This is a genomic window from Uniformispora flossi (genome assembly GCF_049534875.1).
GTDB lineage: Bacteria > Actinomycetota > Actinomycetes > Streptomycetales > Streptomycetaceae > Yinghuangia > Yinghuangia aomiensis.
This window is the reverse complement of the sequence record NZ_JBMULZ010000012.1, coordinates 72,648-127,901: the sequence shown is the minus strand read 5'-3', so window position 1 is coordinate 127,901 and position 55,254 is coordinate 72,648. Positions and strand designations below refer to the sequence as shown.

Genomic DNA, 55,254 nt, shown 5'->3' with positions numbered 1-55,254 from the left:
GCGAACGGCGGTAGGCACGGCGCGCGGATGCGGCGAGGGGGAACCGCTCTCCCGACGCCGCAGCACGGCGGTGACCTGGGGCGGCGTCACGCGGATGAGCCCCCGACCGCGGTGGTATGACCGCCGGGCGGCCGTGGTGGTCCGGGCGGGGCGGGCACGAAGTGGCGAGCGGCGGCACGACGGCCGCCGGACGGGAGGGGCGGGATGCGGGCCGAGGGAGACGGCGAACAGCGCGGAACGGACAGCGCGCGGGCGGAGAGGTCCTCGGGCATCCCGGCGAGCCGTCGGGGGCGGAGCAAGGACGCAGCCGCGAAATCGGCCGTGGATGCGAGAGCCGAGGGCGGCAGCCGGGCCGAGGGTTCGGACGGTGGCGCCGCAGCCGCAGCCGCAGCCGCAGTCGGTGCGTCGGGCTCGGGCGGCGCCGCGGACTCGGCCGGTCGCGATCCCGGCGCTCCGGCGGTGCGCTCCGCGGCGCGCGGTTCTGTGGGCATCCGTTCCGCGGAAGCTGTCGTCGACGCCACGATCGCCGAGAGCCCTTCGCGTGGCGCGGCCGCGTCCCTCGCCGCCGAAGCGGCCGCCGGATTTCCCGCGGCGCGCGCGGATGTTCTGCTCGCGTTGCTCCGCGAAGCCGCTGCCGGCGAGCATGTGCCCGACCTCGACGCCGCTGCCGCCGCCCTCGCCGAACTCCCGCCCCGCACCTTGGTCGCGCTCGACGCCGCCGCCCGGCAACCGGGCGCGGCACGGGAGTTTGCCGGTGGAGTGAAGAGCCGCCGCGGGCTGCTCAGGCAGGGGCATTCTGCCCTGCTTGCGCTGCTCGCGACGGACGAGAACGGCGGCATCCGCGAGGAAGCCGTCGTGCGGTTGGCCGCCCAACCCGGCCGACTTGCCGCCGCGATGCTGGCGCTGCGCAGCGACGACTGGGCCGAGCCGGTGCGGCGCCGAGCCCGCGTGGGGCTGATGTGGCGGCTGGACCCCGACGAAGCCGCCGCCGTCGTGCCGATCCTCGACCTGCGGCGCGGCAGGTCACGCGCCGAGGGCATCTCCGACGTGTATCGGGACGCATATCGCGCCGCACATCTGCCCGCACGGCGTCACGGGCACGCCCGCGACCTGGCCGCGTCGCCGACTCCGCCGCTGCGCCGGTTCGGCCACGAACTCGCCCGGGGGCTGGGGATATCCGACGACAAGGAGCTGCTGCGGATCGCCCTGCGCGACCGAGACCACGCGTGCCGGTCGGCGGCGGGGCACGAGCTGCTGCGTCGGTTGCGGGGGCGGCATCGCGACCGGGCTGCGTTGGCGTTGCTGCGGGTGGACGACGCGGGCGTGCGTGAGCGCGCGGTCGAGGCGTTGCCGCCGATGAGCGACCCGCGCCCGTTGGCTTCCGCCCTCGCCGACCGTTCGCCCGCGGTCCGCGCCGCCGCGCGCGGCCGGCTGGTCGCGGGCGGAACCGACCCCGCGAGCGCCTATCGCGCGCTGCTCGACAAGCCGCCGGGCCGCGGCTTGGTGCCCGGGCTGTTGATCGGGCTCGGCGAATGCGGCCGGGAGCACGATCTGGCGGAACTGCATGCGCACTTGGATGCCGACGAGCCCGCGTACCGCCGCGCGGCCCGGGCGGGCGCGGTGGCGTTGACGAGGACGTGGCTGCCCGAAGAGCAAGGAGAACGGTGAGCGACGGGGTGGCGGAGGAAGCGGGGCGGGTGGAGCGGTAGCGCTGTGCCCCGGTGCTCCGATGGCCCGGCCTGCCGCAGGCACGAGCGGCCGGTTGCCCCGACGTGGCGCGAGCCGGAACGGCGCCTGGCCGACTCCGGGCCGCCCGGCCTGCCGCAGGCGCGCGAAGCCCGCGCCCGACCGGCCCGCCTGGCGCCGATCCGGCGGCACCCGCTCGGCGTCGGCCGCTATCCCAGCTCGCTCAGCCCCGGCAGTCCGGGCACAGCCCCCGGTAGGTGATCTCCACCCCGGTCACCGCGAAGCCGAACGCCGCGTCGTCCGGGAGCAGGCCGCTGTCCGGCGGGGCCGGCACGTCGCGGATGGTTCGGCAGCCGGTGCACACCAGGTGGTGGTGCGGCCGGTGCGCGTTCGGGTCGTAGCGCTTCGCGCGCCCGTCGGTGGCGACCTCGAGGACCTCGCCGAGGGCGACCAGCTCGCCCAGCGTGTTGTACACGGTCGCGCGGCTGATCTCGGGCAGCCGCTGCCCCGCGCGCTCGTGCACCTCGTCGGCGGTGAGGTGCACGTGCTCGCCGTTGAGGACCTCGGCCACGACGCGCCGCTGCGCGGTCAGCCGCCACCCGCGTTCGCGGAGGCGTTCCAGAAGGTCGGTCATGCCGGAAGAGTACACCCCTACCAACTTTGGAATCAGTCCAAATTCAGAACTAGACAAGTTCTAAGTTCGGATCTAGGTTGGAGACCGTCCGCAGGCCGGGACGCCGCGACACCGGCGCCCGGGGTCCGAAGGGGAGTACTCGCATGTCCGACACCACCGCCTCGCGCGCCACCCTCACCACCGAGTCCGGGGCGCCGGTCGCCGACAACCAGAACTCCGCCCAGGCCGGTGTCGGGGGTCCGCTGCTGATCCAGGACCAGTACCTGCTGGAGAAGCTCGCCCGTTTCAACCGGGAGCGGATCCCGGAGCGCGTGGTGCACGCCCGCGGGTCCGGCGCGTACGGCTACTTCGAGGTCACCGCCGACCTCACCCGCTTCACCAAGGCGCATTTCCTCGCCGAGCCGGGCCGCCGCACCGAGGTCTTCGCGCGCTTCTCGACGGTCGCCGGCAACCTCGGCGCCGCCGACGCGGTGCGGGACCCGCGCGGATTCGCGCTGAAGTTCTACACCGAGGAAGGCAACTACGACCTCGTCGGCAACAACACGCCGGTCTTCTTCATCAAGGACCCGCTGAAGTTCCCCGACTTCATCCACACGCAGAAGCGCGACCCGTACACCGGCATCCAGGAAGCCGACAACGTCTGGGACTTCTGGGGCCTGTCGCCCGAGGCGACACACCAGGTGACGTGGCTGTTCGGGGACCGCGGCATCCCGGCGTCGTACCGGCACATGGACGGGTTCGGCTCGCACACCTACCTGTGGACGAACGCCGAGGGCCAGGCGTACTGGGTGAAGTACCACTTCAAGACCGACCAGGGCATCCGCACCCTGACCTCCGCCGAGGCCGCCGAACTCGCGGGCCGCGACCCCGACTCGCACCAGCGCGACCTGCGCGAGGCCATCGACGCCGGGCAGTTCCCGTCGTGGACGCTCAAGGTCCAGCTCATGCCGGTCGCCGACGCGGCGAAGTACCGGTTCAACCCGTTCGACCTGACCAAGGTGTGGCCGCACGCCGACTACCCGCTCGTCGAGGTCGGCCGACTGGTGCTGGATCGGAACCCGGAGAACGTGTTCGCCGAGGTCGAGCAGGCGGCGTTCTCGCCGAACAACTTCGTCCCCGGCATCGGTCCGTCGCCGGACAAGATGCTCCAGGGGCGGCTGTTCGCCTACGCGGACGCGCATCGCTACCGCCTGGGCGTGAACCACACGCAGCTCGCCGTCAACGCCCCGCACGCCACGACCGCGCGCAACCACGGCCGGGACGGCACGATGGCGACGAACACCGGCGGCCGGGCGAAGAACTACGAGCCGAACAGCTTCGGCGGCCCGTACGAGACCGGCGAGCCGCTCTACGCGGCCTCCCCGGTCACCGGCCACACCGGCACGTTCGAGGCCCCGTCGCACGCCGAGGACGACGACTTCGTACAGGCGGGCAACCTGTACCGGCTGATGTCCGAGGACGAGAAGGCCCGGCTGGTCGACAACCTCGCCGGGTTCATCGCCCAGGTCACCCGCGACGATCTCGTCGACCGGGCGGTGGCGAACTTCCGGGCCGCGGACGCGGAGTACGGCGACCGGCTGGAGGCGGCGGTGAAGGCACTGCGCACCGGCTGACGCGGACGCGCGCCCGGAGCGGGCGCGGGCCCGGGCCGCCCGGCGGGGGGATCCGCCGGGCGGCCCGCGGCTATCCCACGAGTTCCGCGGCGGCCTTCAGCCGGGCCGCCCGCTCCTGTTCGCGGAGCGTGCAGCGCACGATGTCGCGGACCGAGATGATGCCGACGACTTCGTGGCGGTCCACCACGATCAGGTGCCGGAAGCTGCCGCGGTCCATCGCCGCGGCAGCTTCCGCGAGCGACCAGCGCGGCGTCGCGAACACGACGTTCGAGGTCAGGTGGTCGCCGGCGATCTCCCGGTCGGGATCCTCCGCGGCGCCCAGCGAGTTGAGGATGTCCCGTTCGGTCAGGATGCCGATCCCGCCGGCGTCGGGATCGATGACGACGGCGGCGCCGATCTGCCGGGCTGCCATGAGCCGGGCGGCGTCGCGCAGGGTGTGGGTCGGGCCGATGGTCAGGACGACCGTGCTCATGCCGTCGCGGACGAGCATGCTGCACCACCTCCGGAAATTGGGGGTCGGGCGTCGCGGAACGGCCACTTGAGAACCAATTCACAAGTTCACAAGCGCTTCCATGCTCATAGTCACACGGGCGTGCGGACATGCGAAAGCTTTGTCGGGATTTACCGAGAATTTCTTGCTTTCCGGCGGCTTCCGCGGAGTTGGTGCCGGAGTCCGTGACGGGGTTCGTTCCCGGATGCGGTGCCGGTGCGGTGCCGGTGTGCTGCCGCTGTGGTGCGGGGTGCGGTCAGCCGCGCTGGTTGAGGTAGCCGAGCAGGTCCTCGTGCAGTCGGCCGTTCGACGCCGCGGCGTTGCCTTCGGCCGGGCTCGCGATCCCGTCCAGCGACGTGAACTTGCCGCCCGCCTCGGTGACGATGACGGACAGCGCGGCCAGGTCCCACAGGTTGACCTCGGGCTCCGCGCACATGTCCACGGCGCCTTCGGCGACCAGCATGTAGGACCAGAAGTCGCCGTACGCGCGGCTCCGCCACACCGCACGGGTCAGGTCCAGCATCCCGTCCAGCGCGCCCCGGTCCTCCCAGCCGCCCAGGCTGGAGTACGCGAACGACGCGTCCTCGACGCGCGCCACTTCGGACACCCGGATCCGGGAGGCCTGCGACAGGCTCCGCCCGGTGAACGCCCCGGCGCCCTTCGACGCCCACCAGCGGCGGCCGAGCGCGGGCGCGGAGACCAGGCCGACGACGACCTCGTCCCCGTCCATCAGCGCGATCAGCGTCGCCCACACGGGGACGCCGCGCACGAAGTTCTTGGTGCCGTCGATCGGGTCGACGACCCAGCGGCGCGGCCCGTGGCCGGTCGACCCGTACTCCTCGCCGAGCACCGCGTCGCGCGGCCGGGCCCGGCCGAGCTGGGCACGGATCAGCTCCTCGGCGGCCTTGTCCGCATCGCTGACCGGCGTCATGTCCGGCTTGGTCTCGATCTTCAGGTCGAGCGCCTTGAAGCGGTCGAGCGTGGTCGCGTCGGCGGCGTCCGCGAGGACGTGGGCGAAGCGCAGGTCGTCGTCGTAGCCGGGCATGGCGCGAACACTAGTCGCTCGGGGCCCGCGGCTGCCACGCGGGAGGCGGGGCCCGGCGGGCCGGCCGGCGGACGCGGTGGCCGGGGGCGCGCGGAGGGGCGCGCGGGGACCGCCGCGGGCTTCTGTCCCCCGGTACGGCGAACGGCCTTTCGCGGTGTCCCGCGGGGCTCGTACGCTTCGGGGGCAGACGTTCACGGCCGCCGGTCGGTGAATCGGTGGAGCCAAGAGAAAGGGCCCGGGGGCCGCGATGGCACGTTTCGGCATGAGCGGCGGACGAGCGCGCGGCGACGAGGCCGTGCCGGGGCCGGACGTGGTGGCACCGCGCCGGAGCCTGGACGGCTGGACCCTGGAGGGCACCGCCCTCGGCGCCCGGTTCACGGGCGAGGAGCTGCGCGAACTCGGCACCCTCATGCACGGGGTCAGCGCGGGGATGGACACCCCGTGGACGTACGAGCGCGCCGCGGACATCCTCGAAGCGGGCGGCGAACGCCCGCAGGCGCTGGCCGTGTTGGACGCCTACTTCGCGCTGCCGAGCCGCATACACGACGCCAACCCGGTCTCGACCAGGGCTTTGGCCCGGCGGCGGCAGCGGCTGCGCAAGCGGCTCGGGCTGCGGGTGCCGGACGCGGTGGACCTGGCGGTGGACACAGGGGTGGACACGGCGGACGACGACGCCGAGGTGCCGGCGAGCCGCGCGGGCGAGGCGGGGGCGACTTCGGGCCCGGGCAACGGCACCGCGACGCGCGCCGTAGGAGGGCAGGGCGCGGCATCCGGAGGGTCGTCGAACGGCGCTGCGGCTACCGGTGCATCCGCCGGGTCCCCGCCGCGGCCCGCGGGCCCGAGTGCCGCCCGCCGCGGTTTGGCCGCGGCCAAGCGCAAGAGCAAAGCAGTAGGCCGTGTGATCGCCGCGAAGGCGGCAGCGGCCGCGCCGAGCGCGGGACCGACGAGCGCCTCGGACGACGACGCGCGGCCGAAACTGCCGGCTGCGCCCGCGGTAATCCCGCCCCGCCCGGAATCCCCGCCGCCCCCGATCGACGGCGCCGCCCCGATCCCGCGCAAGCCGGAGGGGGCCGTGACGGGCATCCCGCTCCCGCCCAAGCCCGAGACCCCGCCCCCGGCGGACGACCCGGCAGAGCCCGACCCGGCCGACAAGCCGTAGCCGAGCACCGGAGGACGAAGGGCGCACGGTGGGATGCCGGGGCGCCGTGACCGCGGTGGCCCCGGGTGCTCCGGCTCGGGGCTTCTGTCTTGCACAGGCGGCGGATGCCCCCACCGGGGACGGAGGCCGCCTCGCATCGCGGCAGGCGATCTGGTCGGCGGCGCTCCGGCAGCGCAGCCGTGGGCACGTCGCCCGGCGGCAGCCGCATGTTCCTTGGCCGGCGGCGACCCCTCGGACGGACCGGAGGACGCGCCGGGTGCGGCCGCGACGTCCCGGAGCAGCTCCCGCTCCTCCGATTCCGGTCCGCCGTTTCAGGGTTGGCGGATGATGCGGCCGCCGGCGGAGGTGGTGGCAAGCCCGGCGGGTGTTGCGCCGCATGGGCTCGCGGGGACGCTCGACGTCTCAGTGGACCCTTCGTCGAGCGCGCGGGCAGCCGCCTGCTCCCCGAGGAGCCACCGGCCCCCATGCCCGCCGCCATCGGCTTTCCCGGCCAACCCCCGCCGCTGCCGCAGTTTTTCCGCTCGTCCTGGGCACAGTACGCGGGTGGACCCCGCCCTCTCCCCGCGCCACGATGAGAAGACACCCTCGCGACAGAAACCGGGTGAATCGTCATGGCCGAACACGCCGACAGCGCCATGGTCCGCCGCGGATACGAAGCGTTCTCCGCCGGTGACATGCAGACCCTCGGGGCGATGATGACCGGCGACGTGACCCACCACGTTCCCGGCGACCATCCGCTCTCCGGGCACATGAAGGGCCTCGACAACGTCCTCGACTACTACGGGCGGATGTTCTCCGAGACCGACGGCACGATGCGCGTCACGTTGGAGCACGTGTTCGCGGACGGGCGCGGGCACGCGATCAGCGTCCACCGCTTCACCGCGACCCGGAAGGGCCGCTCGATCGACCAGCGCGGCGGGCTGTTCTTCACGATCGTCGGCGGCAAGATCACCGACATCGACGAATGCTCGCCGGACATAGACGAGGACAACGAGTTCTGGAGCTGACCCCCGGTCGGAACCGGCTGCTCCTGCGGGACACCTTGACGGCCGCCTCGCGGGCGGGTGAAGCTTGACACGAAAGACGTTCGTGTAAAGCCCACTTCGGTTCATCACCCGCTCGTGGGGAGCCGCCGGTGCCGTCCGTTCGCGAAGCACTGCTGCAAGCCGCCCGAGACGCCGCGGTCGCCGGCGCCTGGTCCACTACGCGCATGGCCGACGTGGCCGCCGCCGCGGGCGTCTCCCGGCAGACCCTCTACAACGAGTTCGGCACCAAGGACGCGCTCGCCGAGGCCCTCACCCACCGCGAGGCCGAGCACTTCCTCGCCGGCACCTCCGCGGCGAGCCGCCGCACCCCCGGCGACGCGGGCGACTGCACCCGCGCCGCCACCTTGTGGGCACTCCACGAGGCGCGCCAGAACCTCCTCGTCAAAGCCGCGCTGACCGACGAGGCCGCGGGCCTGCTGCCCACCCTCACCACCCGGTCGGCGGGCCTTGTCGCGCTGTTCCGCGACAACGCCGCCGCCGTCCTGCGGGAGCGCTGGCCCGACCTCGACCCCGGCGAAGTCGCGTGGGTGGCCGAGATGGCCGTCCGTATCACCGTGTCGCACCTTGTCGTGCCGACCGAGGCCGCTGAAGTCACCGCGGACCACATCGCGGTGCTCGTCCGCAGACTCCTCGGCACCTCGGCCATGCCCGCGCCCGACGCGCCGCGGCCCTGACCGCCGAAGCCCCCCGAAGCCCCCGAAGCTCCCTGAGCAACCCCGGAACCCGTACGTCACCAGGCACCACCGGCTCACTCCGCCACGAAGGAGATCGCCCGTGTCGACGCACGACCTCTACGCGCTCCCGGCCGACATGGCCGTCTGGGAAGTCCCCGCCGCCGGCTCCGCGCGGTTCACGTGGGAGTACGACGAAGGCCGCGACCGCCTGCTCGCCCTCTACGCCAAGGGCAAGGACAAGCAGTGGGACGCCGCCAAGCGCATCGACTGGGACCTCCCCGTCGACCCCGTCTCGCCGCTCGGCCTCCCCGAAGAGACCCACACCCTCTACGGCACGCCCAGCTGGAACAAGATGTCGCGGAAGGAACGCGACGAACTCGGCCGGCACAGCATGGCCTGGCAGTTCAGCCAGTTCCTGCACGGCGAACAGGGCGCGCTGATCTGCTCCGCGCGCATCGCCGAATCCGTCCCCGACCTGGATGCGAAGTTCTACGCCGCCACGCAGGTCATGGACGAGGCCCGGCACGCCGAGACGTACGCCCGCTTCCTCAAGGACAAAGTCGGGCTGTACTACCCGATCAACCCGCAGTTGAAGCAACTCCTCGACGACACGCTGTCGGACGGCCGCTGGGACATGCCGTACCTGGGCATGCAGGTCCTCATCGAGGGCCTCGCGCTCGCTGCGTTCGGCATGCTGCGCGACATCACGCCGGTCGAACTGCCCAAGCAGATCCTCGCGTACGTCATGCAGGACGAGGCCCGGCACGTGGCGTTCGGGCGGCTCGCGCTGCGCGACTACTACCGCGAACTCAGCGATGCGGAACTCGCCGAGCGCGAGGAGTTCGTCGTCGAAGGCTGCTACCTGATGCGCGACCGGCTGCGCGGCGAGGAAGTCTGGGACAACTTCGCCATCGACAAGGCCGAGGCGCTGGAGGCCACCGAGAACTCCGAATACCTGCGGGACTTCCGCAAACTGCTGTTCAGCCGGATCGTGCCGTGCATCAAGGACGTCGGCCTGTGGGGCCCCAAGGTGCGCGACGCGTTCGCCGACATGGGCGTGCTGGACATGGCGGCGACGGACGTCGAGGTGCTGATGCGCGCGGACGAGGACACCGCCGAGGAACTCGACCGCACGCGGCGCTTTGCCGCCGAGGAGGCAGCTCGCGCGGCGGAGGTCGCGGAGATGGTGGCACTCGGCGGGGAGTGAAGCCGGGATTGCCACGGGGACGGAAGCAAGGAGAGGACGCGAGTGCGGGCGGCGCGGGCGCGGGTACATTCGGCGGCATGAGCGATCTTGTCCGGTATTCACCGCCCGCGTTCGTTTTCGACCTCGACGGCACGCTTGTCGACAGCGTGTACCAGCACGTCATCTCGTGGCAGGAAGCCCTCCTCGAAGCGGACATCCCGCTCGCGACCTGGCGGATCCACCGCAAGATCGGCATGAGCGGCGGCCTGTTCGTCAAGGGTGTGCAGCGCGAGACCGGCATCGTCCTCGACGACGCCGAGGTCGAGCGCCTCCAGGACGCGCACGGCCGGCACTACGCCAAGCGGGTCGCGGACGTGCAGCCGCTGCCCGGCGCCGCCGAGCTGCTCCGGCACCTGACGAACGTCGGGATCAAGTGGACGATCGCCACCAGCGGCCGCCGCTCCGGCGCCGAACCGATGCTCGCCAAGCTCGGCGCCCCCGCCGACCTGCCGATGGTGACGCGCGACGAGGTGGCCCGCGCCAAGCCCGACCCCGACCTGTTCCTGGCCGGCGCCGCCAAGCTCGGCGTCGACCCGCGCGACTGCGTCGTGGTCGGCGACAGCATCTGGGACCTGCTGGCCGCGCGCCGCGCCGGATCGCTCGGCGTCGGCCTGCTGTCCGGCGGCTACGGCGCCGACGAACTCGAACGCGCGCACGCCTTCCGCGTGTACGAGGAACCGGGCGACCTGCTCGCGCACATCGACGAGCTGGGCGTGCGCGGGGTCTGACCCGGCCTCGCCCCCGACCGGCCCGCCGCGCCGCCCGAGCCGCCGTCGCGGCGAAAGCGGCCGGGTCCGAACGGAGTTCACCCGTTCGGCGGCGCGGGGGACGGCGGGGGTGCCCCCGTAAAATTCCGGCATGGCATCAGGTCCGACGGAATCTCCGCGGGACGCCGCAGCGCTGCTCGGGGTGCTCGCCGCACCGGACCGGCTGCGGGTGTTCGCCGCGCTCGTCCTCGACGCGCGCGGCACCACGGAGATCGCCGAACGCGCCGGTCTGGCACCCCGGGACACCGTGCGGATCCTGGCCCGGCTGGAAGAAGCCGGGCTCGCGGCCCGGGTGGGCGACGGCTGGCACGCCTGCCCGGAACGCCTCGGCGAAGCCGCCTTCGCGCCCGACGGCAGCGCCGCGGCCGACTACCCGGGACGCCCGCCCGGCGACGTCGCGGTGCTGCGCACCTACCTCGACGACGGGCGGCTCCGGCAACTGCCTCCGCAGCGCGCCAAGCGCCTCGTCGTCCTCGACCACCTCGCCGGACACGTCGAACCGGGCGTGCGCTACACCGAAGCCCAGCTCGCCGACATCCTGCGGCCGCTGGCCGACGACCCCCTGGCGCTGCGGCGGCTCCTCGTCGACGAGGGCTTCCTGGGGCGCGAGGGCGGCGTCTACTGGCGGACCGGCGGGACGTTCGACGTGTGACCGCGGCGGGCCGCGGTCACGGCGTGGGGACGGGCGTGGGCGTCGCGGTGCCCGCGTAGTCGACCTTCACCGAGCCGTTGTCGGAGGAGATCTCGATGAGGCGCGGGGACAGCGGGTCGAGCCTCACATTGTTCTTCTCGCTGCCGTTCGAGGAGCTGAGCTGCACGTTGTAGGCCTCGGGGCCGCGCGGCAGGTAGAGCTTGGCGCTGCCGTTGTCGGACGACCCCTTGACGTACGACGGCGCGTTCAGCAGCGTCGCGCGCAGCGACCCGTTGTCGGTCGAGAAGTCGACCCGGTCGGCGACCGTGCGGTCCACCGAGATCGAGCCGTTGTTGCTGGTCAGCTTCAGGTTGCCGGACGAGTCGCGGACCTTGATGGAGCCGTTGTTGCTGCGCAGGTCGAGCTGCTGGCGCATGCCGTCGGCGGTGATCGAGCCGTTGTCGCCGCGCACCGTGATGGGGATGCCCGTGGGCACCGAGACGGTGTAGTCGCCGTCGCAGGTGATCGACATGAACGACGGGCAGTTGGTGTCGAGGGTGAGGGTGGTGCCTTCGAGCTTCCAGGTCGGGTTGCCGCCGCGGATCGAGTCCGTGATCGTGCGGTCGACGTGCAGGTTGCCCGCGACGCCCGGCACCAGGTGGATCGAGCCGCCGTCGGTGGTGATCTTGAGCTGGTCGCCGGAGAACGCGAAGTCCTTCTGACTGTCCACGTCGTGCGTCGACGCCAGCACCAGGCCGGCCAGCGCCCCGGAGCCGATCAATCCGACGAGCAGCACTCCGCCGAAGGCGAAGAGCGTCGTACGCAGCGGCCTGGTCATGGCGGGCTCCCGGGATCGGAACGGCGGTCTCGGCGGTGGCCGCGCCGCTCGGGTGCGGCGTTCGGACTCTGGGAGCCTACGAGGCGCGGATGCCGGTGCGGCATGTGGCACTCTCCCGGATCGAGGGTAGGGACAGCCCCACCCTGAACCGGTCGGGCCTCGGCGACGTGCAAGAACGTGCCGGGGCCGGTGCCGGGGGACGAAGATTTCCGCGGACGTCGGCGGCAGATGCCGGGTTCGCCGATGGCGTGAGGAGTCTCCCTATGTTCGACACCGTGTTCGGTCTTCCCGTGCACGTGCTCGTGCTGCACTTCGCCGTGGTGCTGGTGCCGCTCGCCGCGCTCGCCACGATCGCGGTCGCGGTGCGTCCGGCCTGGCTGCCGCGGTTCGGCGTGTGGGTCGCGGCGCTCGACGCGGTCATGGTCGTGCTGGTGTGGGCGACCAAGGAGAGCGGCGAGAAGCTGCTGAAGCGGATCTACCCGGATCCGTCCGCCCGCCCGGCGGCGATGCGCACGCACATCGAGCGCGGCGACGACCTGCTCTGGTACGTGGTCGCCTTGTTCGTCGTCGCGGCCGCCTTGGTGGTGGTGGCCCGGCTGCGGGCGCGCGGGCAGGCGGCCATACGGGACACCGTTCCGGCGTTCGTGGTCCCGGTGGTGGCGGTGCTTGCGGTCGCCGCGGCAGTGCTGGTCACCGTGCAGGTCGTCCGCACCGGGCATGCGGGATCGCAGGTGGTGTGGAAGCCGATCGTGCAGTCGACGAACGGGTGACAGGCGGCGGGCGCTCGGGTCAGTCGCCTTCGGCCTGTTCGCGGGTCGCCAGCAGCCGCCGCAGCGAGCTCAGCCGGGCCGGGTCGGCGTGGCCGGCCTCGACCCACGCGTCCAGCGCGCAGTCCGGTTCGTCGTGCGAGCAGGCGCGCGGGCACTCCGCCGTCCCCGGCTCCAGGTCCGGGAAGGCGTGGATGATCCGCCCGAGGTCCACGTGGTTGAGGCCGAACGACCGCACGCCCGGGGTGTCGACGGCCCACCCGGAATCCCGCTCGTCGCCGAACCGGGGCAGCCGCAGCGTCAGCGCGGACGTGGTGGTGTGGCGGCCGCGCCCGGTCACCACGTTCACATGCCCGGTGGCCCGCTGCCGGTCCGGTACCAGCGCGTTGACCAGGGTCGTCTTGCCGACGCCGGAGTGGCCGACGAAGACCGTCGTGCGGCCCGCGAGGTGGGCGCGGATGGGGTCGAGGTCCCAGTCGTCGTAGGCGTCGCCGCCGCGCGTGACGACGTACGGGACCCCGAGTGCGCCGTACAGCTCCAGCAGCGACTCCGGCCCGCGCAGGTCCGCCTTGGTGAGCACCAGCAGGGGCTCCATGCCCGCGTCGTAGGCCGCCACCAGGCACCGGTCGATCAGGCGCGGCCGCGGCTCCGGGTCGGCGAGGGCGGTGACGATGGCGAGCTGGTCGGCATTCGCCACGATGATGCGTTCGAACGGGTCGTCGTCGTCCGCGGTGCGCCGCAGCACCGAATCGCGGTCTTCCACGCGCACGATGCGGGCGAGCGCGCCCTTGTCGCCGCTCACGTCCCCGACGATCGCCACACGGTCGCCGACCACGACGCCCTTGCGGCCGAGTTCGCGGGCCTTCATGGCGGTCACTTCGTGCTCGCGCCGGGTGTCTTCCTCGACCAGGCAGGTGTACCGGCCGCGGTCGATGGTCAGCACCCGGCCGGTCTCGGCGTCGTCGTGCTTGGGCCGGATCCGGGTCCGCGGGCGCGATCCGCGCCGGGAGGGACGGACGCGGATGTCGTCTTCGTCGTAGTCGGTACGGCGCGTGGACCGGGCGTTCGCCATCGTGGGATCCGTCCGCTCAGCTCGCCTGGTCGGCCGGCATGAGCAGCGCGTGCCACAGCGCCGGGAAGTCCGGCAGCGTCTTCGCCGTCGTGGCGATGTTCTCCACCTGGACCCCCGGCACGGCGAGGCCGATCACCGCGGCGGCGGTGGCCAGCCGGTGGTCGTCGTAGGTCGCGAACTCGCCGCCGTGCAGCGGCCGCGGCCGGATCACCAGGCCGTCCGCGGTGTCGGTGACGTCGCCGCCGAGCCCGTTCAGTTCCTTGGCCAGCGCGGCCAGCCGGTCCGTCTCGTGCAAGCGCAGGTGGGCGATGCCGGTCAGCTCGCTGGGGGAGTCGGCGAGGGCCGCCACCGCGGCGATCACCGGGGTCAGTTCGCCGACATCGTGCAGGTCGGCGGTGATGCCGTGGATCTTGCCGGTGCCGGTGAAGACCAAGCCGTCGTCGGTGAACTCCCACGCGCCGCCCATGCGCGCGAACAGGTCGCGCAGCCAGTCGCCGGGCTGCGTGGTCGCCACCGGCCAGTCGCGCACCGTCACACGGCCGCCGGTGACGAGCGCGGCGGCGAGGAACGGCGCGGCGTTCGACAGGTCCGGCTCGACCACGACGTCGCGCGCGGCGATCGGACCCGGGGCGACCTTCCACACGTCCGGCTCGGAGTCGTCGACGGACACCCCGGCGGCGCGCAGCATCGCGACCGTCATGTCGATGTGCGGCATCGACGGCACGGAACTGCCGATGTGCCGGACCTCGACGCCCTCGGCGAACCGGGCACCGGACAGCAGCAGCGCGCTGACGAACTGCGAGGACGACGAGGCGTCGATCTCCACGATCCCGCCGCGGAGCGAGCCCGCGCCGCGCACCGTCATCGGCAGGCGGCCGGTGCCCGCGTCGTCGATGTCCGCGCCGAGGTCGCGCAGGGCGAGGATGACGCCGTCGAGCGGCCGCTCGTAGGCACGCGGGTCGCCCTCGAAGCGCACGTCGCCCGCGGCCAGCGCGGCGACCGGCGGCAGGAAGCGCATCACGGTCCCGGCGTTGCCGACGTCGACGTGCGCGGGGCCGCGCAGCGGCGCGGGGACGACGCGAAGGTCGCCGTCCGCGGTGTCCTCCACGGTCGCGCCGAGCGCGCGCAGACCCGCCGCCATGAGCGTGGTGTCGCGGCTGTACAGCGGCTGCCGCACGGTGCTCGGGCCGTCCGCGAGCGCCGCGAGCACCAGCGCGCGGTTGGTCACCGACTTCGAACCGGGCAGCGCGACGACCGCGTCGACGGGAGCGGAGGCGACAGGAGCGGACCAGAGCGGGGAGGTCATGGTCCATCAGCCTATACGGGCGGCCCCGGCCTCCCCGGGGGGATTTCCGCCGCCACTCCACCGAACGTGCGAGGGTAGGGCCCATGTGTGGTCGGTACGCCTCCAGCCAGCAGCCCGACGATCTGATCGAACTGTTCGAGATCGAAAAGTCCGCGGTGCCGGAAACGCTCCCGCCGGACTGGAACATCGCGCCGACGAAGAACGTGTACGCCGTTCTCGAACGCTCCGTCGAACGTGAGGGCCCCGCGGTCCGCCAGCTCCGCACCGTGCGGTGGGGCCTGGTGCCGTCGTGGGCGAAGACCCCGGAGACCGGCGCGAAGATGATCAACGCGCGGTCCGAGACCGTGTTCGAGAAACCCGCCTACCGCAAGGCCTTCGCCAGTCGCCGCTGCCTGCTCCCGGCGGACGGCTACTACGAGTGGTACACCCCCGAGACGGCGCCCGACGGCCCCAAGGGCAAGGCCCGCAAGCAGCCGTTCTGGATCCACCACGCGGACGGCTCCCCGCTGGCCTTCGCCGGCCTCTACGAGTGGTGGCGCGACCGGACGCGCCCCGACGACGACCCGCTGGCGTGGCTGTGGACCTGCACGATCATCACGACGGACGCCGAGCCGGAACTGGCCCGGATCCATCCGCGGATGCCGCTCGTCCTGGACGCGTCGCGCTGGGACGCGTGGCTCGACCCGTCGTTGGGGGACACCGAACGGGCCCGCGGGCTGCTGACGCCGCCGGAGCCCGGGCGGATGGCGGCGTATCCGGTGTCGATGGCGGTCAACAGCGTGAAGAACAACGACGCGCACCTGCTCGACCCGCTGCCGCCGGAGGAGGTGGAGGCGGGAGACGCGACGTTGTTCTGACGGGGCGCAGCGCGGTTTGTGGGCGCCCGGGCAAGGGCCGCGGGCCCGCGGGATCGGCGGGTCTTCGGGGCGGCCGCGCCGACGGGCAGGGCGATCGGCGCACGTGCCCGGCGGCACGGGATCGGCGGCGCCCCGGAACCGCCGCGAACCTCCACCCCGCCCACCACCACACCGAAGACGGCCGATTCGCCGAGCACGACGGCGACGACGTTGGCCGACACGTCCTCCACCACGGGCCCGCCGCGCTCGTGCGGCAAGGGGTCTGTGGCAGGTGGGCCGGTGGTTGCGGTTCGAGCCGGTGCGGTTCGGGTGAGGTGTGCGGGAAGCCACGGGTCTGCGGGGGAGGCGCTCGCGGCAGTCGGCCCGCCGGGCCCGGAGGCGGTCGGATGCCTGGTTCTCTCAACGCCGCCGTTACTGCCGGTTGCGGCTCTTGCCGGGTGGCTTGCCGCGGGGTGATGCCGGTACGCAGGGGCACCTTCGGGCCCGGTGACGGTCTCCCTGCGTGGTGTCCAGGCGCGGTCGCCCGCCCGGCGCCTGTCGGAGTGATCGGGCCGCAGGGCGTGGTGGGTCGTCTTCCGTCGGGCGGGTCCGGGAGGATCGGGGGGTGAGTGTGCGCAAGTCTTCTCCGCAGTCCTCGGTCGAGGCGGCGTCGGGTACGGACCCGGCCGAACCCGTCGTCCGCACCATCCGCACCATCCCCACACCGGTCGGTGACGCCCGGGCCACGGTGTATCCGGCTCCCGGCACGGTCCGGGGCTGGTTCGTGGCCTCGCACGGGGCCGGGGGCGGTATCGAAGCGCGTGATTTGGCGGCGCTGGCCGCGGCGCTGCCGCCGCTCGGCGTGACCGTGGCGCTGGTCGAGCAGCCGTGGCGGGTCGCGGGGAAGAAGCTCGCGCCCGCGCCGAAACGGCTCGACGAGGCGTGGATCCCGATCGTCGACGCGCTCAAGGCCGACATGGCGGGCGCGCGGTTCGCCGCCGCGGGGCGGAGCGCGGGGGCGCGTGTCGCATGCCGGACGGCGGCGGCGACCGGCGCGGCGGGCGTGGTCGCGCTCGCGTTCCCGCTCCATCCGCCGGGCAAGCCCGCCGCGTCCCGCGCCGACGAACTGCTCGGCGCGGGAGTCCCGACGCTGGTCCTGCAAGGCGACCGCGACCCGTTCGGCGGCCCCGACGAGTTCCCCGCCCTCGGCTCCACCGGCACCCTCACCCCCGTTCCCCACGCCGACCACGGCTTCTCCGTGGCGAAACGCGCCCCGGTGAGCCAGGACGAAACCCTGAAGACGATCACGGACGCCACCGGGACGTGGCTGGTGAAGCTGTTCGGCTGAGAGGAGGGCGGCGGCGGTGGGGGAGAGTCCGCCGCCACGCCGGAAGGTCCCAGTCGCGGCCAAACCCTCGCACGGCTCATCCGGCGGTGTGCCGAGCCCACGTCGTATCGCCCCGACGCCGCTCGGCCGCGGTAGCGCCCCTGCGGGCCCGGACGGAACCGCCACCGAGCCGCGATCCATGCGGCCACCGCCTCGACGCCGTCGCGGGGGGTGACGGACGCCGCGGCGGCCCGACCGCCGCACCGACTGGCCTGGTCGCTGCGCTGAGCACGCGCTCCCGCAGGCCACCCGCTCACGCTCACCTGACCCCCGGGGGACCGACCGGGCATGCCGCGGAGTGTCCGAGCCGGACGGCCGCGCGGCTCTGTCCCCGTGGCGCCGGCCGCGTCCCGTGTCGCACCCCTCGTCGCCCGGCATTTCTCCGCCGCGCTCGGCAAGCCTCAGGGCATGGGTCTGCGCCCGACCGAGGGAGCCGCCGGCCGTTTTCGTCCGCGTCGTCGGTCCGCCGGCCCCTCCGTCGTCTCGTCCGACACGCCCGTCCCACGCAACCCGCCTCGCCCGTCTCGACCGTCCGACGCACCCCCCGTTCGGACGCGCCCGACCTCGTGGACCTGGCGTGGTGCTCCGGGGCGCGGGCGGTGCCGGCGGGCGCCGGAGTGCGCGCCCGGGGGCCGTGCGCGCCGGGGAATGATCGCCGTGCTCCTCGCGTTGTGGCCGGTACATCCTCGATCTGCGGAGGTCGCCAATGCTCACTGCCACGCCCCCTGTCGGCCGTGCCGACGCCGGGAACGACGCGTCGATCCTGACTTGGCCTGCCTGGGTGCCGGGCGGTGATCGCAAGCGACCGATATCGTCGACGTCTAGCGGGTCGAAGGTGGTCCGCGAGGACCATCGGGTTGAGGAGGTGGGTCCGGTCGCGGAGACAGAGACCCTGGAGCAGCGGGACGCGCGGTTCGAGCGCGACGCGCTGCCGTATCTGGACCAGCTGTACTCGGCCGCGCTGCGCATGACGCGCAATCCCGCCGATGCCGAGGACTTGGTGCAGGAGACGTTCGCCAAGGCGTACGGGTCGTTCCACCAATTCCGCGAGGGCACCAACCTCAAGGCATGGCTGTACCGGATCCTCACGAACACCTTCATCAACAGCTACCGCAAGAAGCAGCGGGAGCCCCAGCAGAGCGCCACCGAGGAGATCGAGGACTGGCAGCTCGCGCGGGCCGAGTCGCACATGTCGACGGGGCTGCGCTCGGCCGAGGCCCAGGCGCTCGACGGGCTGCCCGACTCCGACGTCAAGGAAGCCCTCCAGGCCATCCCGGAGGAATTCCGCATCGCCGTGTACTTGGCCGACGTCGAGGGATTCCCGTACAAGGAGATCGCGGACATCATGGGTACCCCCATCGGTACGGTGATGTCCCGGCTGCATCGCGGACGCCGCCAGTTGCGCACCCTGCTGGAGGACTACGCCCGCGAGCGCGGGCTCGTCCCGGCCGGCACGGGCACGGATTCGAAAGGTTCCGTCTCATGAGCTGCGGCGACCACCACGAGGTTGACTGCGCGCAGATCCTCGGCAAGCTCTACGAGTACATCGACAACGAGCTGGCCGATGCGGACTGCGGCGATATTCGGACACATCTGGACGAGTGCTCGCCGTGTCTGGAGAAGTACGGGCTGGAGCAGCACGTGAAGGCGCTCGTGCAGCGCTGCTGCGGCTGCGACGACGTGCCGGTCGACCTGCGCAGCAAGGTCCTGGCCCGGATCCGCGAAGTGAAGATCGAGGTCGCGACGCAGTCCGACGGCAGCCGGATCGTGGTGGAAGAGCAGGTCGACACCGTGATCGTCGACAAGCCGGGCGCCTAGCAGGCGAATCCGCGCGACGACACAGGGCGCAGACTTGCGAAGGCGCGCCGGGCATCGCCCGGCGCGCCTTCGGCATTTCCGGGCCCGCGTATGCGCGGGGCGCGAAAAGCCGCGAACCCCGCATTGCGCGCCCCCCGTTCGGGTTAATCCGGCAGAATCGGGCGTTGTAAAACGGACAGAAGGCGCTCAGCGCCCGTACGCCGTCCTATTCTCGGTTGGCGGTTGAATGCGCGACCGGAGCCCGAGGAGGCAGTCGCATGGGAACCCTGCCGACTGTTCCAGACGGCCGGTCCACCACCCGAACCCTCTGTGTGGGGGCCGGGATTGCGTTGCAAGGCGCAGTGATGGCGTCCGCCGCGCTGCTGTATCTGCGGCGCAATCTGACGCGGGTGCGCGGTGAAGCGGCACGCGACGCGGCGGTGCGCAGTCTGCTGCGCGCCGTCGAGGTCAAGGACGGATATACCCGAGCGCACAGCGAACGCGTCGCATACGCCTCCGTATTGATTGCCCGTCAGCTCGGCATGGGCCGGCAGCGCATTGTGCTGCTGCGCTACGCCGCCCTGCTGCACGACGTCGGCAAGCTCGGCGTGCCGACCCGGCTGCTCACCAAGTCCGGCCCGCTGGACGCCGACGAGCGCGAGACGATCCAGCGGCACCCGCAGTGCGGTGCCGATCTGGTGCGCGACCTGGACTTCCTCGGCGAGGGCCGGGACGGCATCCTGCACCACCACGAGCGCCTCGACGGCCGCGGCTACCCCGCCGGCCTCGCGGGCGACGCCATCCCGGAGTTCGCCCGCGTCATCGCGGTCGCCGACGCCTTCGACGCGATGACGTCGACCCGGTCGTACCGCCGGTCCCGGCCGATCGAGGCCGCGCTGACCGAGCTGCACCGGTGCAGCGGCGACCAGTTCGACCCGCGCATGGTCACCGCGTTGGAGACCGCGCTGCGCCGCTACGGCTGGCCGCTCGCCGAACGCCCCGCCGCCGGGCTCACCGCACCGGTCGGCACCGGGCTGGAAGGGCTGCCGCCGCTGCCCGTGCCGCGGCTCGGCACGCAGAACTCGCACAGCGTCGCGGGGGCGTTGGCCGCGGAGCACGCGGACGGCGCCTGAGCCGCACCACCGCGGCCGTCAGGAACTCTTGAACCACGCCCCGGACTTCACCAGCGAGGCCAACTGGTCCTTGGTGAGCGGCGGTTGGTCGTAGCGCGGGCCGAGGCCGCCCGGGCCGGTGATGCCGGACGAGGCGTAGATCTCGACCTGGTTGCCGTTCGGGTAGATGATCCACGCGTCGTAGCCAGGACCCGACACGTGATCGCTGCCCGGTTCCTGCTGGTTGCCGGGCGCCGAGAACGTGGACAGCAGCGAGCCGTCCGACAGCGTGACGTGCGTGCAGTCGGTGTTCGGCGCGACGATGCCGAAGTCCTCGCAGTGGTTGGTGGCGCGCTCCTGCGCCATGGTCGGCCGCGGCTGGTCTGCGTTGACCTTCTTGTCCACGACCGTGATGTCGAGGTAGGCGGTCTTGCCGTTCTTGGTCAGCAGGTAGCGGCCGGACAGCGGGTTGGGCGTGTACGAGGGGGTGACTCGGTCGGCTTCCCGGCGCACCGTGCCGGTGCCGGCCGGCAGCAGGGAGTTCACGAGCGCGGCGGGGCCGGCCGTGGAGGGCGTGCCGGTCGTCTTCGCGGTCTTGCTCGGCGGCGGACTGGCCGTCTTCGGTGTGGCGGTGGGCCGGGAGGAGGTGTGCGGCGGTTCCGGGTCGTCGCCGTTCCCGTGCACGCCGCTCTGCGGGGCGCCGGTTGCCGAGGCGGAGGGGCTCGGCGTCCCGGTCCGCGCGGTGGCGGACGGCGCCGCGGATGCGGACGCCGAAGGCGCGGCGGACGACGCCCGGGGATCCCCCAGCGCCGAACTGCTGCCGTCCGCCCGCGGCATCAGCGCGGTGCCCAGGGCCACCGCCGCCACCGCGACCGCCGACCCGCCGACCAGCGCGAACCGGCGCCTCCGCCGGATCCGCCCGGCGTGCCGGAGGACGGCGTCCACCTGCGCGGTCGAGGCGGATCCGTACGGGATCGGCAGGCTGTCGCCGGCGATCCCGAGGAGCCGGCGTGCGTGCATGTCGTCGGAATCCTGTTCGGTGCGGTCAATGCCGTGCAGGTCGTCCGGGTGGTTCAAAGCCTCGCCTCCTCGGCGGACGTGACGCGGCGCGCGGCCTCGTCGGGCAGTGCGTCCCCCAGCGCGGCGCGCAGCGTCGCCAAGCCGCGCGCGCTCTGGCTCTTCACGGTGCCCGGGGAGACGCCGAGCAGCTGGGCGGTTTCCTCGACGCTGAGGTCCTCCCAGTACCGCAGCACCAGCACGGCGCGCTGGCGCGGCGGCACGGCGGTCAGGGCGACGCGTACCGCGAGGCCCATGTCGGGGTCGCTGCCCGCGGCCGCCGCGGTGTCCGGAGGTGCGGCGTGCGGGTGTTCGCGCCGCCACATGCGGCGGCGCGAGGATATGAACACGCTCATGAGCGTGCGGCGCGTGTACGCCTCGATGTTGTCGATCCGGTCCAGCCTGCGACCGGCGAGCACGACCTTGACCAGCGTCGTCTGGACCAGGTCCTCCGCGTCGTGCATGTCGCCGCACAGCAGGAACGCGCTGCGCAGCAAAGGCCCGCGCCGCACGGCGATGAACTCGCGGAGCGCTTCGTCGTGACCCCCCAACGCCCCACCTCCCCGGGGCCCCCGGAGGGCCTCTACGAGGGAAGAGAGCCGGAGCGCGCGGGAGGTTGCGCCTTCCGGGGAAGAGTTTTGGCGAGGCTGACGGAGCCGACCGAACGGGCGGAGCCGACGGAGCGTACGGAAGCGGCGGCCGAACCGGCGGAAGACCCGCGGCCGTTGCCGGAGGGTCGGCCGAACCGGCGCCGCAGCGCCTGCGGGATCGGCGGCAGCCGCCGCGGCCCGCGGTCGCGCAGCATGCCGTCCACCACGAGCAGGCCGACCCCGGCGGCGACCAGGAGGTCGCCCGGGCTGTCCACCTCGGGCCGCAGCGGCAGCGGGACCGGCAGGGACTCGGCAAACCAGTCGAGCCTGGTGTCCGGCCCGGCGGCCAACCGGCCCGCTTCGCTCGGCCGTTCCAGCGGCAGCCCGGCACGGGCCGCGGCGTGTTCGGACACCGGCATGCCGCCGTTGACCGCCATCACCAGCGCGTTGAGCAGCAGCCCCGCGGCGGCCAGCGGGACGCCCGCCAGGTGCAGGTTGCCCGCGGCGAACCGCGCGGCCAGGCCCGCGGACGCGAGCAGCGCGAGCTGGTGCGGGGTCACGTCGGTGGCCAGCGCGCCCGCGAGCTGGCACGCGAACGCGGCGCCCAGCCACGGCAAGTGCCGCACCGGGAGCCGGGACAGGCCGGAGACCCGTCCGCCGAGGGCGGCCCCGACGGCGAGCGCGAGCAGGAGGACGAGCACGGCGAGACCCATGGTCGCATTGTCGCTAATCCGGAGGATCCCGGACGGTCTACGACATACCGCCGTATGGGCCGGTGTGATGGTCGTATCGCGCTGCGCGGTCCGAAACCCGGTACGCCGCGCCGACGCCCCTACAAAGTTCCGCGCCGTGTGTTGTACCCCGCGCCATCCCGGAGGGGCCTTCGCCGCGTGGTTGGATTTTTGCGGGCGGGCGCTACCGCGACCCCCGCGGGCGCGTACGCGGGCCGCGCATCGATCCGCGCCCCGACACCGGGTGCGGACCACACGAACGAGGAGCGGGGATGGCCGAGGAGGTCTACGCCGAGATGGTCGCCAACGTCGCCCAGATCGTCGTCGCCGAGGGCGACGCGGTCGAGGCCGGCACGACGCTGGTGATCCTGGAGTCCATGAAGATGGAGATCCCGGTGCCGACCGAGACGGCCGGCACCGTCAAGGCGCTGAAGGTCGCCGAGGGGGACGTCATCCAGGAGGGCGACCTCATCGCGGTCATTTCCTGAGCGCCGCCGCAGGCGCCGTCAGCCCGAGGTCCGCACCCCGTGCTCGACGCACTTCGCGGTCCAGCCGCGCGGCGTCACCTGCACGACCATGCGGCGCCGGCAGTCCGCGCAGTACCGCGGCGGCTCCAGGTCGCGGCGCCGGGCGCACGCCTCGTGGCCGGCCGAGCCGGCGGGCTCGCCGCACTGGTCGCAGTAGCGGTCGACGTCCGCGGCGGTGGGGGTCTCCGAAGCGCTCACGGTCGTTAGAGTACGGGCCCATGCCGCACGAGCCGATCCCGGTGTCGCCGGGAACACACGCCGAGCTGACCCACACCGTCACGGACGCCGACACCGCGGCCGCGGTCGGCAGCGGCGACCTGCCGGTGCTCGGCACGCCGCGGCTCCTCGCGCTCGCCGAAGCGGCCACCGTCCGCGCCCTCACCGGGCTGCTCGGCGCGGACCGCACCTCGGTCGGCACCCGGGTCGCGCTTGAGCACCTGCTCGCCACCCCGGTCGGCGGCACCGTCACGGTCCGCGCCGAAGTCGTCTACGTCGACGGCCGGTTGGTGCGCTTCTCGATCGTCGCCGAGGACGCCGCGCGACGGCTCGTCGGCCAAGGCGAAGTCACCCGGGTGATCGTCGACCGCGAACGCTTCCTCAAACGCGTGCCGCGGGACTGACCCGACCCAACCCGGCCCGACCCAACCCGACCCAACCCGACGCAACCCGGCCCGACCGCGCCGCACGGGGCGGTCACACGCCGTTGGTGCTGCGCGGGTACACCGCCTCCGGGTCGGTGAGCACGTTGACCAGGTACGGCACGTCCGACGCGAACGCCCGGGCCAACGCCGGGGCGATGCCGTCCGGGCTTGCCACCGTCTCGCCCGCGCCGCCGAGCGCGCGGACCACCTCGTCGTAGCGCGTGCCGGGGGCGAGGTCGGCGGCGACGTCGTAGCCGTACAGCGATCGCATGGGGTGTTTCTCCAGACCCCAGATGCCGTTGTTGCCGACGATCATCACCACCGGCAGACGGTGCCGGACCAGCGTGTCGACGTCCATCAGCGAGAAGCCCGCGGCGCCGTCGCCGAGCAGCAGCACGATCTGCGCGGCCGGGCGGGCGAGGCGGGCGCCGATCGCGTAGCCGAGGCCGGTGCCGAGGCAGCCGTACGGGCCCGGGTCGAGCCAGCCGCCGGGGCGGGCGGGCTCGACGTACTTGCCCGCGTACGAGACGAAGTCGCCGCCGTCGCCGATCACCACCGCGTCGTCGTCGAGGACGCGCAGCAGTTCGCCGTAGACCCGCACCGGATGGATGGAGTCGCCGCCCGCGTCCAGCAGCGCCCGGTCCGACTGGTACGCCGTCCGCGCGGCCCCCTGCACCTCCGCGCTCCAGTCCCGGTACGCCCGCGGCGCGGCCTTGCGCGCCCACGCTTCGACCAGCGCGTCCAGCGCGAGCGCCAGGTCGGCGCGGACCGACACCGCGGGCGCGCCGCCGCCGGGTGCGGACTGGCCGGGGCCGTCGGTCATGTGTACGACGCGGGCCGGCGGGGTGCCGTCGCGGCCGCCGAAGACGCCGTAGCCGAGCCGGAAGTCCAGGGGTGCGCCGACGACCACGACCACGTCGGCGCGGCCGAGGGCGGCGGCGCGGGCCCGGGACGCGAGGAGTTCGTGGCCGCGGGGCAGGATGCCGCGGCCCATGCCGTTCGCGACGACCGGGATGCCCGTGGTTTCCGCCGCGCGCCGAGCCGCGTCTTCGGCGCCGCCCATCCACACGTCGTGGCCGAGGACGAGGACCGGGTGGCGGGCGCCGGCGAGCAGGGCGGCGGCCGCGTCGATCGCGTCCGGGTCGGGGGCGACCGGGGCGATGCGGGCGGGAACCGGAGCGGGGGCGCTGCCGCGGTCGAACAGCACGTCCATCGGGACGTCGAGGAACACCGGGCCGCGGTGCGGGGTCGCGGCGAGCGTCAGCGCGTCGGACACGTCGGCGGCGATCCGCTCGGTCTCGTGCACGGTCGCGGCGCGTTTGGTGACGGGGGCCAGCAGCGGCGGGTGGTCCAGTTCCTGCAGCGCGCCGGATCCCCAGCGGAAGGCGGGCGCGCGGCCGCCGAAGACCAGCAGCGGGGAGCCGTTCATGTGCGCGGTGGTGACGGCGCTGACCCCGTTGGTGACGCCGGGGCCCGCGGTCAGCACGGCCAGGCCGGGGCGGCGGGTCAGCTTCGCGGTGGCTTCGGCGGCGAAGACGGCGGACTGCTCGTGCCGCACGTCGAGGATCCGCAGGGGTTCGGCGGCCTTGACCGCGCCGTCGTAGACCGGGAACACGTGGCCGCCGGACAGCGTGAACATGGTGTCGATGCCGTGTGCGCGGAACGCGGCCACGGCATGCTCGCCGCCGTGTCCGGTGAGGCCGTCGTCACCGTCCCCCGCGTCGGTGCCGGGTACCGCTTCCGTGTCCGTCATGCCGCCCACCTCCGAGGGGCACGGTATGCCGGGTCGGGCGAGGGGGACAGGGCTTTCCGGAGCTTTACGCAGCAGCCCGGGGCTTTCCGGCGGCGGTTCCGGGGACGCGTCGGGCCCGTGCCGCAAACCGGCACGGGCCCGACGGACGAGTTGCCGCTACAGCGTCTGGTTCAGCGCCTTGACCGGCATCTGCAGGTCGGCGAGGAGTTCCAGGTCGCTCTCCGGCTTGCGGCCGAGGGTCGTCAGGTAGTTGCCGACGATGACCGCGTTGATGCCGCCGAGCAGGCCCTTCTCGGTGCCGAGGTCGCCCAGGGCGATCTCGCGGCCGCCCGCGTAGCGCAGGATCGTGCGGGGGAGCGCCAGGCGGAACGCGCCGATGATCCGCAGGGCCTCGCGCGGCTCGATGACCGTCTGCTCGCCGAACGGCGTGCCCGGCCGCGGGTTGAGGAAGTTCAGCGGCACCTCGTCCGGCTCCAGCTCGGCGAGCTGCCCGGCGAACTCGGCGCGCTGCTCGTCCGTCTCACCCATGCCGACGATGCCGCCGCAGCAGACCTCCATGCCCGCGGCGCGCACCATGCGCAGGGTGTCCCAGCGCTCTTCCCAGGTGTGGGTGGTGACCACGTTCGGGAAGTAGGAGCGGGCGGTCTCCAGGTTGTGGTTGTAGCGGTGGATGCCCATGTCGGCCAGCTCGTCGACCTGCTCCTGGGAGAGCATGCCGAGCGACGCGGCGATGTTGATGTCCACCTTGTCGCGGATGGCCTTGACGCCGTCCCGCATCTGGTTCATCAGGCGCTCGTCGGGCCCACGCACCGCGGCCACGATGCAGAACTCGGTCGCGCCGGTCGCCGCGGTCTCCTCGGCGGCCTTGACCAGCGACGGGATGTCCAGCCACGCGGCCCGCACCGGGGACGGGAAAAGGCCGGACTGCGAGCAGAAGTGGCAGTCCTCGGGGCAGCCGCCGGTCTTGACCGACACAATGCCCTCGACCTCGACCTCGGGGCCGCAGTGCCGCATCCGCACTTCGTGGGCGAGTTGCAGCAGCTCCTCGAGGCGGTCGTCGGGCAGCCGCAGCACCTGGAGCACCTGGTCGGCGGTCAGGCCGCGGCCCTGCTCCAGGACCTGCTCGCGCGCGACGGCGAGGATGTCGCCGTCCGCGGGGGCCTGCCGGTTCGTCGTGTCGAGCGTCTCCGTCACCGTTCACCTCGCGCTGGATCGTGGGCGGCACGGAACACGCCCGCGTCGAAGGTACCGCCCAGGGCTGGAGCCAGACTCGAGCGGGCCGCCCCGAGGAACTCCGCGGGGTGCAGCGCGCCCGCGCCGGCGCCGACCGCACCGGCCAGCGGGCGGGCCGCGAGCGTCTCGAGATCGCGCACGTTGGCGCGCATCGCGAGGTCCGGCTTTTCCGGCCACGAGCCGATCACCACCCCCGCGAGGTCGATGCCGCGGTGCGCCATCGCCTCCAGCGTGAGGGCGGTGTGGTTGAGGGTGCCGAGGTCAGGGCGGGTCACCACCAGGACCTGCGCGCCGAGCGTGTGCGCGAGGTCGGCGAGCGTGGTGCCTTCGTCGTCGAAGCGGACCAGCAGGCCGCCGGCGCCCTCGACGAGGACCAGGCGGCGGGTTTCGGCCAGCTCGCGGATCCGGTCGGCGGCCGCGTACAGGTTCACCGGCGCGCGGCCCTCCAGGCGGGCCGCCGCGGCGGGGGACAGCGGGTCGGCGAACCGCGCGTACTCGTGCAGGTCGGTGATGCCCGCGAGGCGCCCGATCTCGTCGACGTCGGGCACGTCGCCGGTCGCCACGCCGGTCTGTGCGGCCTTCACCACGGCCACCGACGAACCCCGCGTGGCCGCCAAGGCCGCCACGGCGGCCGTCACCACGGTCTTCCCGACGCCGGTATCGGTCCCGGTCACCACCAAGATGCTCACGGGGCGAGAGCTTAGGGCCCGGGCGGGCAATCGGGACTTTGGTCCCGCATACCGGGACTTCCGGGCCGGGGTTCGGCGCCGGTTCCCCGGGCAGGATCGGGGTGTGGGCGTGGAGCCCGGACCGGGCGGCGGCCCGGATCCGGGCACGCGACCCCGGCCTTCTGCACAGGCGGAAACCCGGAGTGAACGGCAATCCTCTCCGGACGGCGGCCGGAACCCGGCGAGCGGCGGCTCCCGGGATCCGGCCGCTGTTGGCGTTTCAGCGGGGTTTTCCGGGGTTTTCCGGGTTTCTCAGGTTTCCGTGCGTCTCCGCACCGTGCGCCGCACCAGCCCCCATATGTCCGTTTGCTTACGCGTATGTCACCCTTGGGGTCGCTGCAGGCGCGCCACGAACTTGTAGCGGTCGCCGCGGTACACCGAGCGGACCCACTCCACGGGTTCGCCGTCCGTGTCGAAGCTGTGCCGGGACAGGAGCAGCAGCGGCATCCCGACGTCCGTGGACAGCAGCCCGGCCTCGCGCGGGTTGGCGAGGGCGGTCTCGATGGTCTCCTCGGCTTCCGCGAGATGCACGTCGTACGCCTCGCTCAGCGCGGTGTACAGCGACGTGTACCGGTCGAGGGTGCGCCGCAGCGACGGGAAGCGCTTGGTGGACAGGTGCGTCGTCTCGATCGCCATCGGTTCGGCGTTGGCCAGCCGGAGGCGCTCGATGCGCAGCACGCGGTTGCCGGGCCGGACGGCGAGCCGTTCGGCGAGCTGGTCGTCGGCGTTGATGTAGCCGATGTCGATGAGACGGGAGGTCGGTTCGAGGCCCTGGGCCCGCATGTCCTCGGTGTACGAGGTCAGCTGGAGGCTTTGGGCGACCTTGGGCTTGGCGACGAACGTGCCGCGTCCCTGGATGCGTTCCAGGCGGCCTTCGATCACCAGCTCCTGGAGAGCCTGGCGGACGGTGGTCCGGGAGATGTCGAACTCGCCGGCCAGGGTGCGCTCCGGCGGCACGGGGGTGCCTGGCGGCTGGGTCTGGGTGAGTTCGAGCAGGTGCTTCTTGAGTCGGTAGTACTTCGGCTCCCGCGCCGCGCTCTCCGCGCCCTCGCCGCTCTCGCTCGCGTGGTGGTGCTCCGCGCCCGCCGTCGCGGTCGCCCCTTGTTCCGCCGTCACCGGTGCCCTCCTGACACGTTCGGTCCCCATCGTGGCACGACCGCCTCGCGGCGGATGCCCCGGACGGGGTCCTCCGAGAGGTTCTCCGACCGGCCAGGTGTCGGTCGGATAACGGCTGACAGCAGGTCTCTTGCGGAACCTTGACACCCCAATTGGTCTATGCCAACCTCCGGAATGGTCTAAACCATTGGTGGTCACCGCGCAACCCTCGTCCAGGTTCGCACTCCGTATTTCTCCCCCCAGGCGCAAGCCGAAGGCCCGTGGCACACGGCGGGCCGAAGCGGGGAGCGCGAATCCCGCGGCCAGCGGTACCAAGCATCCTGAGGAGGATGGTGTGAAGCGTCGTCTCTTCGTCGCGGCGGGTGTCGCGGCGGCGCTCACCGGCGTTGCCGCCTGCGGCAGCTCGGACAGCGGTGACAAGAAGGACAGCTCGTCCGCCTCGGCCGCGGCGAGCAACGCACCCGCCGACGGGAAGGGCAAGAAGGTCACCGTCTGGGTCATGAAGGGCTCCACGAGCGACGCGTACAACGCGGACCTCAAGGCCAAGTTCGAGGCCGCCCACCCGGGCGCCACCCTGGACATCCAGGTCCAGCAGTGGAACGGCATCGGCCAGAAAATCAGCAGCGCGCTGGCCAGCAACGACGCCCCCGACGTCGTCGAGGCGGGCAACACCCAGATCGCGGGCTACGCGGGCACCGGCGGCGTGTACGACCTGACCTCGAAGGTCGACGAACTGGGCGGCAAGGACTGGATCCCCGGCCTGGCCGGCCCGGGCAAGGTCGACGGCAAGCAGTACGGCATCCCGTTCTACGCGGCCGACCGCGTCGTCATCTACAACAAGGAAGCCTTCACCGCGGCCGGCATCACCCCGCCGAAGACCCGCGCCGAATGGCTCGAGGCCACCAAGAAGCTCAACACCGGCGACCAGCAGGGCATCTACCTGCCCGGCCAGAACTGGTACTTCTACAGCGGCCTGCTGAAGGACGAGGGCGCCGACCTCACCACGAAGGACGGCGACAAGTGGAAGGCCAACGTCGGCACGCCGCAGGGCGCCGCCGCCGCGAACTTCTACAAGGAGCTGGCGTCCTACGGCAAGGGCCCGAAGGACAGCGACGAGAAGACCCAGCCCGAGACGGTGGCCGCGGCCAACGGCAAGATCGCGCAGTTCGTCGCGGTCCCCGGTGAGCTGGCCAACGTCATCAAGGCGAACCCGGCGCTCGCCGGCAAGTACGACTACTTCCCGATCCCGGGCAAGGACGCGGCCAAGCCGGGCGCGAACCTGACCGGCGGCTCCGACCTCTTCATCCCGGAGAAGTCGAAGAACAAGGAACTGGCGTACGACCTCATCAAGCTGATCAACAGCGACGAGTACCAGGTCAAGCTCGCCAAGGAACTCACCTACGTGCCGAGCAAGACCACCCAGGTCACCGCGCTCGAAGGCGTCCCCGGCGCCACCGCGCAGGCCATCGGCGCGCAGAACGGCTTCGTCATCCCGGCCACGGCGTCCGACAACTGGGGCGCGGTCGAGGACGCGAACCCGCTGAAGGCGTACCTGACCAAGGTCCTCACCGGCGGCGACCCGATCGCGGCCGGCAAGGAAGCCGACGAGGCCATCACCAAGGTGCTCAACACCAAGAGCTGACCCGCCGCCGCGGACCGGGGCGCCCGTGCACCGATCCGAACGGCCGAACAGCACCGCGCGTCCGGTCCCGCCGGGGGAACCCTCCCCGGCGGGACCGGACGCAGGCCCGACACCCGACACCGAACGACGGGAAGGCACCAGTGTCCGCCTCGAAGGCAGATGCGGTGGTCGCGACGCCCACGCAGCCCCCGCGGAACGACGCGCCGGCCGGCGAGTCGAACTCCCACAAGCGCCCCCGGCGCAGACGCGGCCCGCTCCAGCTGGTCAGCCCCTACCTGATGGTCGCCCCGGCGGCTCTCGGGATCGTCTTCCTGCTGTTCTATCCCGTGGTCAAGAACGCCATCCTCGGGTTCAAGCACTACGGCAAGAAGGAATTCACCCTCGGCCTGTCGGGCGACTGGGTCGGCTTCGACAACTTCAAGGAGATCTTCCAGGACGACAAGTTCTGGGAGGTCACCAAGCGCAGCTTCTGGTTCACCGGCGTCAACGTCGTCGCGATCATGGTGCTCTCCACGCTGATCGCGCTCATGCTGATGCGCCTCGGCAAGGTCATGCGCATCCTCGTGCTGACCAGCCTCGTCACCGCGTGGGCCATGCCGGTCATCGCGGCCACCACGGTCTTCAAGTGGCTGTTCCGCTCGGACAACGGCATCGTCAACTACCTGCTGGTCAAGCTCGGCTTCGACTCGTTCGACGACTACACGTGGTTCGCGCACGGCTCCTCGACGCTCGTCGTCGTGTTCATCCTGCTCGTCTGGCAGTCGGTGCCGTTCGCGACGCTCACCATCTACGCGGGCCTCACCACCATCCCGACCGAGGTCTACGAGTCCGCCCGGCTGGACGGCGCGGGCCCGGTGCGGATCTTCCGCTCCATCACCTTCCCGATGCTCCGGCCGATCTTCCTGCTGGTGACCTCGCTGGAGATCATCTGGATCTTCAAGAGCTTCGCGCAGATCTGGTCGATCGCCGGCGACAACGGCCCGATCGACGACGTCGCGACGCTTCCGGTCTACGCCTACCAGGTCGGCATGCAGCTCAAGCGCTACGGCGTCGCCGGCGCCATCTCGACGGTCACCGTGCTGCTCATCGCGGCGATGCTCGTCTTCTACTTCCGTCAGTTGTTCAAGCAAGAGCGGGAGGCCGAAAAGTGAAGGCCCTGAAGCCTCTGAAGCCCGGCGCCCTGAAACGCGTCCCGCTCAACCTCGCGGCACTGATCACCTTCGTGGTGATGATCTTCCCCGTGTACTGGATGCTGCTGACGGCATTCCGGCCCGCCAAGGAAATCGGCGCGGACACTCCCAAGTTCCTGCCGTCGTCGCTGACCTTCGAGCACTTCAAGAGCGCCGTCGACGTCAAGAACTTCTGGGACTACTGGACCAACAGCCTCCTCGTCGCCATCGGCGGTGTCGGACTGTCGCTGGTCATCGCGTGCTTCGCGGCGTTTGCCGTGGCCCGCATGCAGTGGCCCGGCCGCGCGCAGTTCATCCTCATGGTGTTCATCGCCCAGATGGCGCCCTGGGAAGCGCTGATGATCCCGATGTTCCTCATCGGCCGTGACCAGGACCTGCTCAACTCGCTGCCGTTCCTCACCGCCATCTATTTCGTGATGACGCTGCCGTTCGCGATCGTCACGCTCCGTGGGTTCCTCGGCAACATCCCCGTCGAGCTGGAGGAAGCCGCGCGCGTCGACGGCTGCACGCGGTTCGGCGCGTTCCGCCGCGTCGTGTTCCCGCTGCTCGCCCCCGGCCTGCTGTCCACGTCGCTGTTCGGCTTCATCACCGCGTGGAACGAGTTCGCGTTCGCCAACGCGCTGCTGTTCTCCGACCCCAAGCAGCAGACGCTGCCCAAGTGGCTGAACGACTTCAGCAACGGGCTCACCGTCGACTGGGGCGCCACCATGGCCGCCGCGTCGCTGTTCATGCTGCCGGTCCTGCTGATCTTCCTGGTGCTGCAAGGCAAAGTCTCCGGCGGTCTCACCTCCGGCGCGGTCAAGGGCTAGGGCTGATATCTCGATGTCGCACGCGTCGCACCACCTCGAACGTCTCGCCCTGACCGTCCTCCAGCCCGGCTTCGCCGGCACCGAGGCACCCGACTGGGTCCGCCGCCGGATCGGCGAAGGCCTCGGCTCGGTCGGACTCTTCGGCCGCAACATCCACTCCGCCGACCAGGTCGCCGCGCTCACCGCCGCCCTCCGCAAGGAGAAGGAGGACATCCTCGTCGCCGTCGACGAGGAAGGCGGCGACGTCACCCGCCTCGAAGTCGGCACCGGCAGCTCTTGGCCGGGCAACCTCGCCCTCGGCGTGGTCGACGACCCCGGCCTGACCCGCGACGTCGCCACCGGCCTCGGCCGCGACCTGGCGCGCTGCGGCATCACCTTCAACTGGGGCCCGGACGCCGACGTCAACTCCAACGCCGACAACCCGGTCATCGGCGTCCGCTCGTTCGGCGCCGACCCGGAACTCGTCGCCCGGCACACCGTCGCCTACGTCGAAGGACTCCAGGCCACCGGCGTCGCCGCATGCGTCAAACACTTCCCCGGACACGGCGACACCGCGGTCGACTCCCACCTCGGACTGCCGCGCGTCGACGCGTCACGAGAACTCCTCGACGCCCGCGACCTGCTGCCGTTCCGCGCGGCCATCGCCGCGGGCGCCAAGGCCGTCATGTCCGCGCACATCGTGCTGCCCGCCTACGACGACACGCACCCCGCGACGCTCAGCCGCGCCATCCTCACCGGACTGCTCCGCGAGGAACTGGGCTTCGACGGCCTGATCGTCACCGACGGCATCGAAATGGGCGCCATCGCCGACACCTACGGCATCGCCGACGGCACCGTCCGCGCGCTCGCCGCCGGTGCCGACGCGGTGTGCGTCGGCGGCGGACTGTGCGACGAGGACACCGTCCTGCTGCTGCGCGACGCGATCGTCGCCGCCGTCCGGGAAGGCCGCCTCGCCGAGGACCGCCTCGCCGACGCCGCCCGCCGGGTCGGCGAACTCGCCGCTTGGACCACGTCCGTCGCGGCCCGCGGCGGACCGGCCGGCGACCACGCGGTCGGCCTGGCCGCGGCCCGCCGCGCGATCCGCGTGGACGGCGCCTTCACGCCGCTGAGCGGCCCGGCGCACGTCCTCGAACTCACCTCGCAGGCCAACATCGCGGTCGGCGACCGCACCCCGTGGGGCGTCGGCGCGTACCTCGCCGACGCGCTGCCCGGCACCACCGTCGCCCGCCCCGGCCTCCGCGCCTTCGGTCTCGTCGACGGCCAACTCGCCGCCGCCGCGGGACGGCCGCTCGTGGTCGTCGTCCGCGACCTGCACCGCAACATCTCGGCAGCCGACCTGCTCGCCGGAATCGTCGCGGCCCGGCCCGACACCGTCGTCGTGGAAATGGGCCTGCCTTACGGTGATGCCCAGGGACTGACCCGAGTCTCCACACACGGCGCCGCACGCGTGTGCGGCATCGCCGCGGCAGAAACCCTCACCGGGCGAACCCTCGGTTGAGTCCGACCGGCTCGACCGACGAACTCGGCTGCTTCGGCAGCACCGACGGAAGGCACGACAGACCATGTCGACGATGTCGACCAACACCGATGCCGCAACGCCGCGCGGCGGGATCATGTCCGCCGAGATGGCCGAGCAGCCGCAGGTACTGCGCCGAATCCTGACCGAGGGCGCGCCGCGCATCCGCGCGGTCGCCGCGGAGATCGCCGCCCGCAACCCGCGCTTCGTGCTGCTCACGGCGCGCGGGACCAGCGACAACGCGGCCCTGTACGCGAAGTACTTGATCGAGGTGCTGCTGGGCAAGCCCGCCGGGCTGACCTCGATGTCGACGACGACCGCCTACGGCGCGGAACCCGACCTGACGGACTGCCTGGTGATCACCGTCAGCCAGTCCGGCGGCTCGCCCGACCTGGTGGCGTCCACCGAGGCCGCGCGCAAGGCCGGGGCGGTCACGCTCGCCGTCACCAACAACGCGGAGTCGCCGCTGGCCGCGGTGTCCGAGTTCCACATCGACGTCCTGGCCGGCCCGGAGAAGGCGCTGCCGGCGACGAAGACGTACACCGCCGAACTGCTGGCGCTCTACCTGCTGGTCGAGGGCCTGCGCGGCGGCGACGGCGCGGCCGCGGCGGACCTGCCGGACCTCGCCGCGGGGATCCTCGCGCGGCAGTCCGAGGTCGCGGAGATCGCCCAGCGGTACCGGTTCGCGCAGCGGCTGGTCCTCACGTCGCGCGGCTACGGCTACCCGACGGCGCGGGAAGCCGCGCTGAAGATCATGGAGACCAGCTACATTCCCGCGCAGCCGTTCTCCGGCGCCGACCTGCTGCACGGCCCGCTGGCGATGGTGGACAACGTCAGCCCGGTGGTCGCCGTGGTGCCGGACGGGCGCGCGGGGGAGGCCCTCCAGCCGGTGCTGGAACGGCTGCGGGGCCGCGGCGCGGACCTGATGGTGGTCGGGCAGGCCGATCAGGTGGCGCACGCGAGCGCGGGCTTCGCGCTGCCGTCGGGGGTGGCGGAGGAAGTGCAGCCGATCCTGGAGATCCTGCCGCTGCAGCTGCTGGCGTACGAGGTGACGATGGCGCGGGGCCTGGACCCGGACGCGCCGCGGGCGCTGGCGAAGGTGACGGAGACGCACTGACCGCACGGTCGCACTGACCGCACGGACGCGCTGACGCATCCACGACTGTACGACGGCTCCGGCCCGCCCCAGCCTCCCTGGGGCGGGCCGGAGCCGTTCCGGCCGGATGGCCTAGACCTCGGGGAGGGAAGGGTCGGGTGTCCACAGGGCCGGCGCGGTGAGGGACCAGCGTTCGTGGTCGCGCCAGGCGCCGTCGATGAACAGGTAGTCGTGCGACAGCCCCTCGTACCGGAAGCCCAGCCGTTGCGCCAAAGCCGACGACGCCTTGTTTTCCGGCTGGATGTTCGCTTCGAGCCGGTGGAGCCGCAGGTCTTCGAACGCGTACCGGAGGGCGAGGGCGAGGCCCTCGGTCATGTAGCCGCGTCCCGCCGACGGCGCGAACGCCGCATAGCCGAGCGATGCGCCCTGGTAGCGGCCCCGGATGACCGAGTTGATGTTGACCATGCCGGCGGCTTCGCCGGTCTCCCGCACGCGGACCAGGAATCCCAGGTTGGTGCCGTCGGCGAAGCGGTCCATCCAGAGCCGGAAGTCCTCCGCCGTCGCGGGAAGCCGCATCCAGGGGTGATGGAGATCGGTGCTGGCGCGTACGAGGGTGCAGAACTCGTCCTCGTCGGCGTTCGTGAGCGGGCGGAGTTCCACCCGAGGCGGCGTCGTGGACATCCGGCCATGCTAGGCGCGGCGGCACGCAAGCGGGCGCCGGACCGCGGGGGTGGTCCGGCGCCCGTCGTGCGTTCCGTTCCGCTGCGGTGGCAGCCGCGCGTGCGGAACGAAAGTGGTGGCGGCCTTCAGTGCGGCTGCGGCCGCCACCACGTCCGGTCGGTCTGGCTGCGCCAGGCCTGCGTCATGCCTGCCTCATGCCTGGTCGGCCTCGTAGGCCGACTCCCCGCCGACCCAGGTCCTTCGCACCGTCAAGTCGTCGTCCCACCACACCAGGTCGGCCCATGCGCCCGGCGCGATGCGCCCCAGGTCCTCGCGGCCCAGCGCATCGGCCGGGACCGTCGACGCCGAGCCGACGACTTCGGCGAGGCCGTGGCCGAGGCCGGCGAGGTTGCGCACCGCCTGGTCGAGGGTGAGCGCCGAGCCCGCGATCGTCCCGTCCGGGTTGCGCGGTACGTCGCCCTCGGTGAGCGTGACGTCGACGTCGCCGAGGCGGTAGCGGCCGGGCGGCATGCCGGCGGCGGCCATCGCGTCGGTGACCAGCGCGGTGCGCGGACCGGCGATGCGCATCACCAGCGAGCACACCGCGGGCACGACGTGGTGCAGGTCGGCGATCAGGCCGGGGGTGAGCCGTTCGTCGGTGAGGGCCGCGCCGACCACGCCGGGTTCGCGGTGGCCGAGGCCGCGCATCGCGTTGAACAGGTGGGTCACGAGCGTGGCGCCCGCGTCCGCGGCCTGGCCGATCTCGGCGGCGGTCGCGTTGCTGTGCCCGAGGGAGACCTTGATGCCGGCCGCGGTGAAGCGGCGTACCGCGTCGAGGCCGCCGGGCAGTTCCGGGGCGAGCGTGACGAGCGCGAGGACGTCGCGCACCTCGTCCCGGTCGAGCAGCCGGGAGACCAGCGCGGGCTCGGGCTCGCGCAGGTACTCCTTCGGGTGGGTGCCGGCCTTGGCCGGGGACAGGAACGGCCCTTCCAGGTGGACGCCGAGCACCCGGGCGGCGCGTTGCGCCGCCAACGCCGCCCGGGTGGCGTGCGCCCTGGTCAGCGCGTCGACCAGGGTGTCGAGGTCGCCGGTGATGAAGGTGGGCAGGAACGCCGTGACACCGGTGGACGCGAGGCGTTCCGCGACCGCGCGCCACTCGTCCGGGGACGCGGCCACGAAGTCGGCGCCGAAAGCCCCGTTGACCTGCAGGTCGACGAGGCCGGGAGTCAGGATGCCGTGGGGGAGCGCGAGGTGGTCGGGGCCCGGCGGGGGAACGGTCTCGTCGACGCGGACGATCCGGCCGTCCTCGACCACGACGGCGGCGGGCCCGGAAAGGCGGCCGCCGACGAGCACCCGAGGTGCCGAGATGGTGCCCACGCGCGGTCCTTCCCTCAACGGTCCTCTACCCCGGCGGGTGCGACGTCCGCCGGGGTAGAGACTCCTGGATCAGAGCAACGCGGACCATTGTGGTTCAGACCAATCTCAGATGTCTAGACCAATCGCGCGCGTTGCCCGGAAGACCGTCTCGGCCGCTCCTCTTGCCCGCTTTTGCGCCGCCCGCTCACACCGCCTTCGCGAGCACGTCCAGCGCCCGCGCCACGTCGGCGTCGGTCAGGTCCGCGCGGGCCGCCAGCCGCAGCCGGGAGATGCCGTCCGGCACCGACGGCGGGCGGAAGCAGCCCACCCGCACGCCCGCGTCGGCGCACCGCGCGGCCGCCGCGAACGCCGCGTCCGGCTCGCCCACCAGCACGGATGCCACGGCGCCCGACGGCGTCGTGGCGTTCAGCCCCAGCGCGCGGGCGCCCTCGGCCAGCTCCAGCGCACGCCGCCGCACGCCGTCCGCCAGCTCCGGCTGCTCGCGCAGCATCCGCAGGCTCTCCAGCGCCGCCGCCGCGGACACCGGGGCCAAGGCCGTGTCGAAAATGAACGGCCGCGCGGTGTCGACCAAGTGGTCGACGACACGTTGCGGGCCGACGACCGCGCCGCCCTGCGAGCCCATCGACTTCGACAGGGTGACCGTGCGCAGCACGTCGTCGGCGTACGCCAGGCCGGCCTCGTGCACCGCACCGCGGCCGCCCGCGCCGACCACGCCGAGGCCGTGCGCCTCGTCGACGAGCAGGACGGCGTTGTGGCGCCGTACGACGGCCGCCAGCTCGGCCAGGGGGGCGAGGTCCCCGTCCACCGAGAAAACCGCGTCCACGACCACCAGGGCCCGTTCCTCGGCCCGGTCCGCGAGCACCGCGGCGACCGCCTCGACGTCGCAGTGCGGCGTGATGGCCACGCGGGCGCGCGACAGGCGGCACGCGTCGACGATCGACGCGTGGTTGACCGCGTCCGACACGACCAGGTCGCCGCGGCCGACCAGGGACGTGATCGCGGCGATGTTCGCGAGGTAGCCGGAGGAGAACACCAGGGATGCCTCGGCGCCCGAGTGCGCGGCCAGCTCGGTCTCCAGCTCGGCGTGCAGCTCCGTCGACCCGGTCACCAGCCGCGACCCGGTCGAGCCCGCGCCCCACGCGGCCACCGCGGCGGCGGAGGCGGCCAGGACGCGCGGATGCCGGGCCAGCCCCAGGTAGTCGTTTCCGGCCAGGTCGAGGACTCCCGGCTCGTCCGCCGGACGCGGCCGCACGCGGCGCCGCAGGCCCGCCGCGACGCGCTCCTTCTCGTTGGCGTCCAGCCAGTCCAGGGGGTGGCCGCCGGACGGTGCGGGCGCGTCCGCGCCGGCCGGGGGATGGTTCTCGGACACGTCGACCTCCGAACGGTGATCCGGGCCGCACGCGGCGGTCCCGGTGCCGCCCGGCCGCCGCCGGGCGTTACGGGCATCCTGACAGAGGTCGGACGGAACGCCGGAGTTACGCTCGGCACGTGCGCTCCCTGAACAACCTCGTCCGCAACTACGGCGACCTCCCGCCGGACGACCTCGAATGGCTGCACCTGCTGGTCTCCGAATGGCAGCTGCTGGCCGACCTGTCGTTCGCCGACCTGGTGCTGTGGGTGCCGACCAGCGACGGACGCTATGTCGCGGTTGCCCAGATGCGTCCCAATACCGGGGCGACCTCGCACCAGGACGACCTGGTCGGCGACTTCGTGTCCCGCGGTGAGCGCCCGATGCTGGACGTCGCCTGCGACGAAGGCCGCATCGTCCGCGAAGGCGACCCCGAGTGGCGCGACGACGTCCCGGTGCGGGTCGAGGCGATCCCCGTCCGCCGCGACGGCCGCGTCATCGGTGTGATCGCCCGCAACACCAACCTCCTCACCGCGCGCACCCCGAGCCGGCTCGAACTCACCTACCTGCAGAGCGCCGCCGATCTGGCGCAAATGATCGCCTCGGGGTTCTTCCCCTACAAGGGCGAGCAGGTCGACATGGACGCCTCCCCGCGCGTCGGCGACGGCCTCATCCGCCTCGACGCCGAAGGCTTCGTGCTCTACGCGAGCCCCAACGCGCTGTCCGCATACCACCGCATCGGCCTGACCAGCGACCTGGTGGGCTGCCACCTCGGCCGCACCACCGCGGAACTCGCCCCGGCGGAAGGCGCCGTCGACGAGGCGATCTCCGCGGTCGCCAGCGGCTGGGCGCCCCGCGAGACCGAGGTCGAGACGAGCGCCGGCGTCGTGCAGCTCCGCGCGATCCCGCTCAAGCCGCGCGGCGCCCGCATCGGTGCGATCGTGCTGCTCCGCGACGTGACCGAACTCCGCCGCCGGGAACGCGAACTCATCACCAAGGACGCGACCATCCGGGAGATCCACCACCGGGTGAAGAACAACCTGCAGACGGTCGCCGCCCTGCTCCGCCTGCAAGCCCGCCGCATGGATGCGCCGCAGGCCAGGGCCGCTCTGGAGGAAGCGGTCCGGCGCGTGGGCTCGATCGCGATCGTGCACGAGACCCTGTCGCAGACCCTGGACGAGCGGGTCGACTTCGACGAGATCGCGGACCGCGTGCTCAGCATGGTGACCGAGGTCGCCGCGTCGGCGGTCCGGGTGCGGACCGCGCGGCACGGCAGCTTCGGCGAACTCATCGCGGAGACCGCGACCCCGCTCGCGATGGTGCTCACCGAACTGCTGCAGAACGCCCTGGAGCACGCCTTCGACACGCACTCGGGCAGCCTGGAGATCACCGCCAAGCGGGAGAACGAGCGGCTGATCATCACCGTGGCCGACGACGGCTCGGGCCTGCCGGCCGACTTCGACCCGCAGGTGTCCGGCAACCTCGGCCTGCAGATCGTCCGCACCCTGGTGGGCAGCGAACTCGGCGGTCGCTTCGACATGACGTCCCGGGAGACCGGCGGCACGGTCGTCACCCTGGACTTCCCGGTCCGGCAGCGCGCCCGCGGCTGACCGGGGGGCCGGGCCGCGGAGAACGGCCGGGCGCCGGAAACGCACCGGGACCGGCCGAAGCCGGTCCCGGAAACGGCAACGCCCCGGGCCGCGGTCCTGGGGACCGGCGCCGGGGCGTTGCCGAAATTCAGTGTTGGTGCCGTGGAGATCCGGAATGCAGGGGATCAGGCAGAGGCGCGTGCGCGGTTGCGCGCGGCACGGCGCTTGAGCGCGCGGCGCTCGTCTTCGCTCATCCCACCCCAGACGCCCGCGTCCTGACCGGACTCGAGGGCCCACTGGAGGCACGCTTCCATCTCGGGGCAGCGACGGCACACGGCCTTCGCCTCCTCGATCTGCAGCAGCGCCGGACCGGTGTTACCGATCGGGAAGAACAGCTCCGGGTCTTCGTCACGGCAGGCGGCACGGTGGCGCCAGTCCATGCGGTCCAACTCCTCGTCAACGGGCGAAGCTTGTGGCCTCGCCAAGTTTCGGCTTGTGAATGTGAACGCTTTCACGAATCCCCCAACAACGTAAGGGCCGACAATGTCGGTCCCTCGGGTTTGGTGGTGGAGTCGGGCGGAGAGAATCTGCCTTTCGGGCTTGTCCTGCCGCCACGTAGAGCCTGACAAACCTGGGGCGCGGACACAACCCCTCTTGCGAAGGATTTTTTGATTCGTCGGTGTCGGGTAGGTCACACCCCTACTTCCAAGGAGCGAAGGGGCTTCCACATTCGACTGAAAGGCCGAATGGTCCTTTCACTCACACAATCACACGCAGTGCATGAGGAACGCCCCGGAAGGTCACACTGCGATGTTGCCCCAGGTGGTCGCCGTCGACTTGAAGCGACACCGCCTCGTCAGCCCCAAGAGTGAACGTTGCGCAGTCGTGCAGTGACACTACGTGACGTCCTTGCGGCGCACGCCCAGGTGCGTCTCCCGACGAAGCCAACATGCGGCGCAGGTGCCGCAACGTGGGGAGCGTCGCCATCTTGGTCAGACCGAAGAGGTCGAGACCCGTATCGAACGACGCGTCGGGACACGCGTGCACCGGACGGTCGCCGAGGAATGTCCAGGGGCTGGTGTTCTGCACAATGCCGAGACACAGGCCCCGGACCGGCTCGCGGCCCGGTTCCTCCAGTGTGAGGGGACCGGACCGCCTCGTGCCACCACTTCGGTAAAACCTGCGCATCGCGGACCGTACATACAACCCGTGCGTGGACTTCCGGCCTTCCGCGCGGCGCCGTTCGACCCGTGCCACGACGTCGGCGTCGAAGCCGAGACCCGCGCAGAACAGGAACCAGCGGTCGTCCGCCATGCCCAGGCCGATGCGCCGGCTGCGGCCGGTGCGCAGCGCGTCCAAGAGGACGCCGGTCGCCTCGACCGGGTCGTTCGGCATCCCCAAAGCGCGGGCGAACACATTGGTGCTGCCGCCGGGGACGACCGCGACCGCGGGCAGGTCGGGGGAGGGACCGTCGGCGAGTATCCCGTTTGCGACCTCGTTGACCGTGCCGTCGCCGCCGAGCGCGATCACCACGTCGACGTTCTCGCGGGCGGCCGCGCGGGCGAGTTCCCCGGCGTGGCCCCGGTGCCCGGTGGTGGCGACGTCGAGCTTGAGGTCGCTCGCCAGTGCGTGCGCCAGGACGTCCCGCATCCGTTCGCTGGTGGTCGTGGCCTTCGGGTTCACGACGAGGAGGGCACGCATGTACGACAGAGTAACTTCGCCGCCCCGCCCGGCGGCGGCCCGGTGCCGGCCCTCTTCCGGCTCTCTTCCGGCCCTGTTCCGGCCTTCGTCCGGCCCGGGCGGGCGCGGGTGCGGACCCCGCTGCGCGTCCGTCTACCCTCGTGGGGTGATGACTGAAGCCGCCCCCGCCTCCCGGTCCGCCCTCCGGTCACTGCCCGCGAGCTTCCGGGTGGCGACCGGAATCGTCGCGCTGGAGACCGTGATCGGTCTCGGTTTCGCCCTGTATCTGCTGCTGGCCAGCGTGTTCGGGCACCCGGTGCACCGCGACAAGGGCATCAGCGAAGGCGCGTACCTGCTGGTCCTGGGGCTGGGCATGCTCGCGACCGTGGTCGGCATGGTGCGTGGGCGGCGGTGGAGCCGGTCGCCGGCGATCACCATCAACCTCATCGTGCTCGGCATCGGCTACTGGATGATCAGCGGCAGCGGACGCTGGGCGGTCGGCGCGGTCATCGCCGCGGTCGGCGTCGGGGCGATCGGGATCCTGGTCCGGCCGAGCCTCTACCAGGCCCTGGAGAAGCTGCACGACGAGCGCCGGGCGCCGACCGACGGCTGAGCCCGCGCGGGGGGCGCCGGGCGGGAGGCCGGAGCCACAGACACACCGGCACCCAGGCGCACAGCCACTCAGGCACACAGGCACACAGGCACACAGAAACGCGGTCCGGGTGATCCCGGACCGCGTTGTCGTTCCGCGGGGGCGTCCTGCCCCCGGCGGCTACTCCTCGACCAGGAGGCGTTCGCGCAGCTGCGCGAGGGTGCGCGCGAGCAGTCGGGAGACGTGCATCTGCGAGATGCCGACCTCCTGCGCGATCTGCGACTGCGTCATGTTGCCGAAGAACCGCAGCAGCAGGATGCGCTTCTCGCGCGGCGGCAGCTGCTCCAGCAGCGGCTTGAGCGACTCGCGGTACTCGACGCCTTCCAGCGCCTCGTCTTCCGAGCCGAGTGTGTCCGCGACCGCGGGCGACTCGTCGTCGGTGTCCGGCACGTCCAGCGAGAGCGTGCTGTACGCGTTCGCGGACTCCAGGCCTTCGAGCACCTCTTCTTCGGAGATGCCCAGGTGCCCGGCGAGTTCGGCGACCGTCGGGGAACGGCCGTTGCGCTGCGACAGCTCGGCGGTCGCGGCGGTCAGCGACAGCCGCAGCTCCTGGAGGCGGCGCGGCACGCGGACCGCCCAGCCCTTGTCGCGGAAGTGCCGCTTGATCTCGCCGACGATCGTGGGGGTCGCGTAGGTGGAGAACTCCACGCCGCGGTCCGGGTCGAACCGGTCGACGGACTTGATCAGCCCGATGGTGGCGACCTGCACGAGGTCGTCGAGCGGCTCGCCGCGGTTGCGGAACCGGCGTGCCAGGTGCTCGACCAGGGGCAGGTGCATCTCCACCAGGCGGTCCCGGATCACCCGGCGGTCCGGGTCGTCCGGGGGCAGTTTGGCGAGCTGCGCGAACATGCCCTTGGCGAGTTCGCGCTCGTGCTGCGAGTGGCCGCCGCCCGGCCGGCGCCGACCGGGCGTGCCGACCGCCGCCGTGCCGTCGTCCTTGGGGTCGGCGGCTTCGTCGGCGTTACCGGTATTGCCGGTACTGCCAGTACTGCCAGTACTGCCGTTGTCCGGGTCCGCGGTGCCGTGCGCGTCGGCCTCTGCGGCGCCTTCCGAGGCGCCTTCGGGGACGCTGCCGGCCGGGTGGAGCGGGTCGGTCTCGTGCGTTTCCTCCGGCGCCGCGGCCTCGGCCGCGGTCACCCGCGTGTCACTGACCATGTCGGCCTCCCGGGCCCCGTCCTCCGGAGCGGATTCGCCCCGGGGGTCACTCGCGCGCTCGGTGCTCACGGCGCCCCCGGCCCGCCACCGCGCTTCTTGTGGAGGCTGATGCTGACGACGTCGTTCTCGTCCACGGTGGCGTCGACCTCGCCCGCGAGCGCGGACAGGACGGTCCACGCGAACGTGTCCCGGGCGGGGGTGTGCCCGTCGGTCGTCGGCGCGGACACCGTGATCTCCAGGGCGTCGCCCACCAGGTGGAACACGCAGGACAGGACGCTCCCCGGGACGGCTTGTCCCAGCAGCATCGCGCAGGCCTCGTCGACCGCGATGCGGAGATCCTCGATCTCGTCCAGGGTGAAGTCCAGGCGGGCGGCAAGGCCGGCCGTCGCGGTACGAAGAACCGAGAGGTACGCCCCCGCGGCGGGCAACCGGACCTCGACGAAGTCCTGCTGGCCGGCGCCGGCTTCGTCCGCCGTGTGTGCGGATCGCTGGGACACCCTCACCTCCAAGGTGCTGCGTAGGTGATCACGGCTGTGACCACGACCGTTGACGGGGACCCCGTTGACGCTACCGCGCAGACCCCCGACCCGTCTCCGCCACCACTCTTCCAGGGAGCCGGATCGTGATCTCCGCTGGCATCCCGTCCCGGCCCGCAGGCTTGCCGCCAAGTATCACCTACGCGTACGACAGTACGTCACCGCATGTGATTTGGCGAGTACAGAGTGTACCGGTTCCCCGCGTCCCCGCATCGCGGTAGACCCGAACGGGTGAAAGTCCCCCACCTGAGAGAAACCAGCCAACGGGGCCCGATGTCAAGGAGGTCGGCGGAAAGATCGCCGGATGGGAGGAACCGTGCCGATCAGACCGGAAGATCATCGCCGCAGGTCGAGCCTGCGTTCAGGCACTTGACCATGTTGTTACTCGGCCCCGCCGCCATTTTCGGCCACGGTCGATGCCGTGCGGCGCGGGGCAGGGCCCGTCGCGGACGATCGGTGCGCCGGGGATCGGGGGGCTCGGAAATGTCTGTCTGCATTGCCATGTGACAGCCGAGGTCCGCGGCGCCGCTGGCGGCCGCGCGGCCGGGGCTTCCGGTCGTGCGGCCGCTGCCGTGCCGCGTCGTCGTGCGGCGGTCGGCTCGAGGGCTACCTCGTCGCGTTCTGGACCACGTCGTACATCGCCTGGCTGAGGCTGCCGAAGCCGTTGGATACCAGGTAGGGGCCGTAGCCCCAGTTCGGTGTGGCGCCGTGCGTCACCATGTTGGCGGCGTCCCACCACGGTGAGTTGCCGGTGGTGTTGGTGAACCGCGAGGTCACCGCGATCTGCGTGCCGGTGCCGGTGGCGGGGTCGAAGTTCATGAGCCAGGGGCCGCCGCTGGAGCCGGCGGACATGGCCGAGGGCATGTCGTGGCCGAAGCTGCCGATGGTGGCGTCGGGGATGGTGGTGCCCTTCGCGTACATCAGTGAGCGGCCGTCGAAGCCGCGCCACTGCGAGGGGTCGACGCCCCACGCAGGCGTCTGCGAGCCGTCGTTGTTCTTGGACCAGTACCAGTTGCGGTAGTTGTCCGTCGGGTAGCCGAATTGGTAGAGCGTCATCGGGTTCGTGTCGACGCCGAAGGCGATGTTCTGGCCTCCGGTGACGTCCTGGATCGGGGTCGGATCGCCGGGCCGCTCGACCGTGGCCATGGCGACGTCGCCGCCGCTGCGGAAGGTGTCGTCGCCGTCCCACGTCGGGGTGATCCAGGCGCGGGTGAGGCCCCAAACCCCATACGGGGCGACGTCCGTGCCGGGCAGCCCGGCATTGGCTTCGGAGCCGTTGTAGCGGGCAAGGGCCGCGCCGTTGAAGCCGGGGATGAAGACCGCGTTGACGATGACGTCGTCGCCGTAGATGTACCCGCGGATATTGGCCGACACCTTGAAGCAGTGGCCGGCCGCGACAATTGTGCTCTTGTTGGCGCTGGTGACCACGTTCGCCGAGCACGCCGACGGGATGATGTCGCCGCTGAGCGAGTTGCGGTACAGCATCAGGAGCTTGCCGGCGGTGCGCGCCACCGAGCCGGGGCCGCTCGGGCCGCCCGCCCACGGCCTGCTGAGGTCGTCCCAACCGCCGGGCGGTGCGAACGCGTCCTGGCCGTCGTTGTTGAGGCCGACCGCGGCGATGCGGGCGACGTTCCAGAAGTTCACTTCGGCTTCGAGCATGGGCGCGTGGTTCGCGGCGTCCTCGCGGACCAGCCGCGGCAGCTCGACGGGTGCGGTACTGGCGGCGTGTGCCGCGGGCGCGGCGGTCAACGCGGCGGCGGTCATGCCGAGTGCGGTGACGATTCGGGCGATCTTGCGGCGCAGCGGCGATCTCGGGCGCATGGAGCCGGTCACGTCCTTTCGGAGCCGTTCGAGGGTGTGTCGATGCGCGCCCGGCCGGTTGAAAGCACGTTTCTCATGGGATGGCAAGCGAGTTCGTGCTAAGGATCGCAAGTGGAAGCCCCGTTTCCGGGACCGTTGCGTGGTTGCGACGCGGTTGCGCTCATTCTCGACCGGGCGGTCGGTCATAAAGTGTGGGCACGGGGGTCAACTGTCAAGGCGCAACGGACGATTGGCCGTCAGAAAATAGGTGATGAATGGCGAGACCAGCAGGGCCGGGGCGTGAGGCGCTGCTCCGCGCGGGACTCGAAGTCGCCGACGCGCGCGGACTGTCGCGGATGTCGGTGAACGCCGTCGTGGCGGCGGCGGGCATGGCGAAGGGCAACTTCTACACGCACTTCAAGGACCGCCGCAGTTATCTGGTCGAGTTGCACCGCCGGTACCACGGGGGCTTGGAGGAACGCGTCCAAGCGGCGGTCGACGGGCTGGCGCCCGGGCGCGAGCGGTTCGCGGCCGGCATCACCGCGTACCTCGACGCGAGCCTGGCCATGACGGGGACCCGGGGTCTGCTGACGCAGGCGCGGACCGACCCGGACCTGAGTGACGAGACACGTGTCCACAGCACCCGCGCGGCGGAACGGCTCCGGCCGGAGATCGCCGAACTGGGGTGGGACCCGCCCGACCCGGTGGCGCACATGGTGGTCGCGATGGTGGTCGACATCGGACACCAGGAGCTGCTCGACGGGCGGCGCCGGGACGATCTGCGGGAGGCGCTGTTCGGGCTGGTGGTGCGCTGAGGGGGCGGCTTGCGGGGCGTCGGAAATACGCACGATTCGGCGGGGCCGCCGCACTAGACTGCGCGGATCGCGGCCGGCGGATCCCCGGTTCCCGCGCGCCGCGGCTCCCGCACCCCCCCGAGACGAAGGTCGTTGGCCCATGCGCTGGTCGGATCTCTACGTGCCCACGCTCCGGGACGACCCGGCGGACGCCGACGCCGCGAGCCACCGCCTGCTGGTCCGCGGCGGCTTCGTCCGCCAGCTGATGGCCGGGCATTACTCGCTGCTGCCGCTCGCCGTCCGCGTGCGGGCGAAGGTCGTCGGCGTCATCCGCGAGGAGATGGACCGCATCGGCGCGCAGGAATGGCTGTTGCCCGCCATGCATCCGGCCGAGGTGTGGCAGAAGACCGGCCGCTGGGAAGCGATGGGCGAGGAGATGTTCCGCCTCAAGGACCGCAAAGGTGCCGACCTCGCGCTGGGCATGACGCACGAGGAGATCGTCGCCACGGCGGCGCTGGAGCTTGCCTCGTACAAGCAACTGCCGCAGACCTGGTACCAGTTCCAGACCAAGTTCCGGGACGAGCCGCGGCCGAAGAGCGGGCTCATGCGGGTCCGCGAATTCACCATGAAGGACGCCTACAGCTTCGACCTCGACCAGGTGGGGCTCGACCGGTCGTTCGAACGGAACCACGGCGCGTACACGAGGATCTTCCGGCGCCTGGGCATTCCGGCGATCCCGGTGCAGGCGTCGAGCGGAAGCATGGGCGGCAGCACCTCGATCGAGTTCATGTCGCCGACGGAGGCGGGGGAGGACCTGGTCGCGCACTGCGCGTGCGGCTACGCGGCCAACATCGAGAAGGCGGCGTCGGTGGTGGCGGCGGTGCAGGACGCGGCGTCTTCGGCGCTGCCGGAACCCTTCGACACGCCGGACGCCAAGACCATCGACGAGCTGGCGGTGCGCCACGGTGTACCGGCGGACCGGCAGATCAAGACGTTGGTCTATGTCCTCGACGACCGGCTCACGCTGGTGCTGATGCGCGGCGACCACAGCCTCGTCGAGCAGAAGCTGCTGGACGCCGCGGCGGCCCGCACGCTGCGCCCGGCGCAGCCCGACGAGATCCGCGATGCGCTCGGGGCCTCCCCGGGCAGCCTCGGCGCGGTCGGCGTCGCGCACCTGCCGGTGATCGCCGACGAAGCGCTGCGCGGGCGCCGGGCGATGACCACGGGGGCGAACAAGGACGGCGTGCACCTGCGCGGTGTGGACGTCGGCCGCGACCTGGCCGTGGGGCAGTGGGCGGATCTGCGCGAGGTGGCCGCGGGGGAGCCGTGCGTGGTGTGCGGGGCGTCTCTGGAGGTCGTCCGCACGGTCGAGGTCGGCCACATTTTCCAGCTCGGCACCAAGTACACCGAGGCCCTCGGCGTGACCGTGCTCGGCCCGGACGGCTCCCGCGTCACGCCGGTCATGGGCTGCTACGGCATCGGCGTGGAGCGGGCGATGGCGGCGATCGTGGAGGCTCATCACGACGACGCGGGAATCGTGTGGCCGGTGGCGGTGGCGCCGTTCGAGGTGGCGATCGTGCCGATCGGGGGCGCGAACGAGGCGGTCGCGTCGGTCGTCGGGTCTCTGTACGAGGGGCTGCGCGCGCAGCGGGTCGACGTGGTGCTGGACGACCGGGACGAACGGCCGGGGGTGAAGTTCCGGGACATCGAACTGGTGGGCATCCCGTTCCGGATCACCGTGGGGCCGCGCGGGTTGGCGGAGGGACAGGTCGAGGTGACGGTGCGGGAGACGGGCGAGAGCACGTCGGTGGCGGTGGAGGAAGCGGTGGCGTACGTGCGGGGGTTGGTCGCGGAGGCGGCGGTCTTGTAGGGCCGGGGCGCTTCGGGGTGCGGCGGGGGTGGTGGGGGGGGGGGGGGGGGGGGGGGGGGGGGGGGGGGGGGGGGGGGGGGGGGGGTGGGGGGGGGGGGGGGGGGGGGGGGGGGGGGGGGCGGGGGGGGGGCGCCCCCCCCGCCGCGGTGGTGTCGGTGCCGGTGCTTCGCGGGTTGAACGGGTGCCGGATGCGGTCCGGTTGTCCGTGGGTCCGTGGGTCCGTGGGTCCGGCGGGCGGGCGGGGGGGCAGGGGTTCAGGCGTTCAGTGCGGCGAGTTCGGCGTTCGCGCGCTGGTTGACCAAGGCGAGGACGCGGCCGGCGGCGGCGAGGTCGTCGGCGGGGATGTCGCCCCAGATGCGGGCGGAGACGGGTGCGGTCTCCGCGGCGGCCGCGGCGATCAGCTTGCGGCCGGCGTCCGTGGGGACGACGTGCGCGCCGCTCTCGACGAGCAGGCCCTCGGCCAGCAGTTCGCCGAGCGTGGCGTGGATGGCGGCGGGGTCGGCCTTGAGCGAGCCGCAGACTTGCGCGACGAGTTCGTCCGGTGTGCGCGGGGTGGGGGCGGCGACGGCGTCGCGCAGGGTGATCTGCTGCTGGAAGGTGATGCCGTGGCGGGCCAGAACGTGCTCCAGGACTCCGCGGGCGGCGTAGTGGGCCAGGGCGAGGGCGCGGGCGTCGGCGGTGGGGGCGGTGGTGGTCATCGGTGTCTCCTGGGTGGTCTCTGCGGGCGGTGGGTGTCGGGCAGACCGGGGTCTGCGTCGCGGCTCGGTCCAGACGGCTCGCTCCAGACGGCTCGGTCTAGACGGCGCGGCCGAGGGCTTCGGTGAGGGCGAGCGGTTTGACGTCGAGGCGGTCGAAGCGCCAGCCGCGCTCGGTCCGGCGCGCCCGGTAGTGGTGGCTGCCGGCCGCGATGGCCTCCGTCTTGTCGTCGATGGTGAAGACGGCGATGTCGTGGGCTCGCACGGTCGCGGTGTCGCCGTCGATGTCGACGACGAGGTTGGACTTGTTGTGCAGGGTCCCGGTGTACGTGTCGTGGCCCTTGCGGACGAGTTCGACGAGCGCCTCGATGCCGTGGGCGTGGCCGCGCGGGGACGTCACGACCACGTCGTCGGTGAACAGCCGGTCGGTCTCGTCGTAGCGGCGCTCGTCGATCCACAGGCTGTGGCGGGCGACCAGGTCGGCGAGTTCGGTGCGGTCGGCGAGGGTGCGGAGCAGGGTTTCCGAGGTGGTGGTCATGACGGCCTCCCTATTCGTTAGAGTTACTAACGTTTGTGTTGCGAACGAATATAGGTCGTTAGTGCCACTAACGCAAGAGTCCTAGGCTGTGCGCATGGAGACCGACGAAGACCTGCGCTTCGACCACGGCGAAGCGACCCCCGAGCGGCTCAAGGGCCAGTTCTCGCGCCTGGTGGGCAAGACGGCCGCCCAGACCCGCCGCGTCGCGGGCGACGCGCTCCGCGCGGTGGGGGCACGCAAAGACGACTTCGTGGTGCTGGCGGTGCTGGCCGAGTCCGGGCCGGCGAGCCAGGCGGTCCTGGCGGGCCGTACGCAGATCTACAAGAGCGACCTCGTCGCGGTCCTCAACGAACTCGCCGAGCGCGGCTGGGTCCTCCGCGCCCCCGACCCGGAGGACAGGCGCCGCAACGTCATCACCCTCACCGACGACGGCCGACGCCGCCTCGCCGAACTCGACGGCATCCTCGACGGCGTCAACGAGCACATCATGTCCCCGCTCGACGCCGCGGAACGCACGCAACTGTTCGCCCTGCTGGGGCGAGTGAACGCACACCTTGCGGGGGCGGCGGAGGACGGCTGACCATACGGTGCCCGGGACGTCCGGGCGAGACACCGGCATCGCGTTACGGGGGTTGGGGCGTTTGTGCGAGGTCGATCGCGTCGGCACGGAATCCGGCGAGAGGGAGAAGCCGACCGCGGTGGTGGCGCTCGTCGTTCAGGACGGCCGCCTGCTCTTGGTGCGTCATCCGGTCCGGGACGCGGACCCGTTCTGGCACTTGCCGTGGGGGAGAGCCGCCCGGGAGGGGGTGCCGCCGGAGCGGGTGGCACGGCGGGTCGCCGCGGAGATCACGGGACTGGAGATCACGGGGGCACGCGTGGTCCACGAGCAGGCGCATCCGAAGAGCGGTCGGTGGATGACGTATGTGCGGTGCAAGGTCGGGGAGCCCGGTGCCGACGGGGCGGATCGGGGTGACGGGGACATCGAGGTCGCGTGGGTGACGCGGGCGGAGTTGCCGGTGTTCATGCCGGGCTCTGTGCGCAGGAAACCGCCGAGGCCGGTTCTTCCCGACATGGATGCCGCACGCGCTGAGGGACCTGCGGCGGTACTCGAAGCGCGGTGGGAGACGCTGGCTTTGTCCTCCGCGTGGTCGCACGAGTACCACGGCACGGTGCCGGGACTTGGCCAGGTCAACCTGATAGCGGCGGCCCGGGCGGAACCGAGGCTGGCGCAGCTCTACCCGTACACGAGTGTTATGTCGCTGTGCTTCAGCGCCTGCATGCACTTTCCGTACCAGGATGTCGCGCCACGGGTGGAGCCGTTGCGCGACGGTCGCTTCCGCGTCCGCGTCCCCCGCTCGACCGAGGTGCTCGGCACGACGACCACCGCCGAGGAAGCGATAGCCCTCGTCCTGCGCCACCTCCCAGCGGACGTGGGTCAGGCGCTGGACACGACGGCGTATCTGCTGAAGCCCCGGTAGCGCCCCTGCTCGCCACCCCGGTCCGGTGGCGGCGGCAGCCCGGGCGCAGTGGCGCTCGCCGGCGGCTCGTTGCGGCGTGCGCGTGGTCTTCGTCGAGATCGTGTGCTCGTACCCGGCGGAGCATCGCCGTCGCCTGGAGGGGCGGTCTCGGGGGATCGAGGGCTTCCCCGAGTCGACGTGGGAGGCGGTGGAGCGGCTGCGCGGCGAGTTCGCACCGTGGACCGACGAACGACTGGTGCGCTGCGGCGATTACTCGACAGCCGTGCGAAGGCCGAGGCCGATCAACACGGTTCCGCTTGCCCGGCTGATCCGGCGGCGGAATTGCGGTGCCTCGACGGCGTGACGTGTCGCCGCGACCACCGAGGTCCAGAACAGGAGCCAGGCAAGGACCACCAGGACGTGCGCGACGGACAGGGCCGCGATCTGGGGTGCGACGGCGCGGTCGGTGGTCAGGAACTGGGGGACCAGGGTGAGGTAGACGGACGCCGCCTTGGGGTTCAGGACGTTGGACCAGAGTCCCTGACCGAACCCTCCCAGCCCGGTCCACGGCATGCGCCAGTGCCCCCGGTCCGCCGGTGCGGGGGCGGCCCGGGTCGACCGCCAAGTGGCGATGCCCAGCCAGACCAGGTACCCGGCTCCGAGGATCTTCACCACGGTCAAAGCCTCGGCGGACGCCATGACCAGTGCCGACAAGCCGACCGCGGCGAACGTGGCATGCACGAGCAGGCCGCACGTGGTGCCGAACGTGACGAGGACACCGTCGCGTCGCGAACCGGCGATCACCTTCTGGGTGACGAGCGTGAAGCTGGTCCCGGGGATCAGCGTCAGCGGCGTCACGGCGGCGACGAACCCGAGTATCTGGTGCCCTTGCACGCGGCGAGCGTAGGGCGGGCGCCGCCACGAGGCCACCGGATTCCCGGACCTCGCAGACCGTTTCGGGCCGATGAGCCGGAAGACCGACCGCACCCGGCCCCCACCACTCCGAAGGGTGGTGTCGCACGGGGTCGGGTGCGGTCGACGATGCGAGCCCGGGGCCGGAAGGCCCCTGGCGTCGGATCAGGCAGCAGCCTTCTTCGTCTCCCAGAAGATCGCGTCGATCTGGGCGATCAGGTCGAGGAGGGCCTGGCCGGTGGCCGGGTCGTTCGAGCCCTTGGTGCCGCCGGCGCCGGCGGCCTTGATGGCGTCGTTGAAGAGGGTGTGGAGATTCGGGTAGGCCTCGAAGTGCGGGGCCTTGAAGTAGTCGCTCCACAGCACCGACAAGTGGTGCTTGACCAACTCGGAGCGCTGCTCCTTGATCTCGATGGCGCGGGCGCGGAAGGCCGGGTCCTCGTTGCCCTGGTACTTCTCCTGGATCGCCTTGACCGACTCGGCCTCGATGCGCGCCTGCGCCGGGTCGTAGACGCCGCACGGCAGGTCGCAGTGCGCCTCGGCGGTCACCGTGCTCGCGAACAGACGAGAGAACATGTGTGTCCTTTCTGTGATCGTCTTCCCACAGGGGACCCTACTCTGGGGAGCCCGGGATTTTCCGGCCGCCCCGGGTGGGGAACGCGGCGTGTTCCCCGGGTGGTTGGCGGAGCGTCAGGTCGGGAGGTGTGGTGGCGCGGGCACGTGGAGCGCACCGGGCGTGGCTGCCCTGGGGGTTCGCCGTCGTCACCGGGGGGTCGATGCTGCCCAACCTGCGGGACGGCGACCGCGTCGTGATCCGCTATCGCGCCGCCGTCCGCCCGGGTGACGTGGTGCTGGTCCGCCGCCCCGACCGGCCCGAGGTGACGATGCTCAAGCGGGTCAGCGAGCGGCGGCCGGGCGGTTGGTGGGTGCTCGGCGACAATCCGTACCGCAGTACGGACAGCCGCGAGTTCGGGCCGGTGCCCGAGGACTTGGTGCTCGGGCGCGTGCTGCGCGTGCGCCGGACCGGGGGGACCGGGGGGAACGGGGGGAACGGGGGGAAATGGGAACGGGTCGGCGCCGAGAACCCGTTCGAGTAACCCCAATGCGTAGGCCGTTCAGGTGAAATGGCCGCAAAAGGCAGACATGCCCGGTCAGTCCGCCGACCGCGCCTTCCTCCGCGCCCGGTACACCGCCACGTTCGCACGGGTGGCGCAGCGTTCCGAGCAGTAGCGCCGGGAGCGGTTCGCGGACGCGTCGACGAAGACGTTCCGGCACGGGGGAGCGTCGCAGAGGCCGAGTCGTTCCGGGCCGAGCGAGGTGAGCTGGACGGCGAGGCCCATGCCGGCCACCGCCGCGTACGACTCCGCGGTCCCGGCCTGGTCGTCGGCGAGGTGGATGTGCCACGGCCGCCCGTCGTGCCCGGTCACGCGCGGGTGCACGGGGAACTCGGCGAGTACGCCGTTGAGCGTCGCCACCGCCTCCTCCGGGCGGCCCTCCGCCGCGTCGGCGAACACCGAGCGGAGCCGGGCGCGCACGGCGCGCAGCCGCGGGACGTCGGATTCGGCGACGCGCGCGGCGGGGCGTCCGACGGCGGCGAGCAGCCGGGCGACGTCGGCGGTGGTCCGCAGGTCGTCGGTGCCGCGGCCGGGGGCCTCGGTGTTGACCAGCCGGACCGCGTAGTCGGCGTACGCGGAGAGTTCCACGGCGGTCCGCTCCAAGTGCTCCGGGGTGTGGCGGTGGTTACAGCAAGCCTACTGTCCGTCGCAGTACCGTTTGCCCCCACAGGGCGGTGCGCGTTCACCAACGGTCACTACCGTCTTCAGGGCAGCGTCATCGCCCCGACGCTTTGCCGCTCGGGGGTTGTGGAAAGCTGGATATCACGGGTGACCCCCGTACCCTCGTCGGATTGCGGGCGCGGACAGCAGCGCCGGCGCCGTCGATGGCAGGCAGCATCCAGCCGTGCTCCGTGCGGCCATTTCCCGGGCCGTACCCCCCGGTCGTGGCCCGCATCGCCGAGGAGCTGCACCACTCATCCAAAGTTGACAAAGGGGTCACTGTGGCAGCGGAGATCATCCCCACCGAGAACACGTCCCAGGACGACCTGGACCCGGCGTTCGCCCTGCACCGGGGCGGCAAGCTCGAGGTCCGGTCGACGGTGCCGGTGCGCAACAAGGACGACCTGTCCCTCGCCTATACGCCGGGCGTGGCCCGCGTCTGCACGGCCATCGCGGAGAACCCCGAGCTGGTCAACGACTACACCTGGGTCGCCAACACCGTCGCCGTCGTCACCGACGGCACCGCGGTCCTCGGCCTGGGCGACATCGGCCCGAAGGCGTCCCTCCCGGTCATGGAGGGCAAGGCGCTGCTGTTCAAGCAGTTCGGCGGCGTGGACGCGGTGCCGATCGCGCTGGACTGCACGGACGTCGACGAGATCGTCGAGACCGTGGTGCGCCTCGCCCCGTCGTTCGGCGGCATCAACCTGGAGGACATCTCCGCGCCGCGCTGCTTCGAGGTCGAGCGCCGGCTGCAGGAGCGCCTGGACATCCCGGTCTTCCACGACGACCAGCACGGCACCGCGATCGTCGCGCTCGCCGCGCTGCGCAACGCCGCCACGGTGACCGGCCGCGAGCTGAAAGACCTGCGCGCCGTCATCTCCGGGGCGGGCGCGGCCGGCGTCGCGATCGCGAAGATCCTGCTGGAGGCCGGCATCGGCGACCTGTGCGTGGTCGACTCGCGCGGCATCGTGCACGAGGGCCGCGAGGACCTGACGTCGATCAAGCGCCTGATCGCCGAGCTGACCAACAAGGCCAAGCTGCAGGGCGGCATCGAGGTCGCGTTGGCGGGCGCCGACGTGTTCCTCGGCGTCTCGGCCGGCAAGGTCCCCGAGGACGTCGTCGCGACGATGGCGCCGAACGCGATCATCTTCGCGATGGCCAACCCGGACCCGGAGATCATGCCGGAGGTCGCGCAGAAGTACGCCGCGGTCGTGGCGACCGGGCGCAGCGACTACCCGAACCAGATCAACAACGTGCTGGCGTTCCCGGGCGTGTTCGCCGGTGCGCTGTCGGTGCGCGCGACCCGCGTCACCGAAGGCATGAAGGTCGCCGCGGCCGAAGCGCTCGCGGCGGTCGTCGCCGACGAGCTGTCCGCGGACAAGGTCATCCCGAGCCCGTTCGACGAGCGCGTCGCCCCCGCGGTGACGCTCGCCGTCGCCGAGGCGGCGCGCCGCGACGGCGTGGCCCGGATCTGACCCCGGCGGCCGGACGAGCGTTCGTCCGGCGACCGCGCCGCGGCGCGCGGAGTGGACACGTGCCACTTCGCGCCGCCCCGGCCCCAGGCAGGGCACCCCCTCGGCGGGGGGGGGGGCCCCCCCCCCCCCCCCCCCCCCCCGGGCCCCCCCCCCCCCCCCGGGCCCGCCCCCCCCCACCCCCCCCCCCCCCCCCCCCCCCCCCCCCCAAAG

At 72.2% G+C, this 55,254-nt stretch carries 55 protein-coding genes and 1 pseudogene; 29 read left to right on the top strand and 27 right to left on the bottom strand.

The features are described from left to right. Positions 1-483: 483 nt before the first annotated feature. Entirely contained in the window at positions 484-1,668 is a 1,185-nt protein-coding gene (locus tag ACPA54_RS24920) for a hypothetical protein (RefSeq protein WP_423533280.1), read from the top strand. Between the two features lie 241 nt (positions 1,669-1,909). Here the strand turns inward: ACPA54_RS24920 and ACPA54_RS24915 are convergent, their stop codons facing one another. Then, positions 1,910-2,320: a Fur family transcriptional regulator gene (locus ACPA54_RS24915; RefSeq protein WP_423533278.1), complete on the bottom strand. Its 411-nt coding sequence runs from the start codon at positions 2,318-2,320 to the stop codon at positions 1,910-1,912. A gap of 143 nt (positions 2,321-2,463) precedes the next feature. On the opposite strand from ACPA54_RS24915, the gene ACPA54_RS24910 reads away from it, so the two are divergent. Beyond that, entirely contained in the window at positions 2,464-3,933 is a 1,470-nt protein-coding gene (locus tag ACPA54_RS24910; RefSeq protein ID WP_423533277.1) for a catalase, read from the top strand. A 70-nt stretch (positions 3,934-4,003) separates the two neighbouring features. Here ACPA54_RS24910 and ACPA54_RS24905 read toward each other — a convergent pair whose 3' ends face one another. Then, positions 4,004-4,423 carry a CBS domain-containing protein gene (locus tag ACPA54_RS24905; RefSeq protein WP_423533275.1) on the bottom strand — a complete coding sequence of 140 codons (420 nt, stop codon included), beginning with the start codon at positions 4,421-4,423 and terminating at the stop codon, positions 4,004-4,006. 256 nt (positions 4,424-4,679) lie between these two features. Next, entirely contained in the window at positions 4,680-5,468 is a 789-nt protein-coding gene (hisN, locus tag ACPA54_RS24900; protein ID WP_345673857.1) for a histidinol-phosphatase, read from the bottom strand. A 262-nt stretch (positions 5,469-5,730) separates the two neighbouring features. Between hisN and ACPA54_RS24895 the strand changes: the two genes are divergently transcribed. From ACPA54_RS24895 to ACPA54_RS24870, 6 genes are all read left to right on the top strand, one after another. After that, on the top strand, positions 5,731-6,627 hold the full coding sequence (locus tag ACPA54_RS24895) for a hypothetical protein (protein WP_423533273.1): 897 nt from the start codon (positions 5,731-5,733) through the stop codon (positions 6,625-6,627). A gap of 611 nt (positions 6,628-7,238) precedes the next feature. Beyond that, positions 7,239-7,634, top strand: a complete 396-nt coding sequence (locus tag ACPA54_RS24890; RefSeq protein WP_423533271.1) for a nuclear transport factor 2 family protein — start codon at positions 7,239-7,241, stop codon at positions 7,632-7,634. A gap of 128 nt (positions 7,635-7,762) precedes the next feature. Continuing rightward, complete coding sequence (locus ACPA54_RS24885; RefSeq protein WP_423533269.1) at positions 7,763-8,347, top strand: TetR/AcrR family transcriptional regulator; 585 nt, start codon at positions 7,763-7,765, stop codon at positions 8,345-8,347. Positions 8,348-8,447: 100 nt separating this feature from the next. Then, entirely contained in the window at positions 8,448-9,554 is a 1,107-nt protein-coding gene (locus tag ACPA54_RS24880; RefSeq protein ID WP_423533267.1) for a ferritin-like domain-containing protein, read from the top strand. Positions 9,555-9,631: 77 nt separating this feature from the next. Beyond that, complete coding sequence (locus tag ACPA54_RS24875; RefSeq protein WP_423533265.1) at positions 9,632-10,321, top strand: HAD family hydrolase; 690 nt, start codon at positions 9,632-9,634, stop codon at positions 10,319-10,321. A 130-nt stretch (positions 10,322-10,451) separates the two neighbouring features. Next, positions 10,452-11,012: a DUF2087 domain-containing protein gene (locus ACPA54_RS24870; protein ID WP_423533263.1), complete on the top strand. Its 561-nt coding sequence runs from the start codon at positions 10,452-10,454 to the stop codon at positions 11,010-11,012. Between the two features lie 16 nt (positions 11,013-11,028). Here the strand turns inward: ACPA54_RS24870 and ACPA54_RS24865 are convergent, their stop codons facing one another. Continuing rightward, positions 11,029-11,829 (bottom strand): DUF4097 family beta strand repeat-containing protein, encoded by an 801-nt coding sequence (locus tag ACPA54_RS24865; protein WP_423533262.1) that lies wholly within the window; start codon positions 11,827-11,829, stop codon positions 11,029-11,031. A gap of 263 nt (positions 11,830-12,092) precedes the next feature. Between ACPA54_RS24865 and ACPA54_RS24860 the strand changes: the two genes are divergently transcribed. Continuing rightward, positions 12,093-12,599: a DUF2231 domain-containing protein gene (locus ACPA54_RS24860; protein ID WP_423533260.1), complete on the top strand. Its 507-nt coding sequence runs from the start codon at positions 12,093-12,095 to the stop codon at positions 12,597-12,599. Between the two features lie 19 nt (positions 12,600-12,618). On the opposite strand, the gene rsgA is transcribed toward ACPA54_RS24860, so the two are convergent. Both rsgA and aroA read right to left on the bottom strand, forming a co-directional pair. Beyond that, complete coding sequence (gene rsgA / locus ACPA54_RS24855) at positions 12,619-13,668, bottom strand: ribosome small subunit-dependent GTPase A (RefSeq protein ID WP_423533258.1); 1,050 nt, start codon at positions 13,666-13,668, stop codon at positions 12,619-12,621. 16 nt (positions 13,669-13,684) lie between these two features. After that, positions 13,685-14,974 (bottom strand): 3-phosphoshikimate 1-carboxyvinyltransferase, encoded by a 1,290-nt coding sequence (gene aroA / locus ACPA54_RS24850; protein WP_423533257.1) that lies wholly within the window; start codon positions 14,972-14,974, stop codon positions 13,685-13,687. A gap of 83 nt (positions 14,975-15,057) precedes the next feature. On the opposite strand from aroA, the gene ACPA54_RS24845 reads away from it, so the two are divergent. From ACPA54_RS24845 to ACPA54_RS24825, 5 genes and pseudogenes are all read left to right on the top strand, one after another. Next, positions 15,058-15,831 carry an SOS response-associated peptidase gene (locus tag ACPA54_RS24845; protein WP_423533255.1) on the top strand — a complete coding sequence of 258 codons (774 nt, stop codon included), beginning with the start codon at positions 15,058-15,060 and terminating at the stop codon, positions 15,829-15,831. Positions 15,832-16,516: 685 nt separating this feature from the next. After that, complete coding sequence (locus ACPA54_RS24840; RefSeq protein WP_423533460.1) at positions 16,517-17,158, top strand: alpha/beta hydrolase family protein; 642 nt, start codon at positions 16,517-16,519, stop codon at positions 17,156-17,158. A 745-nt stretch (positions 17,159-17,903) separates the two neighbouring features. Continuing rightward, a complete protein-coding gene (locus tag ACPA54_RS24835) occupies positions 17,904-18,683 on the top strand; it encodes a sigma-70 family RNA polymerase sigma factor (RefSeq protein WP_423533253.1) in 780 nt (259 codons plus the stop codon). Next, positions 18,680-19,015 (top strand): mycothiol system anti-sigma-R factor, encoded by a 336-nt coding sequence (gene rsrA, locus ACPA54_RS24830; protein ID WP_345673870.1) that lies wholly within the window; start codon positions 18,680-18,682, stop codon positions 19,013-19,015. Before ACPA54_RS24835 ends, rsrA begins: the two co-directional genes overlap by 4 nt. Before the next feature lie 392 nt (positions 19,016-19,407). Next, positions 19,408-20,127: pseudogene (locus ACPA54_RS24825) on the top strand (HD-GYP domain-containing protein); the annotation flags it as partial. 18 nt (positions 20,128-20,145) lie between these two features. Here ACPA54_RS24825 and ACPA54_RS24820 read toward each other — a convergent pair. The 3 genes from ACPA54_RS24820 to ACPA54_RS24810 are packed head-to-tail and all read right to left on the bottom strand — an operon-like array spanning position 20,146 to position 22,465. Then, entirely contained in the window at positions 20,146-21,183 is a 1,038-nt protein-coding gene (locus ACPA54_RS24820) for a hypothetical protein (RefSeq protein WP_423533251.1), read from the bottom strand. Further along, positions 21,180-21,713 carry a SigE family RNA polymerase sigma factor gene (locus ACPA54_RS24815; protein ID WP_423533249.1) on the bottom strand — a complete coding sequence of 178 codons (534 nt, stop codon included), beginning with the start codon at positions 21,711-21,713 and terminating at the stop codon, positions 21,180-21,182. Before ACPA54_RS24815 ends, ACPA54_RS24820 begins: the two co-directional genes overlap by 4 nt. Before the next feature lie 32 nt (positions 21,714-21,745). After that, positions 21,746-22,465, bottom strand: coding sequence for a DUF5317 family protein (locus ACPA54_RS24810; RefSeq protein ID WP_423533247.1), 720 nt, complete (start codon positions 22,463-22,465; stop codon positions 21,746-21,748). 290 nt (positions 22,466-22,755) lie between these two features. On the opposite strand from ACPA54_RS24810, the gene ACPA54_RS24805 reads away from it, so the two are divergent. Further along, positions 22,756-22,971 (top strand): biotin/lipoyl-binding carrier protein, encoded by a 216-nt coding sequence (locus ACPA54_RS24805; RefSeq protein WP_423533245.1) that lies wholly within the window; start codon positions 22,756-22,758, stop codon positions 22,969-22,971. 18 nt (positions 22,972-22,989) lie between these two features. Here ACPA54_RS24805 and bsaP read toward each other — a convergent pair whose 3' ends face one another. Beyond that, positions 22,990-23,208: a biotin synthase auxiliary protein BsaP gene (gene bsaP / locus ACPA54_RS24800; protein ID WP_345673875.1), complete on the bottom strand. Its 219-nt coding sequence runs from the start codon at positions 23,206-23,208 to the stop codon at positions 22,990-22,992. A 20-nt stretch (positions 23,209-23,228) separates the two neighbouring features. On the opposite strand from bsaP, the gene ACPA54_RS24795 reads away from it, so the two are divergent. Next, positions 23,229-23,630: a thioesterase family protein gene (locus ACPA54_RS24795; protein WP_423533243.1), complete on the top strand. Its 402-nt coding sequence runs from the start codon at positions 23,229-23,231 to the stop codon at positions 23,628-23,630. Positions 23,631-23,703: 73 nt separating this feature from the next. Here ACPA54_RS24795 and ACPA54_RS24790 read toward each other — a convergent pair whose 3' ends face one another. The 4 genes from ACPA54_RS24790 to ACPA54_RS24775 form a co-directional block, all read right to left on the bottom strand. Next, the gene (locus tag ACPA54_RS24790) at positions 23,704-25,404 is read right to left on the bottom strand and encodes an acetolactate synthase (protein WP_423533241.1); all 1,701 of its coding nucleotides are present in this window, start codon (positions 25,402-25,404) and stop codon (positions 23,704-23,706) included. 156 nt (positions 25,405-25,560) lie between these two features. Then, positions 25,561-26,598, bottom strand: a complete 1,038-nt coding sequence (bioB, locus tag ACPA54_RS24785; RefSeq protein ID WP_345673878.1) for a biotin synthase BioB — start codon at positions 26,596-26,598, stop codon at positions 25,561-25,563. Then, the gene (gene bioD / locus ACPA54_RS24780) at positions 26,595-27,326 is read right to left on the bottom strand and encodes a dethiobiotin synthase (RefSeq protein ID WP_423533239.1); all 732 of its coding nucleotides are present in this window, start codon (positions 27,324-27,326) and stop codon (positions 26,595-26,597) included. The genes bioB and bioD overlap by 4 nt, the downstream gene beginning before the upstream one ends. Before the next feature lie 360 nt (positions 27,327-27,686). Next, on the bottom strand, positions 27,687-28,511 hold the full coding sequence (locus ACPA54_RS24775) for a GntR family transcriptional regulator (RefSeq protein WP_423533237.1): 825 nt from the start codon (positions 28,509-28,511) through the stop codon (positions 27,687-27,689). Between the two features lie 304 nt (positions 28,512-28,815). Between ACPA54_RS24775 and ACPA54_RS24770 the strand changes: the two genes are divergently transcribed. From ACPA54_RS24770 to ACPA54_RS24750, 5 genes are all read left to right on the top strand, one after another. After that, the gene (locus tag ACPA54_RS24770; RefSeq protein ID WP_423533235.1) at positions 28,816-30,123 is read left to right on the top strand and encodes an extracellular solute-binding protein; all 1,308 of its coding nucleotides are present in this window, start codon (positions 28,816-28,818) and stop codon (positions 30,121-30,123) included. A 140-nt stretch (positions 30,124-30,263) separates the two neighbouring features. Continuing rightward, positions 30,264-31,274, top strand: coding sequence for a carbohydrate ABC transporter permease (locus tag ACPA54_RS24765; protein ID WP_345673882.1), 1,011 nt, complete (start codon positions 30,264-30,266; stop codon positions 31,272-31,274). Between the two features lie 14 nt (positions 31,275-31,288). Beyond that, positions 31,289-32,122, top strand: a complete 834-nt coding sequence (locus tag ACPA54_RS24760; protein WP_423533458.1) for a carbohydrate ABC transporter permease — start codon at positions 31,289-31,291, stop codon at positions 32,120-32,122. A 13-nt stretch (positions 32,123-32,135) separates the two neighbouring features. Beyond that, positions 32,136-33,620: a glycoside hydrolase family 3 protein gene (locus ACPA54_RS24755; protein WP_423533233.1), complete on the top strand. Its 1,485-nt coding sequence runs from the start codon at positions 32,136-32,138 to the stop codon at positions 33,618-33,620. Between the two features lie 73 nt (positions 33,621-33,693). After that, positions 33,694-34,755, top strand: a complete 1,062-nt coding sequence (locus ACPA54_RS24750) for an SIS domain-containing protein (RefSeq protein ID WP_423533231.1) — start codon at positions 33,694-33,696, stop codon at positions 34,753-34,755. A gap of 111 nt (positions 34,756-34,866) precedes the next feature. On the opposite strand, the gene ACPA54_RS24745 is transcribed toward ACPA54_RS24750, so the two are convergent. The 3 genes from ACPA54_RS24745 to ACPA54_RS24735 form a co-directional block, all read right to left on the bottom strand. Continuing rightward, a complete protein-coding gene (locus ACPA54_RS24745) occupies positions 34,867-35,415 on the bottom strand; it encodes a GNAT family N-acetyltransferase (RefSeq protein WP_423533230.1) in 549 nt (182 codons plus the stop codon). Positions 35,416-35,607: 192 nt separating this feature from the next. Continuing rightward, a complete protein-coding gene (gene nagA, locus ACPA54_RS24740) occupies positions 35,608-36,771 on the bottom strand; it encodes an N-acetylglucosamine-6-phosphate deacetylase (protein ID WP_423533228.1) in 1,164 nt (387 codons plus the stop codon). A gap of 184 nt (positions 36,772-36,955) precedes the next feature. Then, positions 36,956-38,140, bottom strand: a complete 1,185-nt coding sequence (locus ACPA54_RS24735; protein WP_423533226.1) for an 8-amino-7-oxononanoate synthase — start codon at positions 38,138-38,140, stop codon at positions 36,956-36,958. Positions 38,141-38,268: 128 nt separating this feature from the next. On the opposite strand from ACPA54_RS24735, the gene ACPA54_RS24730 reads away from it, so the two are divergent. Next, positions 38,269-39,729: a sensor histidine kinase gene (locus ACPA54_RS24730; protein ID WP_423533456.1), complete on the top strand. Its 1,461-nt coding sequence runs from the start codon at positions 38,269-38,271 to the stop codon at positions 39,727-39,729. Between the two features lie 164 nt (positions 39,730-39,893). On the opposite strand, the gene ACPA54_RS24725 is transcribed toward ACPA54_RS24730, so the two are convergent. Together ACPA54_RS24725 and ACPA54_RS24720 are read right to left on the bottom strand one after the other, a co-directional pair. Then, positions 39,894-40,148: a WhiB family transcriptional regulator gene (locus ACPA54_RS24725; RefSeq protein WP_231778498.1), complete on the bottom strand. Its 255-nt coding sequence runs from the start codon at positions 40,146-40,148 to the stop codon at positions 39,894-39,896. Positions 40,149-40,467: 319 nt separating this feature from the next. Beyond that, entirely contained in the window at positions 40,468-41,409 is a 942-nt protein-coding gene (locus ACPA54_RS24720; protein ID WP_423533224.1) for a diacylglycerol/lipid kinase family protein, read from the bottom strand. Positions 41,410-41,557: 148 nt separating this feature from the next. On the opposite strand from ACPA54_RS24720, the gene ACPA54_RS24715 reads away from it, so the two are divergent. Beyond that, positions 41,558-42,001, top strand: a complete 444-nt coding sequence (locus ACPA54_RS24715) for a hypothetical protein (protein WP_423533223.1) — start codon at positions 41,558-41,560, stop codon at positions 41,999-42,001. A 159-nt stretch (positions 42,002-42,160) separates the two neighbouring features. Here the strand turns inward: ACPA54_RS24715 and ACPA54_RS24710 are convergent, their stop codons facing one another. From ACPA54_RS24710 to ACPA54_RS24700, 3 genes are all read right to left on the bottom strand, one after another. Next, positions 42,161-43,195, bottom strand: coding sequence for an RNA polymerase sigma factor SigF (locus tag ACPA54_RS24710; RefSeq protein ID WP_423533221.1), 1,035 nt, complete (start codon positions 43,193-43,195; stop codon positions 42,161-42,163). A gap of 65 nt (positions 43,196-43,260) precedes the next feature. Next, entirely contained in the window at positions 43,261-43,704 is a 444-nt protein-coding gene (locus ACPA54_RS24705; RefSeq protein ID WP_423533219.1) for an ATP-binding protein, read from the bottom strand. A 633-nt stretch (positions 43,705-44,337) separates the two neighbouring features. Continuing rightward, entirely contained in the window at positions 44,338-45,552 is a 1,215-nt protein-coding gene (locus ACPA54_RS24700; RefSeq protein ID WP_423533218.1) for a hypothetical protein, read from the bottom strand. 254 nt (positions 45,553-45,806) lie between these two features. Between ACPA54_RS24700 and ACPA54_RS24695 the strand changes: the two genes are divergently transcribed. Together ACPA54_RS24695 and ACPA54_RS24690 are read left to right on the top strand one after the other, a co-directional pair. Beyond that, a complete protein-coding gene (locus tag ACPA54_RS24695) occupies positions 45,807-46,346 on the top strand; it encodes a TetR/AcrR family transcriptional regulator (protein WP_423533216.1) in 540 nt (179 codons plus the stop codon). A gap of 139 nt (positions 46,347-46,485) precedes the next feature. Then, positions 46,486-48,195, top strand: coding sequence for a proline--tRNA ligase (locus ACPA54_RS24690; protein ID WP_423533215.1), 1,710 nt, complete (start codon positions 46,486-46,488; stop codon positions 48,193-48,195). 254 nt (positions 48,196-48,449) lie between these two features. Here ACPA54_RS24690 and ACPA54_RS24685 read toward each other — a convergent pair whose 3' ends face one another. Further along, the gene (locus ACPA54_RS24685) at positions 48,450-48,893 is read right to left on the bottom strand and encodes a MarR family transcriptional regulator (RefSeq protein WP_423533213.1); all 444 of its coding nucleotides are present in this window, start codon (positions 48,891-48,893) and stop codon (positions 48,450-48,452) included. 97 nt (positions 48,894-48,990) lie between these two features. Beyond that, entirely contained in the window at positions 48,991-49,428 is a 438-nt protein-coding gene (locus ACPA54_RS24680; protein WP_423533211.1) for a nuclear transport factor 2 family protein, read from the bottom strand. A 94-nt stretch (positions 49,429-49,522) separates the two neighbouring features. On the opposite strand from ACPA54_RS24680, the gene ACPA54_RS24675 reads away from it, so the two are divergent. Beyond that, entirely contained in the window at positions 49,523-50,008 is a 486-nt protein-coding gene (locus ACPA54_RS24675) for a MarR family winged helix-turn-helix transcriptional regulator (RefSeq protein WP_423533209.1), read from the top strand. 61 nt (positions 50,009-50,069) lie between these two features. Continuing rightward, positions 50,070-50,906 carry a DUF6193 family natural product biosynthesis protein gene (locus ACPA54_RS24670; protein WP_423533207.1) on the top strand — a complete coding sequence of 279 codons (837 nt, stop codon included), beginning with the start codon at positions 50,070-50,072 and terminating at the stop codon, positions 50,904-50,906. 249 nt (positions 50,907-51,155) lie between these two features. On the opposite strand, the gene ACPA54_RS24665 is transcribed toward ACPA54_RS24670, so the two are convergent. Both ACPA54_RS24665 and sodN read right to left on the bottom strand, forming a co-directional pair. Then, a complete protein-coding gene (locus ACPA54_RS24665; protein ID WP_423533205.1) occupies positions 51,156-51,779 on the bottom strand; it encodes a LysE family translocator in 624 nt (207 codons plus the stop codon). Between the two features lie 183 nt (positions 51,780-51,962). Next, a complete protein-coding gene (gene sodN, locus ACPA54_RS24660) occupies positions 51,963-52,370 on the bottom strand; it encodes a superoxide dismutase, Ni (RefSeq protein WP_423533203.1) in 408 nt (135 codons plus the stop codon). Positions 52,371-52,501: 131 nt separating this feature from the next. On the opposite strand from sodN, the gene sodX reads away from it, so the two are divergent. Beyond that, the gene (gene sodX / locus ACPA54_RS24655) at positions 52,502-52,891 is read left to right on the top strand and encodes a nickel-type superoxide dismutase maturation protease (protein WP_423533201.1); all 390 of its coding nucleotides are present in this window, start codon (positions 52,502-52,504) and stop codon (positions 52,889-52,891) included. 54 nt (positions 52,892-52,945) lie between these two features. Here sodX and ACPA54_RS24650 read toward each other — a convergent pair whose 3' ends face one another. Next, a complete protein-coding gene (locus tag ACPA54_RS24650) occupies positions 52,946-53,497 on the bottom strand; it encodes a CGNR zinc finger domain-containing protein (RefSeq protein ID WP_423533199.1) in 552 nt (183 codons plus the stop codon). A gap of 353 nt (positions 53,498-53,850) precedes the next feature. On the opposite strand from ACPA54_RS24650, the gene ACPA54_RS24645 reads away from it, so the two are divergent. Beyond that, on the top strand, positions 53,851-55,044 hold the full coding sequence (locus tag ACPA54_RS24645; RefSeq protein WP_423533197.1) for an NAD(P)-dependent malic enzyme: 1,194 nt from the start codon (positions 53,851-53,853) through the stop codon (positions 55,042-55,044). Positions 55,045-55,254 lie beyond the last annotated feature (210 nt).

Excerpts from the sequence above, each read along its gene's own strand:
- ACPA54_RS24915 (WP_423533278.1), bottom strand. The coding sequence starts at position 2,320 with ATGACCGACCTTCTGGAACGCCTCCGCGAACGCGGGTGGCGGCTGACC.
- ACPA54_RS24910 (WP_423533277.1), top strand. The coding sequence starts at position 2,464 with ATGTCCGACACCACCGCCTCGCGCGCCACCCTCACCACCGAGTCCGGG.
- ACPA54_RS24905 (WP_423533275.1), bottom strand. The coding sequence starts at position 4,423 with ATGCTCGTCCGCGACGGCATGAGCACGGTCGTCCTGACCATCGGCCCG.
- hisN (WP_345673857.1), bottom strand. The coding sequence starts at position 5,468 with ATGCCCGGCTACGACGACGACCTGCGCTTCGCCCACGTCCTCGCGGAC.
- ACPA54_RS24895 (WP_423533273.1), top strand. The coding sequence starts at position 5,731 with ATGAGCGGCGGACGAGCGCGCGGCGACGAGGCCGTGCCGGGGCCGGAC.
- ACPA54_RS24890 (WP_423533271.1), top strand. The coding sequence starts at position 7,239 with ATGGCCGAACACGCCGACAGCGCCATGGTCCGCCGCGGATACGAAGCG.
- ACPA54_RS24875 (WP_423533265.1), top strand. The coding sequence starts at position 9,632 with ATGAGCGATCTTGTCCGGTATTCACCGCCCGCGTTCGTTTTCGACCTC.
- ACPA54_RS24870 (WP_423533263.1), top strand. The coding sequence starts at position 10,452 with ATGGCATCAGGTCCGACGGAATCTCCGCGGGACGCCGCAGCGCTGCTC.
- ACPA54_RS24865 (WP_423533262.1), bottom strand. The coding sequence starts at position 11,829 with ATGACCAGGCCGCTGCGTACGACGCTCTTCGCCTTCGGCGGAGTGCTG.
- ACPA54_RS24860 (WP_423533260.1), top strand. The coding sequence starts at position 12,093 with ATGTTCGACACCGTGTTCGGTCTTCCCGTGCACGTGCTCGTGCTGCAC.
- rsgA (WP_423533258.1), bottom strand. The coding sequence starts at position 13,668 with ATGGCGAACGCCCGGTCCACGCGCCGTACCGACTACGACGAAGACGAC.
- aroA (WP_423533257.1), bottom strand. The coding sequence starts at position 14,974 with ATGACCTCCCCGCTCTGGTCCGCTCCTGTCGCCTCCGCTCCCGTCGAC.
- ACPA54_RS24845 (WP_423533255.1), top strand. The coding sequence starts at position 15,058 with ATGTGTGGTCGGTACGCCTCCAGCCAGCAGCCCGACGATCTGATCGAA.
- ACPA54_RS24835 (WP_423533253.1), top strand. The coding sequence starts at position 17,904 with ATGCTCACTGCCACGCCCCCTGTCGGCCGTGCCGACGCCGGGAACGAC.
- rsrA (WP_345673870.1), top strand. The coding sequence starts at position 18,680 with ATGAGCTGCGGCGACCACCACGAGGTTGACTGCGCGCAGATCCTCGGC.
- ACPA54_RS24810 (WP_423533247.1), bottom strand. The coding sequence starts at position 22,465 with ATGGGTCTCGCCGTGCTCGTCCTCCTGCTCGCGCTCGCCGTCGGGGCC.
- ACPA54_RS24805 (WP_423533245.1), top strand. The coding sequence starts at position 22,756 with ATGGCCGAGGAGGTCTACGCCGAGATGGTCGCCAACGTCGCCCAGATC.
- ACPA54_RS24795 (WP_423533243.1), top strand. The coding sequence starts at position 23,229 with ATGCCGCACGAGCCGATCCCGGTGTCGCCGGGAACACACGCCGAGCTG.
- ACPA54_RS24790 (WP_423533241.1), bottom strand. The coding sequence starts at position 25,404 with ATGACGGACACGGAAGCGGTACCCGGCACCGACGCGGGGGACGGTGAC.
- ACPA54_RS24775 (WP_423533237.1), bottom strand. The coding sequence starts at position 28,511 with ATGGGGACCGAACGTGTCAGGAGGGCACCGGTGACGGCGGAACAAGGG.
- ACPA54_RS24755 (WP_423533233.1), top strand. The coding sequence starts at position 32,136 with ATGTCGCACGCGTCGCACCACCTCGAACGTCTCGCCCTGACCGTCCTC.
- ACPA54_RS24750 (WP_423533231.1), top strand. The coding sequence starts at position 33,694 with ATGTCGACCAACACCGATGCCGCAACGCCGCGCGGCGGGATCATGTCC.
- ACPA54_RS24745 (WP_423533230.1), bottom strand. The coding sequence starts at position 35,415 with ATGTCCACGACGCCGCCTCGGGTGGAACTCCGCCCGCTCACGAACGCC.
- ACPA54_RS24725 (WP_231778498.1), bottom strand. The coding sequence starts at position 40,148 with ATGGACTGGCGCCACCGTGCCGCCTGCCGTGACGAAGACCCGGAGCTG.
- ACPA54_RS24720 (WP_423533224.1), bottom strand. The coding sequence starts at position 41,409 with ATGCGTGCCCTCCTCGTCGTGAACCCGAAGGCCACGACCACCAGCGAA.
- ACPA54_RS24715 (WP_423533223.1), top strand. The coding sequence starts at position 41,558 with ATGACTGAAGCCGCCCCCGCCTCCCGGTCCGCCCTCCGGTCACTGCCC.
- ACPA54_RS24710 (WP_423533221.1), bottom strand. The coding sequence starts at position 43,195 with ATGGTCAGTGACACGCGGGTGACCGCGGCCGAGGCCGCGGCGCCGGAG.
- ACPA54_RS24700 (WP_423533218.1), bottom strand. The coding sequence starts at position 45,552 with ATGCGCCCGAGATCGCCGCTGCGCCGCAAGATCGCCCGAATCGTCACC.
- ACPA54_RS24695 (WP_423533216.1), top strand. The coding sequence starts at position 45,807 with ATGGCGAGACCAGCAGGGCCGGGGCGTGAGGCGCTGCTCCGCGCGGGA.
- ACPA54_RS24690 (WP_423533215.1), top strand. The coding sequence starts at position 46,486 with ATGCGCTGGTCGGATCTCTACGTGCCCACGCTCCGGGACGACCCGGCG.
- ACPA54_RS24685 (WP_423533213.1), bottom strand. The coding sequence starts at position 48,893 with ATGACCACCACCGCCCCCACCGCCGACGCCCGCGCCCTCGCCCTGGCC.
- ACPA54_RS24680 (WP_423533211.1), bottom strand. The coding sequence starts at position 49,428 with ATGACCACCACCTCGGAAACCCTGCTCCGCACCCTCGCCGACCGCACC.
- ACPA54_RS24675 (WP_423533209.1), top strand. The coding sequence starts at position 49,523 with ATGGAGACCGACGAAGACCTGCGCTTCGACCACGGCGAAGCGACCCCC.
- sodN (WP_423533203.1), bottom strand. The coding sequence starts at position 52,370 with ATGTTCTCTCGTCTGTTCGCGAGCACGGTGACCGCCGAGGCGCACTGC.